Origin of the sequence: Phormidium tenue FACHB-1050 (assembly GCF_014696925.1) — a bacterium.
Classification (GTDB): Bacteria; Cyanobacteriota; Cyanobacteriia; order Pseudanabaenales; family Pseudanabaenaceae; genus Pseudanabaena.
In genome coordinates, this window is the sequence record NZ_JACJQY010000048.1 from 1 (window position 1) to 41,282 (window position 41,282).

General features: G+C 41.4%; 36 protein-coding genes and 1 pseudogene. 17 read left to right on the forward strand and 20 right to left on the reverse strand.

Annotation, left to right across the window (positions count from 1 at the left end):
* A partial coding sequence (locus H6G05_RS21110) for a non-ribosomal peptide synthetase (RefSeq protein WP_190581203.1) occupies positions 1-3,926 on the forward strand: 3,926 nt, incomplete at its 5' end.
* 174 nt (positions 3,927-4,100) lie between these two features.
* Here H6G05_RS21110 and sppA read toward each other — a convergent pair.
* Positions 4,101-4,901 carry a signal peptide peptidase SppA gene (gene sppA / locus H6G05_RS21115; protein WP_190581205.1) on the reverse strand — a complete coding sequence of 267 codons (801 nt, stop codon included), beginning with the start codon at positions 4,899-4,901 and terminating at the stop codon, positions 4,101-4,103.
* A 288-nt stretch (positions 4,902-5,189) separates the two neighbouring features.
* Between sppA and H6G05_RS21120 the strand changes: the two genes are divergently transcribed.
* Both H6G05_RS21120 and H6G05_RS21125 read left to right on the forward strand, forming a co-directional pair.
* Entirely contained in the window at positions 5,190-6,551 is a 1,362-nt protein-coding gene (locus tag H6G05_RS21120) for a glycosyltransferase (RefSeq protein ID WP_190581207.1), read from the forward strand.
* Positions 6,544-7,719 carry an NAD(P)/FAD-dependent oxidoreductase gene (locus H6G05_RS21125; RefSeq protein ID WP_190581209.1) on the forward strand — a complete coding sequence of 392 codons (1,176 nt, stop codon included), beginning with the start codon at positions 6,544-6,546 and terminating at the stop codon, positions 7,717-7,719. The genes H6G05_RS21120 and H6G05_RS21125 overlap by 8 nt, the downstream gene beginning before the upstream one ends.
* Positions 7,720-7,905: 186 nt before the next feature.
* On the opposite strand, the gene H6G05_RS21130 is transcribed toward H6G05_RS21125, so the two are convergent.
* Together H6G05_RS21130 and H6G05_RS21135 are read right to left on the reverse strand one after the other, a co-directional pair.
* Positions 7,906-8,841 (reverse strand): NAD-dependent epimerase/dehydratase family protein, encoded by a 936-nt coding sequence (locus H6G05_RS21130; RefSeq protein WP_190581211.1) that lies wholly within the window; start codon positions 8,839-8,841, stop codon positions 7,906-7,908.
* 74 nt (positions 8,842-8,915) lie between these two features.
* Entirely contained in the window at positions 8,916-9,869 is a 954-nt protein-coding gene (locus H6G05_RS21135) for a type IV pilin-like G/H family protein (protein WP_190581213.1), read from the reverse strand.
* Between the two features lie 391 nt (positions 9,870-10,260).
* Here H6G05_RS21135 and H6G05_RS21140 point away from each other — a divergent pair, with 391 nt between their 5' ends.
* Entirely contained in the window at positions 10,261-10,656 is a 396-nt protein-coding gene (locus tag H6G05_RS21140; protein ID WP_190581215.1) for a type II toxin-antitoxin system HicB family antitoxin, read from the forward strand.
* Positions 10,653-11,072 (forward strand): type II toxin-antitoxin system VapC family toxin, encoded by a 420-nt coding sequence (locus H6G05_RS21145; RefSeq protein ID WP_190581217.1) that lies wholly within the window; start codon positions 10,653-10,655, stop codon positions 11,070-11,072. The genes H6G05_RS21140 and H6G05_RS21145 overlap by 4 nt, the downstream gene beginning before the upstream one ends.
* 36 nt (positions 11,073-11,108) lie before the next feature.
* On the opposite strand, the gene H6G05_RS21150 is transcribed toward H6G05_RS21145, so the two are convergent.
* Together H6G05_RS21150 and H6G05_RS21155 are read right to left on the reverse strand one after the other, a co-directional pair.
* Entirely contained in the window at positions 11,109-13,067 is a 1,959-nt protein-coding gene (locus tag H6G05_RS21150; RefSeq protein ID WP_190581219.1) for an NACHT domain-containing protein, read from the reverse strand.
* A gap of 27 nt (positions 13,068-13,094) precedes the next feature.
* Entirely contained in the window at positions 13,095-13,514 is a 420-nt protein-coding gene (locus H6G05_RS21155; protein ID WP_190581221.1) for a hypothetical protein, read from the reverse strand.
* A gap of 168 nt (positions 13,515-13,682) precedes the next feature.
* Between H6G05_RS21155 and H6G05_RS21160 the strand changes: the two genes are divergently transcribed.
* Complete coding sequence (locus tag H6G05_RS21160; protein WP_190581225.1) at positions 13,683-14,024, forward strand: hypothetical protein; 342 nt, start codon at positions 13,683-13,685, stop codon at positions 14,022-14,024.
* Between the two features lie 54 nt (positions 14,025-14,078).
* Here H6G05_RS21160 and H6G05_RS21165 read toward each other — a convergent pair whose 3' ends face one another.
* The gene (locus H6G05_RS21165) at positions 14,079-16,703 is read right to left on the reverse strand and encodes a DEAD/DEAH box helicase (protein WP_190581234.1); all 2,625 of its coding nucleotides are present in this window, start codon (positions 16,701-16,703) and stop codon (positions 14,079-14,081) included.
* Between the two features lie 376 nt (positions 16,704-17,079).
* Between H6G05_RS21165 and modA the strand changes: the two genes are divergently transcribed.
* On the forward strand, positions 17,080-17,910 hold the full coding sequence (modA, locus tag H6G05_RS21170; protein ID WP_190581236.1) for a molybdate ABC transporter substrate-binding protein: 831 nt from the start codon (positions 17,080-17,082) through the stop codon (positions 17,908-17,910).
* Complete coding sequence (modB, locus tag H6G05_RS21175) at positions 17,891-19,735, forward strand: molybdate ABC transporter permease subunit (protein ID WP_190581245.1); 1,845 nt, start codon at positions 17,891-17,893, stop codon at positions 19,733-19,735. Before modA ends, modB begins: the two co-directional genes overlap by 20 nt.
* 469 nt (positions 19,736-20,204) lie before the next feature.
* On the opposite strand, the gene psb29 is transcribed toward modB, so the two are convergent.
* Entirely contained in the window at positions 20,205-20,912 is a 708-nt protein-coding gene (gene psb29 / locus H6G05_RS21180) for a photosystem II biogenesis protein Psp29 (RefSeq protein ID WP_190581247.1), read from the reverse strand.
* Between the two features lie 235 nt (positions 20,913-21,147).
* On the opposite strand from psb29, the gene H6G05_RS21185 reads away from it, so the two are divergent.
* A complete protein-coding gene (locus H6G05_RS21185) occupies positions 21,148-22,647 on the forward strand; it encodes a class I adenylate-forming enzyme family protein (RefSeq protein WP_190581249.1) in 1,500 nt (499 codons plus the stop codon).
* A 53-nt stretch (positions 22,648-22,700) separates the two neighbouring features.
* Here H6G05_RS21185 and H6G05_RS21190 read toward each other — a convergent pair whose 3' ends face one another.
* From H6G05_RS21190 to H6G05_RS21210, 5 genes are all read right to left on the reverse strand, one after another.
* Complete coding sequence (locus H6G05_RS21190) at positions 22,701-24,494, reverse strand: DUF3685 domain-containing protein (protein WP_190581252.1); 1,794 nt, start codon at positions 24,492-24,494, stop codon at positions 22,701-22,703.
* A 70-nt stretch (positions 24,495-24,564) separates the two neighbouring features.
* Positions 24,565-24,897 carry a helix-turn-helix transcriptional regulator gene (locus tag H6G05_RS21195; RefSeq protein WP_242025724.1) on the reverse strand — a complete coding sequence of 111 codons (333 nt, stop codon included), beginning with the start codon at positions 24,895-24,897 and terminating at the stop codon, positions 24,565-24,567.
* Positions 24,898-24,985: 88 nt separating this feature from the next.
* Entirely contained in the window at positions 24,986-25,309 is a 324-nt protein-coding gene (locus H6G05_RS21200) for a type II toxin-antitoxin system RelE/ParE family toxin (RefSeq protein ID WP_190581254.1), read from the reverse strand.
* 321 nt (positions 25,310-25,630) lie between these two features.
* The gene (locus tag H6G05_RS21205) at positions 25,631-26,926 is read right to left on the reverse strand and encodes a sensor histidine kinase (RefSeq protein ID WP_242025726.1); all 1,296 of its coding nucleotides are present in this window, start codon (positions 26,924-26,926) and stop codon (positions 25,631-25,633) included.
* Between the two features lie 157 nt (positions 26,927-27,083).
* Positions 27,084-27,602, reverse strand: a complete 519-nt coding sequence (locus tag H6G05_RS21210; protein ID WP_190581256.1) for a photosystem II protein Psb27 — start codon at positions 27,600-27,602, stop codon at positions 27,084-27,086.
* 338 nt (positions 27,603-27,940) lie between these two features.
* Between H6G05_RS21210 and H6G05_RS21215 the strand changes: the two genes are divergently transcribed.
* A complete protein-coding gene (locus tag H6G05_RS21215) occupies positions 27,941-29,224 on the forward strand; it encodes a DUF4912 domain-containing protein (protein ID WP_190581258.1) in 1,284 nt (427 codons plus the stop codon).
* Positions 29,225-29,271: 47 nt separating this feature from the next.
* Here the strand turns inward: H6G05_RS21215 and H6G05_RS21220 are convergent, their stop codons facing one another.
* Positions 29,272-30,402: a sensor histidine kinase gene (locus H6G05_RS21220; protein ID WP_190581260.1), complete on the reverse strand. Its 1,131-nt coding sequence runs from the start codon at positions 30,400-30,402 to the stop codon at positions 29,272-29,274.
* Positions 30,403-30,614: 212 nt separating this feature from the next.
* Between H6G05_RS21220 and H6G05_RS21225 the strand changes: the two genes are divergently transcribed.
* Complete coding sequence (locus tag H6G05_RS21225) at positions 30,615-30,962, forward strand: hypothetical protein (protein ID WP_190581262.1); 348 nt, start codon at positions 30,615-30,617, stop codon at positions 30,960-30,962.
* A gap of 91 nt (positions 30,963-31,053) precedes the next feature.
* Complete coding sequence (gene dxs, locus H6G05_RS21230) at positions 31,054-32,973, forward strand: 1-deoxy-D-xylulose-5-phosphate synthase (protein WP_190581264.1); 1,920 nt, start codon at positions 31,054-31,056, stop codon at positions 32,971-32,973.
* 53 nt (positions 32,974-33,026) lie between these two features.
* Here the strand turns inward: dxs and H6G05_RS21235 are convergent, their stop codons facing one another.
* Complete coding sequence (locus tag H6G05_RS21235; RefSeq protein ID WP_190581265.1) at positions 33,027-33,884, reverse strand: class I SAM-dependent methyltransferase; 858 nt, start codon at positions 33,882-33,884, stop codon at positions 33,027-33,029.
* Positions 33,885-33,963: 79 nt separating this feature from the next.
* Complete coding sequence (locus H6G05_RS21240; RefSeq protein WP_190581267.1) at positions 33,964-35,175, reverse strand: FIST signal transduction protein; 1,212 nt, start codon at positions 35,173-35,175, stop codon at positions 33,964-33,966.
* A gap of 442 nt (positions 35,176-35,617) precedes the next feature.
* On the opposite strand from H6G05_RS21240, the gene apcB reads away from it, so the two are divergent.
* The 5 genes from apcB to H6G05_RS25685 all read left to right on the forward strand — a co-directional run bounded on the left by apcB (position 35,618) and on the right by H6G05_RS25685 (position 39,055).
* Positions 35,618-36,115 (forward strand): allophycocyanin subunit beta, encoded by a 498-nt coding sequence (gene apcB, locus H6G05_RS21245; RefSeq protein ID WP_190581269.1) that lies wholly within the window; start codon positions 35,618-35,620, stop codon positions 36,113-36,115.
* A gap of 110 nt (positions 36,116-36,225) precedes the next feature.
* Positions 36,226-37,305 carry a class II fructose-bisphosphate aldolase gene (gene fba / locus H6G05_RS21250; RefSeq protein ID WP_190581271.1) on the forward strand — a complete coding sequence of 360 codons (1,080 nt, stop codon included), beginning with the start codon at positions 36,226-36,228 and terminating at the stop codon, positions 37,303-37,305.
* A gap of 169 nt (positions 37,306-37,474) precedes the next feature.
* A complete protein-coding gene (locus tag H6G05_RS21255) occupies positions 37,475-38,383 on the forward strand; it encodes a response regulator (protein ID WP_190581273.1) in 909 nt (302 codons plus the stop codon).
* Positions 38,370-38,804 (forward strand): HD domain-containing protein, encoded by a 435-nt coding sequence (locus H6G05_RS21260; protein ID WP_190581275.1) that lies wholly within the window; start codon positions 38,370-38,372, stop codon positions 38,802-38,804. Before H6G05_RS21255 ends, H6G05_RS21260 begins: the two co-directional genes overlap by 14 nt.
* Before the next feature lie 122 nt (positions 38,805-38,926).
* Positions 38,927-39,055: a hypothetical protein gene (locus H6G05_RS25685; RefSeq protein ID WP_277874778.1), complete on the forward strand. Its 129-nt coding sequence runs from the start codon at positions 38,927-38,929 to the stop codon at positions 39,053-39,055.
* On the opposite strand, the pseudogene H6G05_RS25900 reads toward H6G05_RS25685, so the two are convergent.
* The 5 genes and pseudogenes from H6G05_RS25900 to H6G05_RS21285 form a co-directional block, all read right to left on the reverse strand.
* Positions 39,043-39,261, reverse strand: a pseudogene (locus H6G05_RS25900) (Txe/YoeB family addiction module toxin). The gene H6G05_RS25685 and the pseudogene H6G05_RS25900 sit on opposite strands and share 13 nt — an antisense overlap.
* A gap of 25 nt (positions 39,262-39,286) precedes the next feature.
* A complete protein-coding gene (locus H6G05_RS21270; protein WP_190581277.1) occupies positions 39,287-39,505 on the reverse strand; it encodes a hypothetical protein in 219 nt (72 codons plus the stop codon).
* Between the two features lie 239 nt (positions 39,506-39,744).
* Positions 39,745-40,026 (reverse strand): Txe/YoeB family addiction module toxin, encoded by a 282-nt coding sequence (locus H6G05_RS21275; RefSeq protein ID WP_190581279.1) that lies wholly within the window; start codon positions 40,024-40,026, stop codon positions 39,745-39,747.
* Positions 39,983-40,189, reverse strand: coding sequence for a prevent-host-death protein (locus H6G05_RS21280; RefSeq protein WP_142656252.1), 207 nt, complete (start codon positions 40,187-40,189; stop codon positions 39,983-39,985). Before H6G05_RS21280 ends, H6G05_RS21275 begins: the two co-directional genes overlap by 44 nt.
* A gap of 146 nt (positions 40,190-40,335) precedes the next feature.
* Positions 40,336-41,193 (reverse strand): phospholipase D-like domain-containing protein, encoded by an 858-nt coding sequence (locus H6G05_RS21285; RefSeq protein ID WP_190581281.1) that lies wholly within the window; start codon positions 41,191-41,193, stop codon positions 40,336-40,338.
* Positions 41,194-41,282 lie beyond the last annotated feature (89 nt).

Below are 41,282 nucleotides of genomic sequence, written 5' to 3' on the forward strand. Positions count from 1 at the left end.
AAATTTTGCAGCGACATGATTCTCTAAGATCGATCTTTCCAGTAATCGACGGTTTACCAGTTCAGCAGATTTTGCCATTACAATTCTTACCTTTAAGAACTATAAATCTTCTGACTCTAACGGAAAATGACCAAACAGAAAAAACTCATCAATTAGCAAGGGAAGAAGCACAACGACCTTTTGATCTGACAAAAGATTTGCTTATCCGTTCAACCTTATTGCAATTAGGAGAAACCTCAAACGTTCTACTCTTAACAACACATCATATTGTTTCCGATGATTGGTCGCTCAGAATATTGCAAAAGGAGCTGTCTGTAATCTATACAGCATTTCGGCAGGGTCGGATTTCTCCACTAAAAGAGCTAGACATTCAGTACGTTGACTATGTGTATTGGCAGCAGAAACGACTGAACGAGAAATTTCTTGATCAGCAATTAGTCTATTGGGAAAAACAATTAGCCTATGCACCACCGATATTAGACTTCCCAACCGATCGTCCTCGTACAGTAACTCAAACCTACCAAGGTGAGACTGAGTTCTTTATACTTGATGTAGAACTCACACGTCAAGTCAAAATCCTTAGTCAACGTACAGGTATAACCCTGTTTATGTTGCTATTATCAGCTTTTGCAATTTTGCTTTCACGCTATAGTAGGCAACAAGACGTGGTGATTGGATCTCCAATTGCTAATCGTAACCGAAAGGAACTGGAGTCCTTGATTGGCTGTTTTATTAATCTTCTGGCTTTACGAATTGATTTGACTGGTGACCCCACTTTTACAGAGCTTATTCAGAGGGTAAAGGATGTTTCTCTTGGTGCTTATGCACACCAAGAACTTCCATTCGATAAATTAGTAGAAAAGCTATGCCCTAGTCGTAGTTTTAGCTATTCGCCAATATTCCAAGTAATGTTTGTATTGCAAAATGCTCCTGTAGAAATCTCAGAGCCTGTAGATTTAAAGCTAATTCCTCTGAATTCAGAGACAGGAACAGCACAATACGATCTCACTCTGATGATGGAGGAGACGGAAATTGGGTTGAGTGGTCATTTTGAATACAACAGCGGACTATTTGATCGACTAACCATCAAACGATTGATTAGTCATTTCCAAATTTTACTAGAAAGCATTGTTGCTAATCCTAAACAGTTGATTTCTCAACTGCCAATACTAACTGAAAGAGAAAAGCTACAATTATTAGTTGAGTGGAATGACACTAGCACAGATTATCCTCAGGACAGATGTATTCACCATTTGTTTGAGGAGCAAGTGGAACGAACTCCCGATGCGATCGCTGTTTCCTTCCAAGACCAGAACCTAACTTATCGAGAACTAAATAGCCGAGCCAATCAACTTGCCCATTACTTACAGAATCTTGGCGTAAAGCCAAATGTATTGGTTGGTATTTGCATAGAACGCTCCCTAGAAATGATGGTGGGCTTATTGGGAATACTCAAAGCAGGTGGAGCATATGTGCCTTTAGATCCCAACTATCCTCAAGAAAGAATTGAGTATATGATTGCGGATGCTCAAATGCCAGTGCTGTTAACTCAATCTAAGTGGAAAATCCAAGAACATCAAGCTCAAGTTATTTGTCTTGATTCAGACTGGGAAAAAATCGCTTATCAAAATCCAGACAATCCTGCTCCCATAAATGACAACCAACATGTAGCCTATGTCATTTATACCTCTGGCTCCACAGGTAAGCCGAAAGGAGTGATGATTGGTCAGAAAGCATTAGTCAGCTTTGTGCAAACAGCTATCGCTGAATATAAAATATCAGAAAGCGATCGCGTACTCCAGTTTGCCTCAATTAACTTTGATGCGGCAGTTGAAGAGATTTTTCCCTCTTTGTGTACGGGTGCTACTTTGGTATTGCGTACCGACAAGATGCTGTCTGACTTACGAACATTTTTTCAAGCATGTGAGGATTTGCGTCTAAGTGTGTTAGATCTGCCAACAGCATACTGGCATCAGTTAGCTGCGGAGCTAGCAAGCACAAATGAATCTTTTCCAGAATCTTTGCGGTTAGTTATTATTGGAGGAGAAAAGGTACTGCTCGAACCAGTTAGAGATTGGCAGCAGTATGTTACTAAATCTGGAAAAGGCGATCGCTTACAACTGATTAATACCTATGGACCCACGGAAACGACTGTCGTAGCTACGCTCTATCGAATCCCAAACACATTCTCAAACATTAGCGAAGTTCCAATTGGTCGCCCTCTAGCCCATCTCCAAACTTATATCCTCGATTCACAATTACAACCAGTTCCCATAGGAGTAACTGGAGAACTACACATAGGTGGAGATAGCTTGGCAATAGGCTATCTCAATCGTCCAGACCTAACAGATGAGAAATTCATCCCTAATCCTTTCAGTTCACAATCAGGCAGCCGTCTTTACAAAACTGGCGACTTAGCGCGTTATCTATCAGATGGCAACATTGAATACCTTGGACGCATTGATAACCAAGTCAAAATCCGTGGTTTCCGTATTGAGTTAGGCGAAGTAGAGACAGCCCTCTCTCAACATCCTCATCTCCGAGCAACTATTGTTACAACAAGAGAGGATACCCCAGGCGATAAACGCCTTGTTGCCTATGTTGTTACAGAAGATCAAACTCAAGACATCGATCTTAGAGCTTTTCTAAAAGAGCGGCTACCGAGTTACATGATACCAAGTGCATTTGTCTTCTTAGAGGAAATGCCGATCACCCCTAATGGTAAAATAGATTATCGCAGCTTACCTGCACCAGATACATCTAGTACGCAATTAGAAAAGAATTTTGTCCCTCCCCGTAATTCGACAGAAGAGACTCTCGCCAAGATTTGGTCTTACATATTAGGTGTGGAACGGGTTGGTATTAATGATAATTTCTTTGAGTTGGGTGGACATTCTTTATTGTCAGTACGACTGATATCAGAAATTGAGAAGGCTTTTAATTATCAGATACCTCTGTCGTCATTATTCAAAATCAGTACCATAGCTGAAATTGCGGATCTAATTAGTTCTCAGCCTCAGGAGACAACCATTGAAAAAGAAAGTTCTTTAGGTTTAAATCTTGATGACTATAGAGCTTTAATTTCCCATAGTGCAGGTAAAACTGGCTTGCGTTTGGGTAAGCGTGGACTAATCATCAATACTTTGCCAGATGTGCAAACTACGTCTAAGCCTTTTATATGGATTGGGGAAGGGAGAACTAGCAAAAAACTTAAACTTAATCGCCCTGTCTATGTAATGCCTGGTGCTAGTCTTTCAGTATCAATGAATTCTCATGATAACTACATCTCTACGATTTCAACTTTGTTAGTGGATGAGTTGTTGAGTGCCCAACCTGTTGGGTCTTATTCTTTGGGAGGTTGGTGCTACAACGGTCTGGTTGCCTTAGAAATGGCTCAACAGTTACGCGCTATGGGTAAGCAAGTTGATTTAGTATCACTCATTGATACTCCCGGAAAATCAAAGATTTTTGAATTTACTAACAAGGTAAACTCTTCTCTAGGTACTCTCAGATTTCATTTGTTTCAGATCTCTAAGTTATCTCTTAAAGATAAGTGGCATTACATCAAATCTAGGGTTAAGCGTTCACAGCCTGATTCTAATAATTTAAAGACGGAAACGAAGAAGGAAAAATTTAAGTTTGATCAAGAGGCTGTAGATGTGCTGGGCAAAGCTGGAGATGACTATGAGCCTAAACATTACTCTGGAAAGATTTTGTTGGTCATTGGGAATGAGCAGGTTGTTCATGGTCAGAAAGATATCAAGCACTTTGATCTTTCTTGGTTATTTCCTACCTTTGGTTGGGGTAATTTGTTTCAGGGTAAAGTTCATCTAGCTAAGATTAAATGCGATCACCTTGAGTTAATGGAAGAGCCTTTTTGTCAAGAAGTAGGTCAAACTATTCAGACGATAGAGGATGAGAGTTGAGTTATCGCTTAAAGTTAAAAAAAACAAAGTTAAAAAACGCCCTAGGGCGTTTTTTAGCTATAGCAAAGCAAGTTTTGCTTAGGACATAAAACCCAAGAATCGAGTGGCGGCGCTTCGCGCCGCCACTCGATTCTTGGGTTTTGGTTTGTACTAGCTAACTCTTTTTTTTCTGTATTATTGCCACATCCAGAGAGGCATTCCACTGGTTTCTGCTTCAAATTGGAGTCGGGCGATCGCACTGTCAGAACCACTAGGCAAGAATTTACTGGCAAAGGATTTTGGTGGCTTAATTGTAAAAACTTTAGTGGTTTTGGGATCAAGTCCCACTAGTTCGGCAGCATAGCGTCTTGCATCTTCTTCAGTGCCAATGCGATCAACTAAACCCAATTCAACAGCTTGCTCACCTGTGAATACTCGTCCATCGGCGAACGATCGCACTGTAGCGGGGCTAAGTTTCCTACCTTCGGCTACGGTTTCCACAAACTGGTTGTAGCTGCTGTCGATTAACGATTGCAAGATCACTCTTTCTTCGGGAGTGATTTCGCGATCAAAGGAGAGAATATCTTTGTACGCGCCAGATTTGATTACTTTAAAGGAAACGCCAATCTTATCAAGTAATTTTTCGATATTGTTGCCGCGCAAAATTACGCCGATGCTACCTGTAATTGTGCCAGCATTAGAAATGATGTAATCTGCGCCAACACCAATATATACGCCGCCACTCGCGGAAATATTGCCAAAACTAGCAACTACTTTTACTTTTTCTCGTAGTCGCTTGAGAGCGGCATATATTTCTTGAGAGTCGCCGACGGTTCCCCCAGGACTGTCAATCCGAAGTAATAGCGCGGGAAATTTCTGCTCCTCCACAAATTCAAGAGCTTCAAGAACTCGAGTCCTTGTGCCTGACCCGATCGCCCCCGTGATTTCAATACGTGCGATTTTTTTGCGAAATTTGCGTTTTAAAAAGCCGAACATTAAATTATGAGTTGTGTTTTTGATTTGACTTTTACCATCTTAGCTTCTTACCGCAAATGATTGTCTGCACTGGATTTCTGCCAATACAAAGTAGCTTAAGCTACAAAAAATTACGAAAGGAGATGTCGTTCTGTTCATAGGGAAATATCTATATGGTAAAGGTAGGCGACGCTTTGCATTGCCTACTTTTACTATTTTTGGTTTTTGAGAATAGCTAAAAACCAATGATCAAAAGCTGTATCCTAAATATATTCAAGCTAAACATTTCGCAATATATTAAAACCCCAAATGCACGAGACGGACTTTCGTAGCAGCCTTCAGACAGGAGGCGATCGCCGCAGACTCAAAACGATCATTGTGTTGACAATTGTCTATGGATTGACAGTTGGGATGCATTTTGCCCCTTGGAGTCGCTGGCTGCTGTTAGGGTTATTTAGTATTCAGGCTTTGCGGTTGATATTTGCGCCGCCTGCGATCGCACCAGCAGCTAATCACAAAATCGATGCAGAAAAAGATTCAGATCAAGATTTACCATTTTTCTCACTGCTAGCATCGGCAAAAAATGAAGAAGCCGTAATTGGTAATTTAGTTAAAAATTTGTGCCAGCTCGATTATCAAAGCGATCGCTTTGAGGTCTGGATTGTTGATGACAATAGCAGCGATCGCACGCCTGAAGTTTTAGAATTACTGAAGCAGAAATATCCACAATTAAAGACTCTGCGACGTGGTGATGATGCTCAGGGGGGAAAGTCGGGCGCTTTAAATCAAGTTTTAAGTTTAACGAAAGGCGATCTTATTGGTGTGTTTGATGCTGATGCCCAAGTACCTGCGGATGTGTTGCGATCGCTTGTACCCGTATTCCAACAACCAAAAGTTGGGGCTGTCCAGTTACGCAAGGCGATCGCCAATGCCTCTGAGAACTGGTGGACAGCAGGACAGTCAGCCGAAATGGCTCTGGATTGGTGTTTGCAGGATTTACGAATTCGGGTTGGCGGTGTGGGGGAATTGCGCGGCAATGGTCAATTTGTGCGCCTTACCGCCCTCAAAGACTGCGGTAGTTGGAATGAGCAAACTATTACGGATGATCTTGACCTCACGATCCGACTGCATTTATGTCAATGGGATATTGCTTGTTTAAATTTCCCTGCGGTACAGGAAGAAGGTGTGGTGACAGCAAAACAGCTATGGCATCAGCGCAATCGTTGGGCTGAAGGTGGCTTCCAACGCTATCTGGATTATGCGAATCTATTGCTAAGTGGACGCATGGGATTCTTAAAAACCTTTGATGCTTCACTGTTCTATATCAATCAATATTTACTAACCGTTGCCTTTATTCCCGATACGATCGCGGCGATTGTACTAAGACATAACCCGATGTTGCCTGCGATCGCGGGTTTTTCCCTTGCTTTAAGCTCAGTAACTATGGCTTTTGGACTGCGACGGGCTTATCAAATGTCATGGCGATCGGCGATCTGGCAAACGGTTTCTGGCATGATTTATATGCTGCATTGGATTCCTGTGATTGCCAGTGTGACGCTGAGAATGTGCGTTCTTCCGAAGCGTTTAAAATGGGTAAAAACCCAACACCAAGGTGCGGGAGAGAATTTATTGGCTGATATCGAACTTCAAGAGATAGAAAACCATGCATGATTGGATTGTAATCGGTGGAGGAATCACAGGTATATCGCTGAGCTATGAACTGCAAAAGGCTGGCTTTTCGGTATTGCTAATTGAGCAGCATCAACAACTTCAGGGTGGCAGTAGTCTTGGCTATGGGGGCATCTCATACTGGGCTGGCTCAACGGCTCTCACGCAACAACTTTGCCAAGAGGGAATTACTAGACAACGAGAACTTTCCCATGAGCTAGGCATGGATACGGAGTTTCGTGAGATTGATTTGCTATTGACTCTCGAACCTGACGCAGATTCAGAAGCTATTCTCGCGCAATATGCTAATTGCATGATTCCCTCGACTTTGCTCAACGCACAGGAAGCCGTTGAGCGCGAGCCGCAATTAAATGTTAATGGAATTGGTGGAGCTTTACTGCTGCCCCATGCTCACATTAATTTAAATTGTTTTGTTAAGGCTCATCAGCAAGCAATCCAAAAATTGGGCGGCGAAATTATTTACACTAAAGTCAATCAAATCTTAATTGAGGGCAATCGCGTCGCTGGTGTAACTACAGAACAGGGAGAATTTCGCAGTGAACGGGTAGCTGTTTGTGCAGGAGGCTTATCTCGCGCTCTACTTAAAGCATCAGGGATTCACGCCAGAATCTATTACACCCATGCCGAAGCGATTGAGACAGAACCAGTTGATCTCGAATTGAGATCGATGGTAATGCCTGCGGATACTAAGCGCTATGAATTAGAAGGAGCAACTAAGGACATTGATCAAGATGCTATTTGGGATGTGGCTGGGCATGAGCTATTACCTCCTTCGATTGATGCTGGAGCGATTCAGTTTTGCGATCGCCGCATTAGATTTGGTCAACTTAGCCGCGTTTTAACTGATCCTTACGCAGCGATCGATCCCATTGAAAGTGAATTGGCTATTCGTGCTTATGTCAGTAAAGTTCTACCCAAAGTTGGTGAGTTAAAGGGCAAATGGCGAAATTGTTTGGTTGCTTTTAGTAGTGACAATTTACCGCTAGTTGGTTCACTAAAGGAATACGAAAACCTCCATCTATTCTCTGGATTCACTAGTCCAACTGTTTATGTACCGACTCTATCGAGAAGGTTTGCAGAACATGCGAAGGGTAAAGCTGATGAGATCATTGACGCACTCTCTCCTCAAAGATTTTCAGCAATTGCTTAACTTATAGCATTCTGAGCTATAGCAAAGTCCAAAATAAAAGTAGCGGCGCTTCGCGCCGCTACTTTTATTTTGGACTTTGGTTTTATACCAATTCACGAAAGTGTTGCCACACTTTTGTGAATCGAAAACCAAACCCAGTAAGGGTTTTAAAAACATAAAATGGCTACGCCATTTTGTGTTTTGGTTTTACTTAACCTCAGCAAGCAAATTCGCTAGACGGGGATATTTAGAAGCTAGACCAAAGGTTTCGGGAGAGACGACATCATAGGTAAAGTGGCGCTGGGCAATGCAAAAACGATCCCACTCAGCAACTTCAATGCGGAATAGTTTGATCACCGTATCCACTAGCCACGGAGTTAATTCAAACTGCCAGCCAACTTTTAAATTTAAATGTTCGCAAAATTGTGAGATTAAATCCTGAACAGTTAAACGCTGCATTCCTAAGACTAGACGGGCTGGAGATGACGGGACTGAAGGAGCAGTGAGCAAATGCGTAACGATTTGAGCAATATCGATCGCATGGATAAAATGGAAACTACCATCGGTTTTTAAAAATCTCGCATAAGGCACATATTTGAGAATGTCCTTGAGCCCCTTAGATAGATGGGAATAGGGTTTGTCAGCCGTACCACCAAAAACAAGAGTAGGGAATACAGTAATTAGGCGATCTCGAATAATTGAATTTTCTAAAGTCTCTAGACAAGAGTGCTTTGAGGCAATGTAAGCTGTGCCAATTTCCCCTGCTTCTTGAATAATTTGATTATGAGAATCGAGAATGCTGGCGGTAGAGAAATAGATTGCCCGTTCGCATACCTGTGGATCGAGCATTGAAAATAGTTCAATGGTTTTGTCCCGATTAACCACAAATGCTTCTTCTCCCCCCCAACCTGCGGCTGTACTCACCACAAATTCCATTGTCCGAAGCAAGTCTTTATGATTGCCGATATTCTGCATGGAGTCTTCGATCACATGCACATTCGGGCGATCGCTAAGGTTGATTTGCAATTTATTGCGATCGCGTACTAGCAGATATAGCTCATAGTCAGTTTTTGCTAAGAGTTCTTCAATCAAATAATGTCCAACACAACCACTCGCACCTGTAATAAAAACTTTTTTTGGCATTCTCTTAATAACTCTTAGATTTTAATAATGGGTAATCAAGACCTTGCATAGCAAAGACTTGATTTCTGGCTTGATTAATAACGTGAAAGCTCTATATATCCTTCAGGACAAGTTGGATTAGAAGTTAGTTTGAATTTGGGAGGCATTTTACGGGTTGGCTTTTGACTTTCACAGATGAGAGAGCGCGAAGTATCCTCCTCTATTTCAGGTAACTTTGTGATATAAACTAAGCCCACATAGGATTTCAAATTGTCTTCTTTAGACAAAGCTATGCTTTGTACTGCTTTTTTGCTATCCAAAACCACAATTTGATATTTGTAGTTCTCGGATTCAGCTCCGATTCCTAAGCCTAGATCATTTAGTTTGTTAGTAAAGTACTCTTTTTCTAAAAAGAAAGCTTGATGACCTCGATTTATAGCTCCAATATATGTTTTGGCTTCACTTTGCCGTGCAAGAGCTGCGGGAGAAGCTGAACTTGGAAATTCGATATTGGCATCAAGTTTGGAGTCAGTGGAAATGCGAGTTAGTCGAAACATATTCGGCATCAGCACAGTACCGACAATATTAGGTAAATTCCCTGAGTAGTTTGTATACTGCATCGCCGCAGGCATAAATAATTGCTGGAGAATTAATTGACCTTTCGAGTTAAACGAAAAAGTTGTTCGGGAACCAAAACTACCCTGAAAAACATCTAGATATGTCTGTCCATCCAAAGAATTAATTTGATATTCTGCTTTAACTCCGATCTTTCTGATGGGATGAATTAGAAATATATTCCCATCAGGTGTGAATACCACAGTGAGTGGCTCTGAATCGTTATTAGGAGTTGTTAATTGCCATGTGCCAATCAGTTGCTTGGCTTCATTAGATAACTCACTTGTCTCAGTAGCGATCGCCTGACTGAGGGGCGCGAAACTATCGCGGGGCATGGCAAATAATGCAGTATTCACACCACTAGCGATCGCGAGGGTGATAGTTAATTTGGTAAGCCAGCGATGGGATGAGTTTTTAAAGATAGGATATTGCATAAGTACTAAGTATATCTAAAGACCAGTGCTTGCCAAATAATTTTACTCTTTTTGACGAAAGGACATGGCTATTTAGGTACATCAGTTTTGCGTAATGAAGCTATAGCTTTACATCTTTGAGATCGCCTATTTTCGTCAGATATACTAACTATTTAAAGCTATTACTCTAAACTTCATCTCAAAACAGCGATCGCATCAAGCCTCAATATGGAGAAATTTATCATTCTTATTTCTGAATGGTGATAGTAGTGAAGAGTCGAATTTGTGGTTAGCTTGCCCCATTTGTAATCGTCTTAAAGCTGTCAAGATATTGCCCATTAAACATCAGTTTGTAAAATAAAATTTTTATAGCAGCTATAATGAGTTTGATGAAATTCAAGAGGGTATGATCATGAGTACTCCAATTTTAGAAACAAATCTAACTGTTAGCTCAGTAGTGAAATCAGCAGTAAATGTATTTGTAAAAAGTGAAGCTAACGGCAAGGTTAGTGCTATGGTCTTGGGCTTGCCAGAATATCGCGTAGAAAGTGGCGATCGCCAATCTGCTCTTGCTGATTTACAAAAACTAGTTACAGCGAAGCTTATAGGCGCTGAAGTTGTTTCATTAGAAATCGAAATCCCTCAACCTGAAAATCCTTGGCTCCGTTTCGCAGGAATTTTTAAGGACGACCTATCTTTTGATCGAATGCAAGAAGATATAGCTGAGTATCGTCGCGAAAAGGATGCTGAGTTAGAGAACTACTATCATCAAATTGAGATGGAAGAATCTAAGGAACAGGTTCTATGACTTTATGGATTCTTGACACCGATCACATATCTTTGTATCAGCGAGGAGAGCTGAATGTCATTAATCGCCTGAGTTCAGCTAATCCCAAAAATCTAGCGGTTACGGTTATTTCGCTTGAGGAACAAATGTACGGAAGACTCAGTGAAATTAAGAAGGCTACTTCCGCTATTTCTTTGATAACTGCTTATTCGAGATTAGAAATCACTCTGGACTATTTCAAAAGTGTCCAAGTTTTGCCATTTGACCAAAATGCTCATACATCTTTTGAGAGTTTGATACGTCAAAAGTTGCGAGTTGGAACTCAAGATTTACGCATTGCGGCGATTGCTTTGTCTGTAAATGGAATAGTCGTAACTCGCAATCAAAAGGATTTTGGTAAAGTGCCAAATCTGCAAGTAGAAAATTGGGCAGTTTAACAGACAAAAATAGAAACGCGATCGCCTTTTTCTTCTTCAGCCGTTTTCCATCTCAGCAAAATGTTCCATCAGCGATCGGTGGATAAATATATAGCCGCCACCAACTTTTTGGAGAAATAGTTTGTCGCTTGCCCAATCGAGGAATTTGGCATAATTCCAAGGGATGAATCCTTTGAAATATAGAATCAATCGCAATGTAAAGTGCTGAAGAACCGCTTGCCCCCCAAAACGTAGTACGCTAACCAGAATAACCACTAGTTGAGCAAATTTCCTAGGAAATTCTTCACTAATTAAGGCTTCTAAAATCAAGCTAATTATTACACTGACTAAACCGTAAGCTAAGGCACGTATAGCTGACTTTCTAATACTTTGATTTGGGTAAATTTTTACCTCAACTTCCGAACCGATTAGCCCCTTATTCAGACCAATACTCAGTCCTAAAATTAACCCAAGTATAGATCCAAAGAGTAGACTAGTTATAAACCAAGGTATAAAACCAATATTAAATCCACCAATTAAACCAAAACGACCAACCACAAAATAGATTCCAATAGAACCACAAAGTAGACCACCTATTAGTCCTCCTGTTAGACAAATACTCAACCATTTTATAAAGTTTGTTTTAAATTCTTTCCAATTCCATACAACTGTTTCAACAGGTTTAATATCTGAAGTAAGGAATTTAATAGTTATTGCCCACCAGAATAAAGCACTGAGCCAATCCCCTAATTGACTAAAAAATCTATAACCTCCTCCCCAAGATCCCCACTCAGACAAACTACCAAGAAATAAAGCAGTGATTAAAAAACTCATAACGAAATAAGGAATGAGATTACGATCTTTGCCCTGTATCCACCAGTCAGGTTGTATCTTTTCAATTAGAAAAATAGTTTGAGAATATCTAACCATTTGCTGTGATATACATATCAACCAACGTGTTACATATTGTCGAGAATAAGCTTGTTTCGCTTGAGATTTATAACTTGGATGATACGCTTTTGGTCTTGAACCCTGAAATATGCGATTGATATAGTCATCAAATAATTGTTTCTTACGATTTGAAGCAATTGTACTTACAGGAATATCTGCAAACTCAATTCCCTGATAAGCAAGCACCATGATATTGAGTAACAAAGGAGATTGAGCTAGCTCTTGAAGTGTCTCATCCTCTATTAGCAATGTTTTTAACAAAGTCAGATTAAACTGAAGGCGATCCAGATAATTGCGAATTTGATCAGCAGTGAGAGGTTGCAGAACAAGAGCAGATTGCAGTTTTAACTGATGCCCCATTTCCGCATAATCCCTCACCCGACAACACACCACCATCTCAGTTGCTTGCTCCTGCTGAAAAAAATTCAACGCCGTCATACAAGCATTACGCTTTTCTAAATCCCGAATTTCATCCAAACCATCCAATAACAGCAATAATTCCTGATTCTCTACCCACATCTGCCCGATCTTACGATTTACCTGATACTTACTATTCAGTTCCTCAACAATCCATTTAGCAATAGTCTGTTTTTCCGCCGCCCAAGAAGAAAGATTTAACACCACAGGAATACGACGATCTATCTCCTCTTCCGCACGAGTAATTAAATCCCTTGCCAATTGCAGCAAAGTAATCGTTTTCCCCGACCCTGGTTCACCCAAAATTAGCAGCGTCCCACCTTCTCCCAACTTATCAAATACGTCAATTGCAGGTGTACCCGCTGGTAAAGGTTGACAGGACTTGTCTGGATTAATCAGATCTAAATTCCAAGGAGAAGCAACGGCACTAGGACGATTCTCTAATCCGAGAACAATGGAAATCTGCTCGTGCAGCGACTTCTCTAAAACACCCTCAACCCAAGCAGTTCTAACGTTATTCAATAGCGCTTTGCGATTGCGTAACTCCTGCCGCGACATTTCGCTATCCAAACGGATTTGTCCAACGTTAACCGTTCCACCTTGGACGAGAATGCCTATTTTTTCTGCGAACTTACCGAACTGATTCACAATAAATAGTGATGTTTAGAGATAAATTTAGAAGCTAAAAGTTTGAATTTCAACCTTTCCACCTTGAACGACTAAACCGATCTTTTCAGCCAGCTTAGCGTTATTTTGAATTAAAGTTGGTTCATCTTTAACAGCCTTTGCTGTTTCCTGTATTTTCTGCAATAAATCAGGATCAGCTTTCACAGCCGCCTCAACTGCCAGAATTGCCTTAGACACCTCATCATCAGTCTTAGCGACAGTTTCCAACTCTGACACCGCCAGTTTAAAATCTGCTGATGCCTCAGCTTGAGCGATCGCCTCAGTCTTAGCCAGTGGCTTTTTCTTCAGTAAATTCATCAAATTTCCGATTTGGTTGCTAACCGCCTCCCCCAGCTTGTCCCCAGTCTTTTCAAAAGCTTTTTTGAGAATTAACGTCCCAACGGAGATCGCGGCTGTAGTCAGTTCCATAAAAAATCCCAATATTTTGATGTTAATGTCTTATTGCAAAAATTTTACCTTGAAATCTTGAAATTATTCTGAGCGATCTCCATTTACTTTCAGTGAGATTAAAGGGGCGATCGCCCATAAGCAAGCTTGCTACAATGAACACAACTCACAATCTCCAAATCATAGCCAATGCAAATTATCCTAGAAGTCCCTGATCGCTTCGGCGAAAAACTACAACGATTAGGCGATAAACTCCCTGAAACCTTAGATCGATTACTTCAAGACATTCCCACCACAGAAACGATCTCTTATCAAGATGATCGCCAAATTGTCGAACTTCTAGCAAGTCAACCCAGTCCTGAAGCAATCCTCGCTATCCGTCCCACACCAGCCTTACAAGTGCGGATGAGCGAACTACTCGAACGCAACAAATCTGGAAGCCTCTCTCGAACTGAAGAAGCCGAACTTGATCGCTACTTACTCTTAGAGCATTGGGTAAGATTAGCTAAAGCCCATGCATATAAACAATAGTATTGGGAAATATCCAGTAATCTAAGAACTTCTTAAAGAATGAGAAAGGGAAACTTAAATTACCTCATTTACAGGGAAGCGATCAATCATTTGTGCAGCTTGCTTAGCGGCTTGATAGATTTGCGACGGCAAATTGGGAACATGGGGAATTTGATATAACAAATCTATGGTGCGCCGCATTAAACGAACAATATCGCCTTCGTCAAGGTTGGTGTTCTGGCATAGCTCAAACCATTCCATTCCCAAAGCCCATTGCTCCACTAAGCCTGTTAATTCATAATCCAGCCATGCAGGAATATCTACTAAATGGCGGCGTTGGACTGGCATCAACTCGCGGCGGCGATCGCGTAATCCATCGAGAGCATCTTCAACGGTGGGAGATAGCCCGAACTTGATCCAGTTGTCGGGGCGACTATTTTCGCTAACGATCGCCGCGCAGACAGTGGCGAGATGGTGGGGGGCAAGGTTATCTAATTCGCCAGACATTAGGCATATGGCTAGCCACAGTTCGTTTTCACCCCGCAGCGCTGCTACGACTTTACCTTTGTCGGTGGGTTGCGTATCTTCAAGGCAGCCATAGAATTGCAAGATGTTAACGAGGCTCATAAATTCTTGCCAATGTCTTTGTCGGCGTTCATTGACCACTTTTTGCTGAAACTCAATTTGGCGTTGCAATTGATCCAGACGATTTACTTTTTTGAAAACTGCACCGCGATCGCTCATTTTCGAGACAGGATGTTGATTCATCTCTGACTCGATCGCCATCACTCGCGATTGCTGTTTAATCACTTCAGGAGCCAGTTCTGGATCTGGTAAGGGCGTAATTTTTTGGGCGATCGCGAAACTAGTTTCATCACCATCGATCGACTGTCCTGGTCTTAAGGGCAGTTTTGCGGGATATTCGATGTCACCATCCAACAATAAATCACTGCCAACTTGGACGATATCTTTGTAGCCGACCGTATACCAACGATTATCACGACCGAGACAAACAAACCAAGGGAATTGTCCAGAGCCTTGAACTTTGGCTGCGAGAACGGTATGAATAATTAAACCTTTATTGGTACGAATCGTGAGTGGGGAACCCGATAGCAAATAGGGTGCGTAAGAAGCCAAATCATTTAAGCGCATCTCTTCTGCTTGTTGAGCCAGCATTTTCAGGAGTCGCTTTTCCTCACGGAGGCGATCGCGCAATTTGTCATAGACTTCCAACTGCTTCAAATCAATGTTCGCCAGATCATGCTCTAGCTTAGCGATTTGTTCCATTACCGATTCTAGGTTCTGGATTTGAGGCGCAAGATTTAGGTCGGCAAGATATTGCCCAAAACTTCGCTCAACTAGATCTCTCGCTTGATCGAGTGAGTGGGTTTGCAGCAGATTCATTACCATTCCGTAACTTGGCGCAAATTGACTAACTAGTGGATCAGCGCTAGAAGTTGCAAGATGAGCAGCTTCCTTTGCGCCTTCAAAGGGAGTCTGCACGGTAACAACATAGCCAACCTTATCCATGCCACGTCGTCCCGCTCTCCCTGCCATTTGCAGAAACTCTGAGGCATTAAGTAGCCGATGTCCGCGATCGGTGCGCTTGGAAATACTAGAGATTACGGTGGTTCTCGCAGGCATATTAATTCCCGCCGCTAGAGTTTCCGTAGCAAATACAACTTTAATCAAACCTTGCTGAAACAACTCCTCTACAAATCCTTTCCATGCGGGTAAAATTCCTGCATGGTGAGCGGCAATACCACGATAGAGAGCATCAATATGAGCGGGCTTACCAATCTCAGGATTAGCGGCGATAAACGCATCAATTTGTGGCTTTAGTCTCAGTGATTCTTCTGCATTAACAAGGGAAACATTGCCCAAATCTGTAACCGATTTGTCGCATCCACGACGGCTGAAGATAAAGTAAATTGCTGGCAGCATATCACGCTGACGTAGATGTGAAATTACGGCTCCGATGGGCGGGACAATTTTATGCCTTTCTTCTTTGGATGGCGGCTTATTGGTAAGCGGTTTTAGGCGAGGATTAATCTTTTGGTTGGAACTGTCCAGTAAAGGAAAAAAGCCTTTGTTATTACAGAAAGAATGCTCAAGGGGAACAGGACGAAAATCGGAATAGATTAACTCCGTATCACCATGCACTTTGTGAATCCAGTCGGTTAGTTGTTGGCTATTTGCTACGGTTGCTGAAAGCGCGACTAACTGCACTTCCGCAGGACAATACACAATCGACTCTTCCCATACGGTTCCCCTCTGGCGATCGTTCATATAGTGGCATTCATCTAGTACCACCACTTCCACATCCGTAAGCGAAGTGCCAACTTCACCAATTGGTGTGCCATAAAGCATATTCCGAAAAATTTCGGTAGTCATTACTAAAATCGGCGCGTCACGGTTTACAGATGTATCACCCGTTAGCAAACCAACATTATCATCGCCAAACTGATGCCGAAAATCGCGTAACTTTTGATTAGAGAGAGCCTTGAGTGGTGTGGTATAAAAAACTCGGCGATGGTCTGCCAATGCAGCATGAATTGCATATTCGCCAATTAAGGTTTTACCTGAACCAGTTGGTGCACAAACAACGACCGACTTACCTGCTTGCAAGGCGGCGATCGCCTGTAATTGAAACGGGTCAAGTTCAAAGGGATATAGTTCTTGTGGGTCTATTGCTTGCACGCAGGTCTGCCTGAGTAAATATACTTGTAATTTAGAGTAGCAATTATGATGAAATGCTGATCTAATCTTCTATAGTAGCCTATTGCTAGAAGTTGCGAGAATAACCATAGGATGATCGCCTCTCAATTTGCCTTCAACAGCGATCGCTCTTTTACTGTCTTCCTACCAAATGACTATAGCAATCCTATTTTATTTGTGAGATTAAATGGTTTGAGAGAGTGCAGCCCATTTAAGATTGCTGTATAGCAATGCAAATTTGTATAAATATTTGTATAAACAACTGTGTACATATACATATGTATAAGGTTATACAATCATCTTTCAATGTATGAAGGAACTGTTTATTTATAGTTCTTTTACTCTATTAGAGTTTTCCATGAACAAAAAAAAGGTCATCACCTTCCTTTCTCTGATCGTTGTCACCCTATGCGCGATCACAGGATGCATCTCGCCAACAATCGAACAGACAAGTAAACCTGTAGCCAATCAATCAGCAGTTCCTTCAGTCAAACAAGAGAACATCCAATTAACGGTTTCGGCAGCAGTTAGTCTCAAGGAAGCATTGGGCGAAATTACACCTTTATACAGCAAGGCTAAATCTAATGTTGCCATTCGCAATAATTTTGGCAGTTCAGGCGACTTACAACAACAAATCGTAAATGGTGCTCCCGTTGATGTCTTTATTTCTGCGGCATCCAAACAAATGGATGAATTGCAGAAAAAAGACTTAATCGTTGCTGATACCCGCCGCGATTTATTAAGTAATCGCTTGGTATTAATTGTACCAGAGGATAAGAGTGATGCTAGTGATTTGAAAGACTTAACCAATGCTAATATCGAACGAATTGCGATCGGCGATCCCCGTAGTGTTCCCGTAGGTCAATATGCCGAACAAGCTCTGACTAAATTGGATTTATTACAAGAAGTCCAATCAAAACTTGTCTTAGGAAACAATGTGCGTCAAGTACTGCAATTTGTCGAGTCTGGCAATGCTCAAGCAGGAATTGTCTACGCAACCGATGCAAAAACTTCCACTAAAGTTAAGGTAGTACAAATCATTGATGCTAAACTTCACAAACCGATCGTCTATCCAATCGCTGTTTTGCAAAAAAGCTCCAATCAAGAAAGCGCCAAATCCTATCTAGAGTATCTATCCAGCGAACCAGTCAAGACTATTTTTGAGAAATATGGATTTAGCAGCCTTTGATTTCTCTCCATTTTGGATATCCCTAAAGGTGGCAATTACTGCCATCTTTTTTACGTTCTTTTTAGGAATTGTGGCAGCTTATAGTCTCCTTGAATATCGTGGTAAATGGAAATCAGTACTTGATAGCATTTTTCTTGCGCCATTGGTGTTACCACCTACTGTCGTTGGCTTTCTCTTACTCCAACTATTTGGACAATATGGCTGGCTAGGCAAATTTCTACAACTCTTCCGTTTCAATATCATTTTCACTTGGTATGCAGGCGTAGTCGCAGCAGTCGTTGTTACCTTTCCACTCATGTATAAGACAGCTCAAGGAGCCTTCGAGCAGGTAGATGGGAATTTAATTCGAGCCGCGAAAACCCTTGGGGCTTCTGAATTTCGAGCCTTTTGGCAAATAGCCTTACCCCTCGCCTTCCCAGGAATTTTAGCAGGAGCGGTGCTTGCCTTTGCTAGAGGCTTAGGTGAATTTGGCGCGACCCTAATGTTAGCGGGTAATATTCCCAAGCAAACCACCACCATTCCCCTCGCCATTTATGCCGCCGTCCAAGCAGGGGATAATCAAGAAGCTTGGCTCTGGACAGCGATTATTTTATCAATGTCGTTTTCAGCGATCGCCATTGCTAATCTCTGGTCAAATAAGAGAGAAAGGAAAAAGGAAAAAGGAAAAAGGAAAAAGGAAAAAATTCAATCCTCGATTACCAAACCACCATTACCAAACCATCATTACCAATCCCCAATTACTAATCCTCAAAAAGGCTTATTCATCAATATCACCAAACAGTTACCTGAGTTTGATTTGCAAATTACTTTACACTGTGTTGATCAATCAATCGGCATTTTGGGGGCATCAGGTACAGGTAAAAGTATGCTGCTCAAGTGCATTGCAGGGATGGAAACTCCATCAAGTGGGCGGATTGTAGTTAATGGGAAGATTTTATTTGATAGTACTAACAATATTAATTTACCTAGTCGCGATCGCCATATTGGTTTTCTATTCCAAAATTACGCACTATTTCCACATCTAACGGTCGCACAAAATATTGCCTTTGGTTTGCCAAAGGAATTACCATCATTACAAATTAAACAAAAAGTTTCTGAGCAATTACATAGCATTGAGCTACAGGGATTTGGCGATCGCTATCCCCATCAACTTTCTGGTGGACAGCAGCAAAGAGTTGCTCTAGCAAGAGCGCTAGTTAGTCAACCTGAAATCCTTCTGCTTGATGAACCATTTTCGGCTTTAGATACCCATCTGCGTAGCCAAATGGAACGAGAGCTAATTTCGGCGCTTAGCAATTATCAGGGGCTAACGCTATTTGTCACTCACAACATTGAGGAAGCCTACCGCATCTGTACAAATCTGTTGATTTTAGATCATGGTCAAGTCATGCGATATGGGAAGAAGTCAGATGTTCTCGAAAATCCCTCAAATCTGGAAACAGCGAGGCTGACGGGCTGCAAAAACTTTTCACGAATAAACCTGATTGCACCTCATTATGTCGAAGCGATCGATTGGGATTGTAATCTCCAAGTTAACTATGATGCTACAAACCTGACAACACACATAGGCACTCGCGCCCACCATATTACATTTTTAGAAAATTCAGTCAAAAGTGATTTACCAAATACGATTCCCTGTTGGTTAGTTCGCACTACAGAAACACCTCATCGTATGACCTTATATATTAAGTTAAATGCTCCTCCCAATCATGATTGGGATTATCATCTACAAGCAGAAGTATTTAAAGAGAGATGGCTTATTCTCAAGGAATATTCTCAACCGTGGCAAGCTTGTTTTGATCCTAATCAACTTTTTTTAGTCTAATACCAAAGAACAAAATGGCGTATTGTTCTTTTAAAACCCTGATGGGTTTGGCTTTTATCGCTATCGCCATTCTTGTTAGGACATAAAACCCAAATAGTGTGAGGCGGCGCGAAGCGCCGCCTCACACTATTTGGGTTTTGATTTGTCCTGATATAGCAAAGCAAGTTTTGCTTAGGACGTAAAACCCAAGAATCGAGTGGCGGCACGAAGCGCCGCCACTCGATTCTTGGGTTTTGGTTTGTACTAGCTAACTCTTTTTTTGCTATATGACTAGTCATTTTAGAACAATGGGACTTACGCAAAATCACCGTGAAACAGCGGTTTCACGTAGGGGCAATTCATGAATTGCCTCTACGTTAGGTTCTTTTGCATAAGTCCTAAACAAGTTAAAATCCAAAATAGAATGGCGGCGCGAAGCTCCGCCATTCTATTTTGGATTTTAAAATGGAAGGCTTTGCCTTCTATTTTTTTATGTATTTTCGTTAGTTTCTGTAGAAGCGGCACTGATTGAAGCAGTTTCTTTCTGAGCGCGTTTTTTGCGTTCAGCTTCCACCATGTCCGCAATCATTTGACGAGCTTGCTCAATCTTGTCGAGATTGGAGCGATATAGGTCAATATCTTTGAGTAAGCGATCGCTACCAAATTTCAGCGTTTCACCTACTAATTTGATCACTTCTTCACGCTTCGTACTATCAGCAATATCGTCAGGATCGCTAATTTCTAGCAATGCGTATAGCCCTACACCCAGCAAGCGACTATATTTGAAGTTTTCTTTATTAGCAATCGTCTTTAATTGTCCAGACAAAGGCTCAAGGTTGATGCCAGAGTCTAAGCTGGTCAACAGGGTTTTAATTTCTTGAGGCGATCGCGTGGCTAGGTCGCTCAGAGTTGTCGCATCTTGGCGAATGCGATCAGAGTCAAACTGAAGCGCCGAACACAATGCATGAAATACTGCAAAGCGATCAGTCTCAGGCTTGTAACCCACTGTAAAGCGATCGAAAGTAGTCACAAAACCTAATGCAAAAATTGCGTCATATACAAATGTTTGATTGACTTTCAGTAGATGGATTTCCACCAAAAGCTCATCCACAACCCGTCTATAGACTTGATTGACTGGCTTGGGAAAAGCTAAATAAAAATCTTTTTTAGTATCAGAAACAGTACGAACGGTATTCACAGTCAACAAAACCTAAAGACAAGATAGTTCAAATTATCATCGCACAGTTAGCCATAGCATCAGTCTATCGCTGTAAATAAATTTGCTGTATAGCTCCAAAAAGGCAAATGGCAGCGTATCGCGCCACCATTTGTCTTTTTGGGTTTTATGTTTGATAAAATTATGGGCAGCAGCAGAAGGCTCTATCCCTTGACATAGGCGATCGCCACATTAAAAATTTTAGGTAAATCCAGTCATGAATTTAGCTCGGCTAATTTCCGAAACCGCAGCAAAATATGCTGACAAACCAGCGATCGTATTTGGAGGCAAAACTTGGACTTACCGAGATTTCGATCAGCAAGTCCAGAGTTATGCCGCTCACCTCGATCGCTTAGGTATCAAAAAAGGCGATCGCGTCGCAGTCCAACTACCAAAATGCATCGAATTTTTATTTTTTCATTTTGCGATTCTTTCCATCGGTGCGATCACCTTACCACTCAATCCCGACTATCGCCCTGAAGAAATTGACTATTTCTTGACGGATTCAGGTAGTTCTTTATATGTGACCACTCGCGATATTTTTAACAAAGTAAAATCGACAATTCAGCATTTATCAGAATTAAAACTCTTATTAAAGGAAGAAGCAATTCCGCCGATGGCGGAATTGCTTCTTCCCAAATACGCCGCAGGTGGTGATGATATTGCCATGATCTGCTACACATCAGGCACAACGGGACGCTGTAAAGGTGCAGCAATTTCCCATCACAATCTCATCGCCAACATGAAAGCCCTACATAAAGCATGGGAATGGAGCGATCATGATATTCTGCTCCATGTCTTGCCGCTATTTCATGTACACGGCTTGAATGTGGCTACTCTAGGATGTCTCTACGCAGGCGCAACTATGATCATGTTCGAGAAATTTGAACCACGCCGCGTTTGGGAAACTTTAACATCATCAAATTGCACCCTATTCATGGGCGTTCCCACCATTTATCAACGACTAATCAATGAATGGGAAAAACTAGAACCTCAGCCAAATTTGCAGAGTATGCGCCTATTTGTTTCTGGCTCCGCACCCCTCAGCGATCAACAGTTCTATCAATTTGAAAACATCACAGGTTTTCGCATTCTTGAACGTTATGGCATGACGGAAACAGGAATGAATGCCTCCAATCATATTGATTCAGAGCATCGCAAAGCTAAGAGTGTGGGATTTCCTTTGGATGGCGTAGAAATTCGGATTGTTAATCGTGGTGGGGAGGATGCAGCGATCGCTGATGTCGGTGAAGTATGGATTCGTGGCGCAAATGTCTTTCAATGCTATTGGGGTATGCCTGATAAAACGGCTGAATCATTTACGGACGGATGGTTTCATACGGGCGATCTGGGCTTTCAAGATCCCGATGACCATAACAGGCTGTACTTAGTCGGTCGCGCTAAGGAGCTAATTATTACAGGTGGATTTAATGTCTATCCTAAAGAAATCGAGAATGTTCTAGAATCCCACGAAGCTGTCAAAGAATCAGCAGTGGTAGGATTACCAGATGCTGATTTTGGCGAAAAAGTTGTCGCCGCGATCGCCCTTAAAGAGGCATTTACAATTCCCGATGAAGAGTTAATTACCCATTGCAAAAGTCGCCTTGCCACCTACAAATGTCCTAAGCAAATATTTTTTGTCGCTGAACTTCCCCGCAATGCTATGGGAAAAATCCAGAAAAATATCTTAGTCCAACAAATTAGCACTTTGCCGTAGATTTTTGATGTCGTGACTTAACCGCAACAAAAAGTAGGCTGTAGCGCTACAGCCTACTTTTTGTTGCGGTTTTCTTGCCAAGCATTGCCAATTCCTTGCACCACACCGCGCCCAATCAAACCAATGCCCCGACCAATCACATTGGTTAACACATACACAAATCCACTACCAATAAAAGCGATCGCCGATTTCAATCTTGGCGCGATCGCATCTTGTAATTCCAGTACCAAAGTAACAGCAAGTTGCACCCCTTCTAGCTGTTGTAGCTCCTGATTGCGAGGGGTGTATATAGTTATTCTTTTGATGCCGCGATCGGCAAAGGTCAGCAAAACATGACGACTCTCAAAGATTAATTGAGGTTCAGCAATATACTTCTCTAAGCGATATTTCCAAGATAAATCATTGCGAAATCGTTCGATTTCACGAGTAGCTAATAAGTTATAGCGATAGAAATTATGTTTGATTTCTTCAATATTTGCAAAATTATTTAAGAGGGGTTGAGTTACGGCATTAGCAATTTGAATAATTAAATTATCCAAGATCATCTCCACCCTCTGCATTGCTTCAGGTGTCCCGATAGCGGCGCTAGAGTCGTCGATGACTAATTCTGTCTCAAACAATAGATGGGATAGTAAATTATCAAACTGGGGAATTTTATCTAGAAATTCTGTCTGTACGATCTCTTCATCCTTGAGTAAAACATCCACAACATTAACTTCAGAATCAATATTATTCAGCACATAATATTTGCCAAAAAAATTAATTATCGTTTCCTGCCAAATACTTTTTAAAATATCAGGTATTTTCAGTTCTAATTGTGATGGTTGAATTTGAGAAAACCGTAAATCAGTGATGATTTGTTCGATTTGGCGCAAAGCAATATATAGAAGTTGTCGCTTTTTCTCATCTTTCAAAATATCAATTTCTAAAGGAGTTTTACTTATATTTAATAAGCTAGATTGTAGTTTGTTAACCGTTTTGTCCCATAGACTTGCTTGGACAGCTAGAGCATTATTTCTGGATTGCGCCTCTGTTTGATCTTGGGCTGTGTTGTTAGCTTTTGTAGTTGTGCGATCGCTTATTTCCCCATCAAAAACAGTGTATTTTTCGTCCAGATTAGAAACCGTATTTGCTGGTGGCATAGCTGGTTCTGTTTGTTGTCCCCATAACCGATTCACTAACCAACGCGCCGCTTGTAATTCTCTAGCCTGTCCCGCTAAAATCATTTTGGTAATCTGATCGCTAATCTGGTCACTATTGGTATTGGCTAAATTTGCCTTGACTTCAGCTAACACCCGATCAATGCCCCGTATTCCCGACAAATAGAAATTACGCTTGACGATCGCTACCACAGTTTGCTCAGGTAGATTTCGCATTAAGCGATTAGCTTGGTTAGAGAGCTGGCTAACAAGTCTTTGGAGATCGTCTAGATACTGATTTCCTGAAGCAACTAGGCGAATCGCGGTTATTAATTCATCGGGATTATTGCCCTTCAGGCAATATCCCTCAACACCAGCGAGTAAAACCATTTCCACTAGCTCAGACGGCTGTGGAGAACTCAATACCAAAATTGGCAATTGGGGATATTCAGACTTTAAACGCTGACACAGTTCTAAACCAGATTGCCGATCAATTGCTGCTGATTCCGAATTTTTTGCGTTTATATTTAGATCGAGAATGACTAAATCAAGATCTCCTGCTCCTTGCAAAAACTCTACGGCTTCAGCCACCGTCTCTGCTTCAGCCACCACTTCCAACTCTGAAAATTGTGCCAACCATGATCGCATTCCCATCCGAAAAATGCGATCTCCATCTATCAAAAGTAATCTATATATCTCGTCACTCATTAGGCAGTTTCATAATAAGTGAAGGATTTAAAGTTACCGTATTCATGTTTTTAGCTTACTAGTTGACAAATTAATAAAATGGAGAACTGATTACTTTGCCAATCTCTTGAGGAGTTGCGCCAATTTCTAATAACGTATTAATGATCAGATCCAAAGATGAAGAAGGATCGCCTGATTCCATTTTAGCAACCCTAGACTGGCTAGACTTAATTTTCTTTGCAAGAGCTTGTTGTGTTAATTTATTTTTAGTTCTTAACTCTTTGAGATAGTGACTAAGAGATAGCCTCATCTCAATAAACGCTGACTCTTGGGGAGTTAATCCTAAAAATTCATCTACAGTGCCACATTGCCAACCATCGGCTTCTAATCGGCGGCGTTTTTCTAAATCCATAAGTTTACTCATAATATTATGTGTAAAGTTGTTAGATTAAAGAGAATCAAGTGTTTGATCTCGAATCTCTTCAATTTAACAATTAAGTCTGACCTAAAATTTAAGCATCATCATAACGTTTCATACGTCTTTGGCAGTTATCAATAACTTGCTTAGGTGTTTTTGGCGTTTTTTTATTGAAGACTTCTAAAATTAGGATGACATCTACATCAATACGATAGACAATCCGCCAATTACTTTCTCCATCTGCGATACGCAATTCATGGCAGTGTTTACCAATACTAGGCATAGGGCGTGAGAAAGGTAGCGATAGAATTTCTCCTCTTTGGAGTTTTTTGAGTAAAAATCCTGCCTCACGTCTTGCTACCGCAGAAAAAGGAGGCGTTTTGATTTCTCCACTAAGCCAAAATAATTTTTTATTCATTCTATTGTTTTCTATGAGTAGGACACATGAGAATTTTGTTGAAAGTAGTGCAAAGCAATATTTCCAACAACGATCAATCACTGTTTAAAGAACTATTTGTGTATTACTCATTTGAAAATTTTTATACATTTGCATTTATAGATTTCATGCTCACATATGAAATAAAATGAATTTTTCTTGTGTTTATTTTGAATAGTGTAGAAATTAAGCATAGCTATTTAATTTACCTTTATTACATTATGTCAAAATGGACATAATTGCAATATCAAAGTCAGAATCTCAGCCTAAAGTTCTATCTGCGTAGATTGAACTTGTATTGACTCAAATAAATGGCAAAAAGATGGTCAGGATTTCACCATCGTAGGCAGCGCTTGTAGAATGCATTCTGACGGTTAGCTTTCCCCCAAGAGCTTTGAGCAAAGTCTTCGTAGTTGGTAAACTCAAACTTAAGGTTCCAGTCTCAGGTTGTAGCATCAGCCATTGTCCTACTGCCTTAAGTAAAGGCAAGTCACCCCCACCTTGTCGCGTTACTTGTGATTGAAACTGTAACTTTAGATACTCACCCGCACTGGTGAGGACAAGCTGAATATGGCTATCAGGGGGAAAACTGCGAACTAGGCGATCAATGAGTCCATTGAGAACTTGAGAGAGCAGGAGAGCATTACTCAAAATCGCAGGAATTTCCGTCGGTAATATCATTTCTAAAGAGATCTGTCGCCGTCCCGCATGGTCTTGCCAACGCATAAATCCATCACTTAAGATTTCCTCGATTTGGGTTGCTTCCAACATAATGGCGTAACTATCGAGTTGGGCAGCTTCAAAAATCAAATTAAATCTTTCGATCTGCTCCGTACATTCCGCATCAACTCGATCTAATCGCGCTTTTACTTCTGCCGAAATATCCTTGCGTCGCTTTAGCGATCGCACCAACATACGGATCGTCGTCAGCGGAGTTCGCACCTCATGGGTAATCGCTTTGATGATATCAACTTCTTGGATTTCAGGGATCGCTAACTCTTGATGAATTGAAGATTGTGCCATCAAAATTGTGCCAAATCTTGCCATGACTTGATAGGGCGGCAAGGTAAGAGGAAATTGTTGCAGCTTTGTTTGTAATAAATTTTGTTGATCAGTACGCCGAATTCGCAGTAGAAGGACAGCGATCGCCGCTTGAATAGCTACAGGATGCAGAGACCAAGTACAACTATGACTTTTTGCAGAGGCTAGAATTACAACACTAAAAAATTCTGTGACTAAAATGCAAAACCATTCTTGATTAAGGGGATCAGCTTTGGGGATCGAGACAACTTGAGTGTTGCTAATCGGTAAAGAACCAGTGGGAAATAGTGAGGATTTACTGGTAGTAAATACCCAAGTTTGTAATTCGGGTTGGCGATAAACTGCATTCGGAAAAATATATGGATGATGAGTTAGCAAAAGTCCTTTAATCGGTTGATGCATCGAAAATTGCTGGAGAACGGCAATCAGCTTATACCAAAATTCCTTTGCATCAGTTTGATGCAACTCTTCAACAAACTCACGGGTTTGCAAATCTTGATGCAGTGCTTCGTATATTGTTGCCAATCCTGTCGCCAATGTTTCGTCATCCTCAAGCAAGCTAGTTATATCGTTTTAAGAAACTGCACTTAAGCCAATAATAGGAGTAGGAGCAGGTTTAGTTGATAATTTGACCATATATAGCAGAGTCATCAGTAAAACCTGCCCCTACAGCCAATGTAAAAAATGCAATCAGTGCAGTTTCCTAAAAATAAAATTACCGACCTTGAGTTAGCGCAGTTTCAGCACGATCAAACTCTTGTAACAAGCGATCGCGAACCTTCGCAGGTACAGCCCGCTTAACCGAGCCGTTGTAATATCCTGCCAAAGTATTCAATGCTGTTAGCATTGTTGTATAAGAATACAAACCACTCTTTTCGCGATCAGCCCGATAACGGGATACATAGGCATTGATTTTGTATCTTGCTGATGTCTTAACCGCAGCACGATTTTCAGCATCTTCTGGCAGATTAATCGCTTCTCGCAACATTTTGATCGTGTCAGTTGTATCAGTGAGATAATTACCAGTCAAACCTGCATTAACCAGCGTTTGTATTTCTTTAGTGGACAATACTTCGCCCTTTTTAGCAAACAGAGCCGCATTTGCTTCTGGTGTAAAACTGCTAAGTACCACTAGGGAAGCCAATGTAAAAGCGATCGCCGAACGACATAAGCCTTGTAAAGAAACTTTTAAAACTTTTAAAGACTTAAATAAAGACTCGTATTTTGCCTTCATATTTATAAAAATACATATTTGTTGTCCCCTTAATCTTATGGCTTTTCGGGCAACCTCCCCTAGTATCCAAAGGAGGGGATCGCAATGTTATGGTTTCGTGACATTGCGATCCCCTCTAAAATTTGCCAAGGTGATCGCCACAACAATTACAGGTATTTGGTTTTAGCTAAGTATTTGTACTAAAAACAGGGAATAAGCTTGTCTAAACCAATAGAAGATAACCCTTTCAGCCATTGACCTTCTCCGAAAATTTGGCAGAATGTACTTAGCTACAGACCGAAACCTCAGTTCAGTGCAACTGAGGCAGATACCATTAAAAGCAGTTGGAGGTTAATTGTATGGCGAGGGAACGTCCTCCCCTAGAAGAAATGACCTTGCGTCAGCTTCGCAAAGTAGCAGCAGAGCTAGAGATTTCTCGTTACAGTCGAATGCGAAAATCCCAGCTACTTGCTGATATTCAAACTATTCTTACGGCTCAAGGTGCAGCCTCAACCCAAGCAGATCGTAGTAACTCGGAGACACAGGAAATCGTGGAAGCATCAAAGTTTAATGTGGGTAGTGAAGAAACAGAAGAAAACCTAGAATCACTTGCTGCCATTGATCAAAGTATCGGTGATTTACCAAGTGGTTATGGCGAAAGTCGTATCGTTCTATTACCTCGTGATCCCCAATGGGCTTACGTGTATTGGGATGTGCCTAATTCTCAGAAGGAAGAATTACGTCGCCAAGGTGGACAGCAGTTGGCTCTACGTCTATATGATGCCACTGATGTCAATTTGGATTACCAAACTCCTAATAACCTACAGGAATACAACAGCGATGAACTCGCTCGCGAATGGTACTTACCCATTCCAATTAGCGATCGCGACTATGTAGCGGAACTTGGTTATCGTTGTGCCGATGGTCGTTGGTTAGTACTAACTCGCTCCAAGGTTGTTCATGTTCCCCCAGTATTCCCATCAGAATGGGTAGAAGACAACTTTATTACTGTACCTTGGGATCAAACACTCAAGGGTCAAACCTTCTTCACTTTGGTTCCTCCAGCTAAGAAGGTTGCTCCTGCTCCCGAAGAAACAGCTACTACCAGCAGCGATACTTCCTACGACGAAATCTTCAATATTGCCCGTGAAGCTGAAGTTCAAAGAATCTCTGGCTCTCTCTATGGCTCTATGCAGCATGAGTCGGGAATTGGTATGGCTCCTGAGTCTATTAGCTCCTACGTCTTCCCCTCTGGTGCAGGATTGTTTGCAGGTGCGGCAGGTGCAATCAGTGCTAGCGGCATTAACTACTCTGGCATTGGCATGTCCAGCTATAGTTTCTTCTCTAGTGAAGCTCCCATCCGTCCTCGCCAATTCTGGTTAGTTGCTGATGCTGAATTGATTGTCTATGGTGCAACTGAGCCTGACGCTTCTGTTACCATTGGCGGTCGTCCGATTAAGCTCAATGCTGACGGCACATTCCGCTTCCATACTTCTTTCCAAGATGGTATCCAAGACTATCCAATCTTTGCAGTTGCTGCGGATGGCGAACAAAATCGAGCCATTCACATGAAGTTCGAGCGTCAAACCCTTGAGCGCCGCACTAATACCAAAGAGGAAGCTATTCCTGAATGGATTAGTTAAAGCTACCTATAAAACAAAAAAGCCCCGCATTGCGGGGCTTTTTTGTTTTATGCCGATCGCTTGAGCGTCACGGCAAAAGTACTTCCCTTGCCCACTTGGCTAATCACATGAATACTTCCTTCCATTTTCTGCACCAATTCATTGGCGATCGCTAGCCCTAGTCCCGTACCAGAAATATCGCCATCCGCTTGTCTACCGCGAAAACTACGTTCAAATAGCCTTGGTAAGTCAGCATCAGGAATTCCTACACCTGTGTCTTGAACATAGATGTAAACTGAGTCAGGCTTCACATCTGCACCCAGCAATACATAGCCACGTTCAGGGGTGTATTTAAGGGCATTCTCTACCAAATTACCGATCGCTTCTCTTAGTCCTGATTCATTGCCTAATACTTTGGGTAAATGAGATGGAATATTAGATAGAAACTGAATATTGCGATCTTGAGCGATCGCACTGGCAAAATTAGCGATCGCTTCCAAAATGCCATTTAGATCTACAGGTGCAATATCTATAGTTGCCGCAGGTAATAAGGCTTTTTCATGTTCGGTTTGCGGTAGTAGCAATGGCGCAGGGCGATCAGCTTCACTAAGCAGATCTTGAATATGCTGAGTTTCGCGCAAAATCCCCGTGACAAATTTTTGATTAGGATCTGACTCAACAATGCGCCGTGATAAAAGTTGAGCAAAAGTGCGAATGGCCGTCAGAGGATTGCGAAGTTGATGTAATAAAGAAGCAAAAAAATTGCTTTGCTCTTCATAATGGCGCTGTTGGTTAGCGACTAACCATTGATTGCGACGGTCTAAAGCACAGGCGATCGCTAAAGTATTAGCAATTTGTTGAATTTGTGATTGTTCGTATTCCTGCCAGTCACGATCATCTCTTCCTGTCATCAAAAATCCTAAAATAGCCTCCTCATAAATCAAGGGCAGTACAAAGCGGCGTTGTTTTACCAAACCACTACTCCCTATGGATAACATTGGCAAAGTTTCAGGGAAAGCTTCTGGCAGAGCCATTAAACCATCTTCAGGAAATACAGCAACCTCAATTAGATTAGTAGGCATCCCATCCGCCACATTTTCAGTGATATAGATAGCACTAGCAACTGCACCCAAACTTTGGGTCAGTAAAATGATTTGCGATCGGGCTAGGGCGATCAGGTCGGGACTGGCGGATAGCATGGAAAAATAATTGCCAAGATGTTCATAGTATAGAGTCCTATGTAAATCTCAGTATAGCTCTCCCATAAATTAATAATAATGCAAAACCTAATTTACCAAGAAATAATTCTAATGTATTAATGAATACTTTGCCCCAGCAAAAAAAGTCGTAATCTGTAAGTAAGTGTCTTTAGCAGATCTTATCTACGTAGATCTTTTGGGTGCGGTCAGCTATGTTAAAAGCTGTCGGCTTGGCTTTTGTATGGGGGGCTTTTTCTATACTTGTAGATTATGAAGAGATACTTCTAGATAAATCCAAGGAGCAGCTAACACAATCTAAAAGAACACTTTTAGGAACAAAAGTTAATCATTTTTTGTTTAATGAAATTGCTAAGGCTGATGTTTTATATGCAATTGATAGTTATAAAAATGTATATTTCAATCCAAGAATAAATATTAACTCTAAGGTGCAATTCAATCTAGACACAGTTAGCGATCGCCAAGTTGCCATTAAGGTTGCCAACGATCTCAATCGGTTTATGGGTTTGCCCGAAGAAGAAGATCCTGTAGTTAAGGTATAGGTAGTAACTAGCGATCGCATTGAACGTTTGGGGGGTGCGCTTCAGTTACACTAGAGGGAGTCATTTTATAAAAAATCATAAAAAAATACATATGCGGTTAAGTGATGTTACTCACCCCAATCAATTGCATGGTCTAACGATTTCGCAATTGGAGTCTATAGCAAAGGAAATTCGGCAAAAACATTTAGAAACGATCGCCGCCACAGGTGGACATCTTGGTCCTGGGCTAGGCGTAGTCGAGCTAACTCTCGCTTTATATCAAACTCTCGATTTAGATCGCGATAAAGTTGTATGGGATGTGGGACATCAAGCCTATCCCCATAAACTGATCACAGGACGTTATAAAAATTTCCATACCTTGCGTCAAAAGGATGGGATTGCAGGTTATCTCAATCGTCGTGAAAGTGAATTTGATCATTTCGGTGCAGGACATGCTTCGACCAGTATTTCGGCGGCTCTGGGGATGGCGATCGCCCGTGATTTGCAAGGCGAAAATTACAAGACTGTAGCAATCATCGGTGATGGCTCCTTGACAGGTGGCATGGCTCTTGAAGCAATTAACCATGCAGGACATCTTCCCAAAACTAATTTATTAGTTGTCCTCAATGACAATGAAATGTCAATTTCGGCAAATGTCGGCGCAATTCCTAAGTACCTGAATAAAATGCGCCTCAGCCCACCGATGAAATTCATCACTAACAATCTCGAAGGACAAATTCGCAATATTCCCTTTGTTGGCGAACAAATCAGTCCTGAGATTGAGCGCATCAAGGACAATCTCAAGATTGTGACCATGGTGCAAAACAAAGTAGGAGCCGTATTTGAAGAACTCGGCTTTACTTACATTGGTCCCGTCGATGGACACAATCTCAAAGAGTTAATCGACACTTTCAAGATGGCGCATACGCTCACTGGGCCCGTGATGGTTCATGTTAGTACTACCAAGGGTAAAGGCTATAGCTATGCTGAAGCTGATCGCGTTGGCTATCACGCCCAAAACTCCTTTGACCTCGCTACAGGCAAGGCGAAGCCATCCACTTCTAGCAAACCCAAACCTCCTAGCTACTCCAAAGTTTTTGCCGATACGCTGATCAAACTTGCTGAGCATGACAAGCGCATCGTAGCCATTACTGCCGCCATGTCTACAGGTACAGGTTTAGACAAATTCCAAGCCGCATTGCCCAATCAATTTATCGATGTTGGTATTGCCGAACAGCACGCGCTCACCGTCGCCGCAGGTATGGCTTGTGAAGGAATGCGCCCTGTAGCCGCAATTTATTCCACCTTCTTGCAACGCGGTTTTGACCAGATCATCCACGATATTTGTATCCAAGACCTACCTGTTTTTCTCTGTCTTGATCGCGCAGGTATTGTCGGAGCCGATGGACCTACTCACCAAGGGATGTATGACATCGCCTATCTGCGCTGTATTCCCAACATGGTGCTGATGGCTCCTAAGGATGAAGCCGAAATGCAGAACATGATTGTCACTGGTTTAACTCACAATGGCCCGAGTGCCATGCGTTATCCTCGTGGTAACGGTGTAGGCGCACCATTGCAAGATGAGGACATCGAGCCATTACCAATCGGCAAAGCCGAAGTATTGCGCGAAGGTAAGGATGTTTTGTTACTCGCCTATGGCTCCATGGTTTATCCTTCGCTACAGGTTGCAGAACTTCTGAATGAGCATGGTATTAGCGCCACGGTCGTTAATGCCAGATTTGCAAAACCCCTAGATACAGAGCTAATCCTGCCCCTTGCTCAAAAAATTGGTAAGGTGGTCACCCTTGAAGAAGGTTGCCTGATGGGCGGTTTTGGTAGCGCTGTTCTAGAAGCGTTGAATGATGCAAATGTGCTAGCCCCTGTTTACCGTATCGGAGTTCCCGATATTCTCGTTGAACATGCTTCGCCAGAGCAGTCATTTAATTCTCTTGGTTTATCTAGTGGTCAAATCTGCGATCGCATTCTTAACCAATTTGCTTTCAATAAACAAACTGTAATTAGCCAGTAATAAAAAAGGCGGTGCATTGCGCCGCCTTTTTTGTTTTGGGTTTTGTTTTGGGTTTAGCGAGTAGCTAAAAAGTATATAGAAGAGCGCTCCACAGGATTGAGACTATAGTCTAGAAAAACTACATCACTAAAACCAATACGGGTTAGCAAAATTTTAATTTCTTCAGGCGTGTAATATCGAATCCTCATCATGGTTAGTTCAGAATAAGGGCGCTCTGATTGGACTTTCCAAGTACCTTCCATCCATGCATCAAGTTCGTTTGGGCGAGTCAAGTCTGGAAACTGGATTAAGGCCCTGCCATTTGGCTTGAGAATACGATAAAACTCGTGAAAGAATGTTACGGCATGAACTTTCTCAATATGCTGAATACATTCAATCGAATAAACGAAAGTTAGTGATTGATCAGGAATGATTTTTAGATCTAGCCCTGAACTTCTAATATATGAAACATTTTTAACATCACGATTGAGTTCTTCCGCAACTCTGATGATCGCTTGACTGACATCCACTCCGATCGCGCGTTTACAAAATTTACCCACTGCACCAACAATTAAGCCATGTCCACAGCCAAATTCTAGTACCTCGTCATCAGGCTGGATCAATTTCGCTAAGACATCATTAGCAATTTCAGCACGGGAAATGCGAAGTTGGGAGAGTAATTCTTCGTATTCTCCAGGAAGAAAATAGAACTTGTTTTGAGGGTAAAGATAGTGCGGCGAACTACTGAGAAATTTTTTGGTTAAAAATGCGCGGGTTGAACTCCCTCCCATTTTCCACATTAAGTCAATCAATCCATTCCATCTTAGATAATCGTAGTCTCCCTTTTCTGCTTTTAGTGGTTTGAATAGAAGATTATATAGGTTGGTAATAAACTTGATTGAACGTAACTTTTTGACATTGCTTAGCTGCATACTTCTGATCCTATACCTTCAAAACTATGGAGAAGTAGTGGAAATTTTAGAGTGATTGTACCAGAGTTAATCTCAGCTTTTACTGATTTTTTGGTCTCAGGATGCCAAACACTGAAGTATAACCATGTAAAAATGTCGTACCTCCGACGGGACCAATTTCACCAGAGCAGAAAAATCCGCCAAAGGGAATTAAGCCAAGATGTTTTTGCAGAATCTCCGAGTCAAAGTTTGGTTTGTCATATAGCCTCTCGCCACGTCCCATGCAAGAAAACATTAAAGCTGCGGTAGGAGAAATATTAGGAGCCTCCAACCTCAACTGATTGGTGTAATTGATCAAAGCTTCCTCTAGATCTTCAGCGGAGGCTTTGCCATCACGTAAATGTAGTTGGATTCTCTGCCCAGGACGCATCCGATCGCCAACGGCGATCGCCCCAGATCGCGGATCAACACCAATAATATTGCGAATTAAGAAATCGCCCTGTGATGGGTTTGCCTTAAACTCATTCATCACCACCCCAATAAATAGTGAATGCTGAGCCAATTCGCGATCGCTTGGGTTTAAATCGCCCACAGTATCTTGCAATAAGGTTAAAGGTGGCTTTCCTTCCAAGCCTAATATTAAATTGCGTTCACATTCAGAAACCTGCAATATTTTGCCAATGGGGCGGCAACCCTGCGCGACTACAGGATCAATAGTCACATCTCCCCATAGAGCCACCCCTAACAAGCCCGTGCGATAAAGCTTATATGTACCCGCTTTATGGAAGCAAAACAAGGCGTTTGCACCCATGCCACCACTACTTGCTAAGCCCCCAACCTTGACGGCATTGGGATAAGCGAAATCTAGCCCTTGGATTAAGTCATTAATCGGAAATGAAAATGGATCACCCACCAACACAAAGCTAGGTGAAACTGCGGGGTCAACATCCGTTAACTTTTCCCAACGATCAGGAGGACTATCAAGATCTGGCAACAGATGATCGTCAAGGTGAAATACCTTTGCCTCTGCATTAGGTAAGTGTCCCACTAGTAAAGCGATCGCAGGTTTATCTTCAAACTCTTGACCATTACCGACGATTCCCCCACCCGAGCAACCAATTAATTTTTGGATCGGCAATTTTTCCGCTAGCAAAGGTAACAAACGCGGATAGTCACTAGCAAAAGCAGTGGAAACAAACAAAAAGCCTAAATCAAGCGATCGATCGCCAAGTAAAGCAAATATTTGCTGTGACAGATCCTGTACCGCAGCTTCTAAAGATATTTTTGTCGAAAGACTAGTAACCCACTTCATAGACCTAGCCCTACATCAACTTTACTTCCAGACATTTCTTTATAAATTGCTTGCAAGGGTTTTAGACAAACCCCAATATTTAATCTTTGTATTTGAGCTTTTTTTGCGCTTAATATCTAAGCATAGTATCTAAGCTTACATCGCAGCGACCTACTTCCGACTTTTTCTATAGTGCGATCGCTGAAAAATCAAAATCTAATAAAGAAGACGCAGCACTTTGCGCCGCTTCTTCTTTACTAGGTTTTATGTCCTAGCAATCGTAAAGAACGCCCAATGTGGCATTTATATAGAGTAAGACTTGGTAAGGCGCTGAAAGCACAGTAAAATAATTTCGGTAACTGTCCAAAGGATAGGTTGCCAAGTTTAAGTTATATATAGTTTACAAACTTTACAAATACGTTACCGATACATTTATTAAAGACAAATTAACGGAGAAAACAACATGCAGGATGCAATTACCAGCCTGATCGGTTCTTATGATGCAACTGGTAAATATTTTGACCGCGATGCCATGGATACCCTCAAATCCTATTTTGCCACTGGCACAGCCCGTTTAGCTGCCTCTGCGGCAATCACAGCAAACGCTGCTTCACTTGTGCGTAAGGCTGGATCTCAGTTATTTGAAGAAGTCCCTGATCTAATCCGTCCAGGTGGTAACGCTTACACAACTCGTCGTTTTGCAGCTTGCTTGCGTGATTTAGATTACTATTTGCGTTATGCCTCCTATGCTCTTGTTGCAGGCAACAATGATGTTCTCGATGAAAGAGTATTACAAGGCTTGCGTGACACGTATAGCTCTCTGGGTGTACCCATTGGACCAACTGTCCAAGGTATTCAGATCCTCAAGCAACTGGTTTTTGATTTAGTGGGTGAAAGTGCTGATTGGCTTGCAGCACCTTTTGACTATATGACTCGCGAACTGAGCGAAAAAAACATCTAACTAAAAAAGGGCGCGAAGCGCCCTTTTTTAGTTAGATATAATTCTTCAAAATGATTTAAGATTGTTAATAATCGAAACAAGCTCGATTTAGTCTAGGAGAGAATTTAAATATGGCTTTAGTACCAATGCGCCTGCTGCTCGATCATGCAGCTGAAAACGGATATGGCATCCCTGCATTTAATGTAAACAACATGGAGCAAATCCAGTCGATCATGCAGGCTGCTAATGAGACCAACAGCCCTGTGATCCTACAAGCTTCCCGTGGCGCACGCAATTACGCGGGCGAAAATTTTCTACGTCACTTGATTTTGGCAGCAGCCGAAACCTATCCTCATCTCCCCATCGTGATGCACCAAGATCACGGTAATGCCCCTGCAACTTGCTTCTCGGCAATTCAAAATGGCTTTACCAGTGTGATGATGGATGGCTCATTGGAAGCTGATGCTAAGACACCTGCTAGCTACGAATACAACGTAGAAGTAACTTCTAAAGTTGTCGAAGTTGCCCATGCTTTTGGTGCAAGCGTCGAAGGCGAACTAGGTTGCTTAGGTTCCCTTGAAACTGGTAAGGGTGAAGCTGAAGATGGACATGGATTTGAAGGTGCGTTGGATCATTCACAACTTCTTACCGATCCTGACGAAGCTGCTGACTTCGTTGAGCGTACTCAGGTTGATGCTCTTGCAGTAGCGATCGGTACTAGCCACGGTGCTTATAAGTTTACTCGCAAGCCTACTGGCGAAATTCTTGCCATCAGCCGTATCGAAGAAATTCATAATCGCTTGCCTAATACCCACCTTGTTATGCATGGTTCTTCTTCAGTTCCTGAAGATCTACTTGCCATGATCAATGAGTTTGGTGGCGCAATTCCTGAAACCTACGGTGTACCTGTTGAAGAAATTCAAAAGGGAATCAAGTGCGGTGTGCGTAAGGTCAATATCGACACTGATTGTCGTCTTGCCATTACTGCGGCTGTACGTGAAGCATTGTTTAAGAATCCTAAGGAATTCGATCCACGTCACTTCTTGAAGCCTTCGATCAAGTACATGCAAAAAGTATGTGCCGATCGCTATGTTCAGTTTGAATCTGCTGGTCAAGCTAGCAAGATCAAGCAAGTTAGTGTTTATGATTTTGTTGGTAAGTATGCTAAGGGCGAATTGAAGCAAGTTAGCCGTCAAGCTGTTAAAGCTTAAACATTAAAAAAACAAGAATTGTTGTGGCTAAGCAAAGCTATGCAGCAACAATTCTTGGGTTAAAAGCAAAGCTTTTTACAAAAAATACAAAATATAAGGGGCGCATTGCGCCCCTTATATTTTGATAGCATTGCTATACTTACAGTCGGTATTCAACCTACTTTTGCTCATGACTTCTTCTTTGTTTTCTGTTATTGAACCAAATAAAACAAATCCCAAAAAGCCAAAGCTTTTGGTCGTAGATGATGAGCAAGATAACCTTGATTTGCTATATCGCACCTTTCGCAGAGAATTTACGGTATTTCGAGCAGACAGTGGAATCAAGGCGTTAGAGATTCTGGAGAATGAAGGGGAGATGGCCGCCATCATTTCTGATCAGCGAATGCCTGAAATGAATGGAACCGAGTTTCTCAGCCGCACTGTTTCCGATTTTCCTGATACGGTGCGGATTGTGCTGACAGGATATACAGATATTACAGATTTGATTGATGCGATCAATTCGGGGCAGGTTCATAAATACATTACGAAGCCTTGGGAGCCAGACCAATTGAAGTTGGTTGTGTCAGAGGCGACCCATACCTATGACTTACTGAAGCAACGTTCTGATGAGCTAAGCCGATCGCAAGCCCAGAATGCTCTGTTGTCTGTAATTGTGGCGATCGCCCAAAAATCGAAACAGATATCTGGATGTATGCTGCCTTTAGCTAATGCATTTTGGCAAAATTTTGGTGCAGATGGGGTGATCTTACAGTTGGTTGAGCAAGATGCTTTGAGCGACACTCAAGCTATATGCGGTGATTATCTTTGGGATTTGGCTACCGATCCTTTAGTGCAGATGGCGATCGCCTCGAAAAAATCTCAAATTTCTCTAGCACCTGACCAACAAGCCGATTCAGATCAACCATGCAAAACTAATTTGGCGATCGCAATTACTTTCCGTGAACAGATTTTGGGTATATTGGCGATGCGTTGGTGTAAGGCAAATGCTTTGAGCCTTGATGATGTTGAGGTAATTCAGAAATGTGCCGATCAATTAGCGATTGCCCTAACTTGTATTCGTCATTATGAAAGACTCTGAAACTCTTTTGGCTTTAGCGATCGCGATCGCCAATCAAGCCCATGCAGGACAACTGGATAAGGCAGGAAAGCCCTACATTTTACATCCCTTAACGGTGATGGCACAGATGGATACGCTCGAAAGTAAAATCGTGGCAGTTTTGCATGATGCGATCGAGGATTCTGATCTAAAAATTGAGGATTTAGTTGAGCAAGGTTTTCCTGAATTTATTACCGATGCGATCGCGGCGATTACTAAACTTGAGGGTGAGCCTTATGAGGTTTATATTTTGCGGGTAAAGTCTAATGCGATCGCTCGAAAAGTCAAGATTGCTGACGTGACTCACAATATGGATATCAGTCGGATTGCTAATCCTACAGAAAGAGATTTTCAGCGTTTAGAGAAATATCAAAAAGTACTCCAAGAGTTACAACAAGAGTAAAACCAATTTTGCGATCAACCCCAAATCAAGAGATTTTTTAGCTCGATCATTGTTGTCAAAGCACTTAATTCAGATCTAATTTAATGATGACTGATCTTTTTTTGCGATCGCAATTTCTTTGATTGTTCATAAATATCTATCGCCCATTTCCTCAAACCAAACAGCGATTGTTCCTCACCACCCGTAAACCCGATCGCAAATTCCCCTCATCAAACAGCGATCGCAATTACTGTTTAGTCTATGCGTCGTAATGTCCACCAATAGCGATGATGTATATATTTTCGTCATCAAAGCTATAAACTAGCCGATCTTTGTCAGATATGCGTCGAGAATAATATCCAGCTAATTCTTACTTCAATGCTTCAGGTTTTCCAGTTCCTTGAGTGGGATCGCCTTTTTGCATTTCTTTGAGAATATTGAATAGTTTTTTGTGAATGGGTTTATTTGTTTCTCTCAAATATTCGTATGTTTGCAGGGTGTCTTCATGAAATACGACTGAGCGTATGATGCTTCTGTTTGTGGGTTTCGATTAGTAATTGAATTTGTGTAATTAGTTCTGGATTTTTTAGGATATAGTCGAAATCGAGAGATAGATTTGCTTGGTTAGGGTTCGATTTTTTAGAATTATGCTTGAACTGCCTGATCTGCTGCATTAAGCGCGGGTTACTCAGAACATATTCGGTTTCTTGATGAGTATCCATAAGTCTTAGTAAGGTTTATAGTCTACGATTACATTTCTAGCATACCTCTGATACTTTGTTGGATAGCGATCGCCTCCTCAACGCCCACAAAACCTGATCGCCTATTTCCTCAACATCAAACAGCGATCGCCCCTTCACCATTCACAAAAACCAATCGCCTATTCCCTCAAATCAAACAGCGATCGCCACTCATCACCCATAAATGAGATCGTCTATTTCCCATATCAACCAACAATAATTTAGTAGTGGAAGCGGCATGCGAGAATTCTGATTTTATCGTCTAAAACTTCATAAACTAGACGATGTTCTTGATCGATACGGCGTGACCAGCAACCAGATAGATCGTGTTTTAGAGCTTCGGGTTGTCCTGTTCCTTCAAATGGATTACGTTGGACTTCACGAATCAGTTTGATGATTTTTAAAGCTTTTTTACGATCATTTTCAACCCACCAAGCTAAGTCCTCAAAAGCATCTGCATCAAATTCCAAGTTTTTCACAGGCAGATTCCAAAGAGATTCCATCTTGTCGTTTTCTGGCTTTAAGCAGTCTTTCTTTCATTGCTGGACTGCTAAGTAAATATGCTGTTTCTCTTTCTGCCATTAGTTCTTGCCAGAAGGCAATGGGGACAACTACAGAAACTGTTTGTCCTTCTGAATCACAGATGTATTGTAATGCGTTAGTCATAGCAGTCAATATAACTTACTTGATTAATCATAATTATAACTGATCGCCCCGTCATCACCCAAAACCCGATCGCCTACTCCCCCAACATCAAACAGCGATCCAACAATTGTAAATCTTGATCGTGTTGGGTTATATTAAATTTTTTCCTAGTAGATTGGATTCTCAAATAATTGTATTAGTTTTTCGATGATATGAGTTTCTGTAGTGCGAATTCCAACTTCTAATATAGGATCAGAATCACCAGAAGTTAAAAAGTTATGGCTAGTAATCATTGCAAATTGATGATCACATACTAAATATTTCTCATGCGTTCCCCTTGGTTGTGTAAGTTTAAATTGGTCAGGATAGCCTTTCTCAAATTTTTCTAAACTTGAAATTGCGCTATATTTCCATCGGGCACTATTAGCAATAAAATCATTTCTAGTAATTGATCGATTACGGATTTTCTGTTTGGAAACTTCATCTTCTGGATATCCCCATCCTATAGAAATAGTTACATTTTTTTGCAGAAGTAATTGCATCTTATGCATCATTTTGCTATTTATAACTGTTTCGCAAAGCCAAGGACAAACTAAGATAAGTTGATTACGGCAAAGCTCTAATGCCTCATATAAAATCTTTTTTGATCCTTTACGACCAACTACTAAAGTAGTATTTGGAGACTTAAGATTTATTTTACTGTTTAACTCAATCAACCAATGTTCTAGATTTTGATTAAAATCTACTGATGGATTTTGTAATTCTTCTAGATTTTTCGATATATCAATAAGCTTATCTGATAGAACTTTAATATTAGAAAAACCTTCTTCTATGTCGTCACATATAGATTCTTCCAATAAAATAAGCCTTTGCATTAAATTATCTGATTTAACTTCTAGTGAATCTATACGAAATGAATCTTCAGTCTGACGATTTCTAAAAGAATTTAACAGGGTTTTGAGATCTTCTAGTTCATTTGAGTTGTGTATTGTGATGTCATCGAATCTTTTTTCGTAATTGCTCAACGTAGGAAAATTGACAAAAAGGCAAAAGCTGATAAATTAAAGAAATGAAGGAACTACCCAACCTAAAAGACCTAACAGACGAGGCAAAA

Bases quoted from the DNA above. Each gene is read 5' to 3' on its own strand.
- sppA (WP_190581205.1), bottom strand. From the start codon at position 4,901: ATGTTCGGCTTTTTAAAACGCAAATTTCGCAAAAAAATCGCACGTATT.
- H6G05_RS21120 (WP_190581207.1), top strand. From the start codon at position 5,190: ATGCACGAGACGGACTTTCGTAGCAGCCTTCAGACAGGAGGCGATCGC.
- H6G05_RS21125 (WP_190581209.1), top strand. From the start codon at position 6,544: ATGCATGATTGGATTGTAATCGGTGGAGGAATCACAGGTATATCGCTG.
- H6G05_RS21130 (WP_190581211.1), bottom strand. From the start codon at position 8,841: ATGCCAAAAAAAGTTTTTATTACAGGTGCGAGTGGTTGTGTTGGACAT.
- H6G05_RS21135 (WP_190581213.1), bottom strand. From the start codon at position 9,869: ATGCAATATCCTATCTTTAAAAACTCATCCCATCGCTGGCTTACCAAA.
- H6G05_RS21140 (WP_190581215.1), top strand. From the start codon at position 10,261: ATGAGTACTCCAATTTTAGAAACAAATCTAACTGTTAGCTCAGTAGTG.
- H6G05_RS21145 (WP_190581217.1), top strand. From the start codon at position 10,653: ATGACTTTATGGATTCTTGACACCGATCACATATCTTTGTATCAGCGA.
- H6G05_RS21155 (WP_190581221.1), bottom strand. From the start codon at position 13,514: ATGGAACTGACTACAGCCGCGATCTCCGTTGGGACGTTAATTCTCAAA.
- H6G05_RS21160 (WP_190581225.1), top strand. From the start codon at position 13,683: ATGCAAATTATCCTAGAAGTCCCTGATCGCTTCGGCGAAAAACTACAA.
- modA (WP_190581236.1), top strand. From the start codon at position 17,080: ATGAACAAAAAAAAGGTCATCACCTTCCTTTCTCTGATCGTTGTCACC.
- modB (WP_190581245.1), top strand. From the start codon at position 17,891: ATGGATTTAGCAGCCTTTGATTTCTCTCCATTTTGGATATCCCTAAAG.
- H6G05_RS21185 (WP_190581249.1), top strand. From the start codon at position 21,148: ATGAATTTAGCTCGGCTAATTTCCGAAACCGCAGCAAAATATGCTGAC.
- H6G05_RS21190 (WP_190581252.1), bottom strand. From the start codon at position 24,494: ATGAGTGACGAGATATATAGATTACTTTTGATAGATGGAGATCGCATT.
- H6G05_RS21195 (WP_242025724.1), bottom strand. From the start codon at position 24,897: ATGAGTAAACTTATGGATTTAGAAAAACGCCGCCGATTAGAAGCCGAT.
- H6G05_RS21200 (WP_190581254.1), bottom strand. From the start codon at position 25,309: ATGAATAAAAAATTATTTTGGCTTAGTGGAGAAATCAAAACGCCTCCT.
- H6G05_RS21210 (WP_190581256.1), bottom strand. From the start codon at position 27,602: ATGAAGGCAAAATACGAGTCTTTATTTAAGTCTTTAAAAGTTTTAAAA.
- H6G05_RS21215 (WP_190581258.1), top strand. From the start codon at position 27,941: ATGGCGAGGGAACGTCCTCCCCTAGAAGAAATGACCTTGCGTCAGCTT.
- H6G05_RS21220 (WP_190581260.1), bottom strand. From the start codon at position 30,402: ATGCTATCCGCCAGTCCCGACCTGATCGCCCTAGCCCGATCGCAAATC.
- H6G05_RS21225 (WP_190581262.1), top strand. From the start codon at position 30,615: ATGTTAAAAGCTGTCGGCTTGGCTTTTGTATGGGGGGCTTTTTCTATA.
- dxs (WP_190581264.1), top strand. From the start codon at position 31,054: ATGCGGTTAAGTGATGTTACTCACCCCAATCAATTGCATGGTCTAACG.
- H6G05_RS21235 (WP_190581265.1), bottom strand. From the start codon at position 33,884: ATGCAGCTAAGCAATGTCAAAAAGTTACGTTCAATCAAGTTTATTACC.
- H6G05_RS21240 (WP_190581267.1), bottom strand. From the start codon at position 35,175: ATGAAGTGGGTTACTAGTCTTTCGACAAAAATATCTTTAGAAGCTGCG.
- apcB (WP_190581269.1), top strand. From the start codon at position 35,618: ATGCAGGATGCAATTACCAGCCTGATCGGTTCTTATGATGCAACTGGT.
- fba (WP_190581271.1), top strand. From the start codon at position 36,226: ATGGCTTTAGTACCAATGCGCCTGCTGCTCGATCATGCAGCTGAAAAC.
- H6G05_RS21255 (WP_190581273.1), top strand. From the start codon at position 37,475: ATGACTTCTTCTTTGTTTTCTGTTATTGAACCAAATAAAACAAATCCC.
- H6G05_RS21260 (WP_190581275.1), top strand. From the start codon at position 38,370: ATGAAAGACTCTGAAACTCTTTTGGCTTTAGCGATCGCGATCGCCAAT.
- H6G05_RS21270 (WP_190581277.1), bottom strand. From the start codon at position 39,505: ATGGATACTCATCAAGAAACCGAATATGTTCTGAGTAACCCGCGCTTA.
- H6G05_RS21275 (WP_190581279.1), bottom strand. From the start codon at position 40,026: ATGGAATCTCTTTGGAATCTGCCTGTGAAAAACTTGGAATTTGATGCA.
- H6G05_RS21280 (WP_142656252.1), bottom strand. From the start codon at position 40,189: ATGACTAACGCATTACAATACATCTGTGATTCAGAAGGACAAACAGTT.